Here is a 57671-nt window from a genome sequence, read left to right on the forward strand (position 1 = left end):
TTTGATTTCGTTCTTTCTGAAGATGAAATGACGGTTTTGAATGCATTGAACGATCATTTTCGGGTAGGACCAAATCCTGATACATTCGATTTTAAATAAAGGAGGAAGATGTAAGATGGAACTAGGTTTATCTCATAAGGTTGCGTTAGTCACTGGCTCAACAAAAGGCATCGGAAAGGCCATTGCGATCGAATTGGCAAAAGAAGGTGCAGATGTCATCATAAACGGTCGTCACGCACCGCTTGTTGATCAAGTGGTCACTGAATTAAAAGAAAAATTCCCCCAAACTAACCCTCAGCGTGCGCCATTTGATTTAGCAGATCCAGAAGCACGGCAAGAACTGTTTACGCAATTTCCTACAGTAGATATTTTGATCAATAATATGGGGATTTTTGAACCGATGGATTATTTAGCTATCACAGATGATATTTGGGAACATTTTTTCCAAGTCAATGTACTTGCTGGAAATGCATTAGCCAAAAATTATTTACCTAAAATGTTGAAGCAAGATTTTGGTCGTATCCTTTTTATTGCGAGTGAAGAAGCAGTGATGCCTTCAGGTGAAATGGCTCAATACAGTATGACCAAAACGATGAATCTTTCTTTAGCAAAAAGTTTATCCAAATTGACTGTTGGCTCTCAAGTGACCGTCAACACGATCATGCCTGGCTCCACCTTGACAGAGGGCGTTCAAGAAATGTTAACAACAATGTACGCAGACAGCCAATTGCCTGAATCTGAATGGGAACAAGATTTTATGAAAAATCATCGTCCACTCTCACAGATCCAACGCTTGATTCGACCAGAAGAAATCGGGCGTTTTGTTGCATTTGTTTCTAGCCCCTATGCAACTTCTTTTTCTGGCGCTGCCTTGCGACTTGATGGAGGATTGGTGCCAACAATTTATTAAGAACGATTTTGTAACACAAATCAATTTCTTCTTACTAAAGAGCCAGTATGATTTTTCATTCGAACAAATGTGAGAAACAAAAAACGAAGGATACCGAGCCAAAACTTGCCTCAGTCTCATTAGAAAAAAGACAAGCCCAACTATTGGTTAGGCTTGTCTTTCATTTCAAGCAAGAATTTTCTTTCTTAACTGTATTTTATTGATTTAAAAGAATGGGTAACGTATTTGCTAGCTCTTCTTTGCGAACTTCAACCATTTCCCCAGTTTTCTTAATTTTGACTTCAACGATACCATCCACCGCTTTTTTACCTACTGTAATTCTAATTGGACAGCCAATTAAATCGGAATCTGCAAATTTCACACCTGCACGCTCATTACGATCGTCAACGAGTACTTGATAACCAGCAGCTAACATCGTTTGTTCAACTTCTTCGGTTAAGTTCGTTTGGTTTTCGTCTTTTAGATTCATTTGAACAACATGTAAATCAAAAGGCGCGATTCCTTTAGGCCAGTTAATGCCATTTTCATCTGAATTTTGTTCAACGATTGCTGAAAGCAGACGACTTACGCCAATTCCGTAACAACCCATAATGACAAATTTTTCACGTCCATTTTCATCTAATACGGTTGCGCCCATTGATTCACTATAGCGTGTGCCTAATTTAAAGATATGTCCGATTTCGATTCCACGTGTAAATGCCAATACACCATTATTATCAGGTGATGGATCTCCTTCTTGAACAAAGCGAAGGTCTTCATATGAGATCACTTCAAAATCTCGTTCTGGGTTGACATTCACATAATGGAACCCAGTTTCATTCGCTCCAGTAATAGCGTTCGCTAAGTCTTGGACATGACGATCAGCGTAGACTTTTACTTCTTCTGCTACACCGATTGGACCAACAGAGCCGAAATCTGCTCCTAGGTATTTTTGAGCATCTTCTTCTGTTGCTTCTTCTAAGAAATCAACCGCTAAAAAGTTTTTCAGTTTCACATCATTGACATCGTGGTCCCCACGTACTAATACCAATACTGGGTTTTCGTCTGCCATAAATAAAACAGATTTGATGATTTTTTGTGGCTCAGTTTCAAAGAAGTTCGCTACTTCTTCAATCGTTTTTACATCTGGTGTCGCAATTTTTTCTAATTCAAGTTGTGTTTCATGTGATTTTTTAGGGACATAATAACTTGTCGCCATTTCTAAGTTAGCGGCATAATCGCTTTCTGTTGAGTAACAGATCGTATCTTCACCGATTTCTGAGATCGCCATGAATTCTTTTGAATCTTTACCACCCATTGCGCCACCATCACCAATGATTGCTCGGAAATCTAACCCACAACGTTTGAAAATCTCAGTATATGCTTTTTCATAATCTTTATACGCTTCATCTAAACTTTCTTCTGATGAATGGAAAGAGTAAGCATCTTTCATAATAAATTCTCTGCCACGTAATAACCCAAACCGTGGACGTTTTTCATCACGATATTTTGTCTGGATTTGGTAAAGGTTCAACGGCAATTTTTTATAGGAATTGACTTCATTGCGAATCAATTCAGTAAATGTTTCTTCATGAGTTGGACCCAAGATCATTTTGCGATCATTACGATCATTGAGACGATATAAATTTGGGCCGTAAGTTTCATAACGACCAGATTCTTCCCACAATTCCGCAGGTAAGAGAGCTGGCATCAACATTTCGACAGCGCCAATCTTTTCAAATTCTTCACGCATGATCGTTTTTAATTTTTCCAATACACGATTAGCAAGAGGCAAATAAGAATAAATACCAGCTGAAACTTGGCGAATATACCCTGCTCTTAATAAAATTTGATGACTTAGTACTTCTGCATCATTTGGAACTTCTCGTAATGTTGGAATCAACATTTTTGATTGTCTCATTCTATATACTCCTTCATTTCTCATATAATCATTTATCGTTTGTAATTATACCCTATTTATAAACTTTTTCTAGAAAAAGAATCGTTGGATATCATTCCATGTGACTAATACCATTAAAAGCATCAATAAACCGAATCCTGCTAATGTGATAAAGCCTTCTTTTTCTTGGCTGATTGGTTTTCCACGAATCCCTTCCACGACGTTCAAGACAAGCTTTCCTCCGTCAAGCGCTGGAATTGGTAATAAGTTAACGATTCCCAAATTCATCGAAAGAATGGCCATCAAGCTAATGACCGTTAATATTCCTTGATCTGCAGCTTCTGAAGATAATTGGAACATCATTACAGGACCGCCCAATTTATTTAAACTAAAGTTTGTAAATAATGAGCCTAGTGCTTTAAAAATTTCTAATGAACTACTGAAAGCTTGTTGTGTTCCTCCAATGATTTTGTCAAAAAATCCCGTTTTCATTGGTGCTTTGATTCCTAATTGCCCATATTTTTTCCCATTCGATTCTACCACGCCTGGTGTTACTGAAAGGGTTTGTTTCTGACCATTGCGTTCGACTTCAACATTGAGTTTTTTCCCAGGATTCTCGGTGATCGTAGCCGTTAGATCTCCCCAAGAATGAATGGCATTACCATTGATCTCCAAGATTTTATCATTTTCTTTTAAACCAGCAGTTTGTGCTGCACCATTAGGTAAGACTTCGCCAATTTGATTCGTGTTAGTGACTTGAACTCCGCCATGCATAAAAGCAAGCAGAATAAATAACAAAATAGCTAACAAGAAATTATTCATTGGTCCTGCGAAATTCGTCAACATCCGTTGCCATAATTTGGCTGATTGGAACTGCACGTCTTTTGGAGCGATTCGAAGTTCTGTGCCATCGGCTTCAATGATCGAAGCATCATGCGCGACAGAATAAGTCACTTCTTGTTCTTCCTCGCCATTGACATAGCCAGTAATCGTTAATTCTTCTTCAAGATCATAACGAATCAATTCCATCGGGATACTATTTGTAAGCTGTACTTTTTTACTTAAATTGATTTTCTCTACGATACCATCAGAATTTAATAAAAGAGATAACGGCATTCCCGGAGCCATCTCTGTTTCATCGTCCCCGTTTCCTGCCATCCTCACATAACCTCCGATTGGCAATAAACGTAGTGTATAGGTAGTTCCGTCCTTAGCTTGATGCCCATAAATTTTGGGTCCCATACCAATTGCAAACTCTCGAACGAGAATTCCTGATCGTTTCGCAAAGAAGAAGTGTCCAAATTCATGAACAATGACCAAAATGCCAAAAACAATAATAAATGTAATAATTGTTTTCATTTTACATTCTCCTTTACTTTTTTTTAGGTTAAATAAAACATCTTAATTTTACCATATTAATAGCTATTCACCAATAGCCCTAGTTTTTTTAAAGAAAAGAGGTGGCGCTGGAAATAATCAATTTTTAGAAATAAGCCGAATAATCCAAAACTATTTTTCTTCTGGATTATTCGGCTTATTTTCTGAACGAACAACTTCTAAGACACCACGTATTCTTTTTTGAGTAAGATGTGAACATAAAGCTCGCATATTGATTTGAAAAAAGATAATGCTTCATTCCCATACCCATATTTAGTTAACAACTCATTGACATCCTATTAAACTATTGTTATTTATAAATGAGTAGACGATTAGGCAAGTGCTCATTCAAGTCTTTGATGATCACTAAATCAATCCAAATAAATGCATGATTGGAAAGACAAAAAGCAAACTATCAAAACGATCTAGTATCCCGCCATGCCCTGGTAAGATATTCCCAGAATCTTTGACATCGTAGTGACGTTTGATCGAAGATTCAACGAGATCACCAAATTGTCCCACGATCGATAAGAGCATCGTTACAAGGAGCATGAAGAACAGCCCATGTCCAAATAATTCTTTGGCTGGATAGAACAAGAAGTACAACAAAGCAACGACTAATGCACTAGCAATACCACCTAATGCTCCTTCGATTGTTTTATTTGGTGAAACATCTGGACTTAACTTATGTTTTCCGTATTGTCTTCCAACCATATAAGCACCGATATCAGTTGCCCAAACGACAAATAATCCAAAGAGCAAGACTGCCAAACCTTCTGTTCTTGCATTGACGAAATTTTGAAATCCAATACCTACATATAAACTAGTAATTACCGGGAACCCCGCTTCATCAATCGTATAGGTATTCTTTGAAATAACTGATGTCCCTAACAAGATCATGACGATCAAGTAAAAGAGCATAAACGTGCTTGTCTTCTCCGGTAAAAAGAAAAACCAACGTTCTTTTGGTAGAACTAAAATAACTGCTCCAATCGCTGATAATATTCCTTCAAAACTTAACAACGTCAAGCCCTTCATACGGAATAACTCATAGACACCGACGACTGCTAACAAAGCTGCTACAAATTCGATTGTGATTCCACCGATCCATATAATTGGTATAAATAGGACCAGGGCAATAGCAGCTGTGATCACTCGTTGCTTCATGACTGATCTCCTTCTTTCTCTGTTTTCTTCACGCCACCGAAACGACGGTCTCTGTTTTGAAATGCTGCGATTGCTTCTTCTAGATGCGCCCCATCAAAATCAGGCCACAAAGCTTTTGTGAAATACAATTCGCTGTATGCAAGTTGCCAAAGCAAGAAGTTACTAATTCTTTCTTCCCCACTTGTTCGAATAACCAATTCAGGATCCCGCCATTCGGTTGGCAAAAAACCAGTCATGAGATGATCTGCAATCAGTTCTTCGTCAATAGCTTCAATCGCAGTTTCTTCATTTTTGACTTCTTCAGCAATTTTTTTGACTGCTGTCACAATCTCTGCTCTGCTTCCATAATTCAAAGCAAAGTTAAGGATCATTCCAGTATTATCTTTTGTTTGCTCAATTGCTCGACGAACAGCATCTTGTGTATGTTCAGGTAATACTTCTTCATAGCCCATGACACGAACCTGAACGTTTTCTTTGATCAATTCTGGAACAAATGTATCAAAAAAATCCACTGGAAGTTGCATCAAAAAACGGACTTCATCTTTTGGTCGTTTCCAATTTTCTGTTGAAAAAGCATAGAGGGTTAAAACTTTCACACCTAAACGAGAAGCTTGTTTGGTTACTTTTTTAACTGTCTCCATCCCTTCTTTATGTCCAGCAACTCGAGGTAAACGTCGATTTTGGGCCCAACGACCATTTCCGTCCATAATGATTGCGATATGCTGAGGAATGGGACCTTCAGCCGCAAAATGAAAATCACTTTTTTCTTGAATATACTTGTTTTTTTGCGGAAAAAAACGTAACATTCTTTTTCCTCCTATACTTAAAAGTTACCACTATCTTTAGTATTATATCAATTTATCACGTGATTTCCTATGCTGGATTACTTTTTTTAGTTATTTCTACGACTTTTTTCTTATTTTTTAACTTTTGCTATAAAAAAAGCCTTGGACAAGAAATCGTCCAAGGCTTTTTAGTAGGTGTGAAAATACATAAACGGCATTGATAAAAGACTGATTCTACCAAGCTTTATGATTAAACTTCCAGTAATTCTTGTTCTTTGTCACTAGCGATTTTATCTACTTCTTTGATGCTTTCATCGGTTAGTTTTTGTACTTCTTTTTCTAATCCACGTAGATCATCTTCTGTGATATCGCCATTTTTTTGTTGTTTTTTGTATTCATCAATTGCATCACGACGAATGTTGCGAACAGCGATTTTTGCATTTTCTGCTTCTTTTTTTACATCTTTTGCTAATTCTTTACGACGTTCTTCAGTTAATTGAGGAATAATTAAACGAATGACATTCCCATCATTGGTTGGACTGATTCCAATATCACTTGCCATAATTGCTTTTTCAACATCTTGTAAAATGCTCTTATCAAATGGAGTGATCATTAAAACACGTGCTTCCGGGATTTGGATTGAAGCCATTTGGTTCAAAGGTGTTGGTGCACCATAATAATTAACTGTGATTCGATCAAGTAAACTTGCATTGGCACGTCCTGCACGAATTTGTCCAAGCTCACGTTGTAAATTTTGTGCTGCTTTTTGCATCTTTTCTTTTGCTTCTGTCATAATTGCATCTGCCATTTTTTATTTCCCCCTTACAGTTGTTCCGATATTTTCGCCTAAGATTGCACGACGGATATTTCCATGTTCATTTAAATTAAAGACAAGCAATGGGATGTCATTGTCCATGCTTAGTGAGCTAGCGGTAGAGTCCATTACTTGCAACCCTTTTGCAATCACTTCTAAATGAGTCAATTCTTCAAATTTCACAGCATTTGAATCTAATTTTGGATCAGCTGAATAAACACCATCAACATTGTTTTTAGCCATTAAAATAACATCAGCGCCAATCTCAGCTGCGCGTAATGCTGCAGTGGTGTCTGTTGAAAAGTATGGATTCCCAGTTCCACCTGCAAAAATCACGATTCGGCCTTTTTCTAAATGACGTTCTGCTTTTCTGCGAATATATGGTTCAGCAATTTGTCGCATTTCGATTGATGTTTGGACACGTGTTGGCACACCAACATTTTCCAAAGTATCTTGCAACGCTAAAGCATTCATTACAGTTGCCAGCATCCCCATGTAATCAGCTTGAGCACGTTCCATTCCCATCTGAGCACCGATTTGTCCGCGCCAAATATTGCCGCCGCCTACCACGATTGCCATTTCAACGCCTAATTCGTGTACTTCTTTGATTTCTTGGATGATTTCTTTAATAACAGGCGGTTTAATTCCAAAGCCTTCATTCCCAGCTAAAGCTTCTCCACTTAATTTTAAGACAACACGCTGATATTTCGGTGTGACCATGTTCATTCCTCCAATATTTTCTATTGCTATTTTACCATATTCAGGTAATTTAGCCACTAAAAGTCTAACTATTTGTACCTATGCCTAAAAAAAAGAGCTGTGACATACGTCGCTGCTCCTTTTTAATTCCAAATAAGCATACTATCTAATGTTGATCCAACATTTAAAAAGTGACTCGCAAAATGAATCAACATTAGATAACATATACTCGATTTTCAGAATTATTTTTTCACTTGGTTCATAACTTCTTCAACAAAGTTGTCTTCGCGTTTTTCGATTCCTTCGCCAACTTCAAAGCGTACAAAAGTTTTCACTGTAGCACCTTTAGAAGCAACATATTTTTCAACAGTCATATCAGGATCTTTAACGAATGGTTGGTCAACCAAAGCGATTTCTGCTTTAAATTTCTTCAAGCGTCCTTCTACCATTTTTTCAACGATATTAGCAGGCTTACCTTCGTTTAAAGCTTGTTCTGTAAGAACAGTTTTTTCATGTTCTAATTCAGCTTCAGGAATTTGAGTTTCGTTTACATAGCGAGGATTGATTGCAGCTACGTGCATAGCAACGTCTCTTGCTACAGATTCATCAGTTGTTCCATCTAAAACAGTCAATACAGCGATACGTCCGCCCATGTGTAAGTAACCACCGAAAGCAGCGTTATCTTCTTTTTCAACTACTTCAAAACGACGGAAGCTGATTTTTTCTCCGATTACTTGTGTTGCTTCGATCAAGTCAGATTCGATCGTACCTTTTTCTGTTTTGATCTTCATTGCAGCTTCCATGTCTGCAGGTTTGTTTTCCGCAACAAGTTCAGCGATTTCTTTCACTAGATCTTGGAACATTTCGTTTTTAGAAACAAAGTCTGTTTCTGAGTTAACTTCAACGATTGCTGCAGTATTTCCTTTGATTGCTACTGAAGCTAATCCTTCAGCTGCAATACGATCATTTTTCTTAGCTGCTTTAGCCATTCCTTTTTCACGTAAAAGATCTACTGCTTTTTCCATATCGCCTTCTACTTCAACTAATGCTTTTTTCGCATCCATCATACCTACGCCTGTCATTTCGCGTAGTTCTTTTACCATTTTAGCTGTTACATCTGCCATTATTGTATCCTCCTATAGTTTCTTTTTAAAAAAAGCTGTTTCAAAGGAGAGTGAGGCTTGTCGCCTAGCCTTTGAAACAGCTCCATCATTTAAAAATTATTCTGCTGAAGTGTTGTCGCCTTCTACAACGTCAACGATTTCTTCGATTGAAGTAGCATTGTTTTCTACTACAAAGTCTTCTTCAACTACTTGGTCTTCCCCTTGGTTACCTTCGATAAATGCATCAGCCATTTTTGAAGTAATCAATTTAACGGCACGGATTGCATCGTCATTTGAAGGGATAACTACGTCGATTTCGTCTGGGTCGCAGTTTGTATCAACCATAGCTACGATTGGGATATTTAATTTATGAGCTTCTTGAACAGCAATGCGCTCTTTACGTGGGTCAACGATGTACATTACATCTGGAATTCTTGGCATATCAGCGATACCACCCAAGAATTTTTCAAGACGTTCACGTTGTTTGTTCAAACCAGCAACTTCTTTTTTAGGTAGAACTTCAAAAGTTCCATCTTCTTCCATTGCATTGATTTGTTTCAAACGGCTGATACGTTTTTGGATTGTATCCCAGTTAGTCAATGTTCCACCTAACCAACGATGGTTTACAAAGTATTGTCCAGCACGTGTTGCTTCATCTTTGATTGCTTCTTGTGCTTGTTTTTTCGTACCTACGAATAAAGCCACGCCGCCTTCTTCTGCAACGCTCTTCATGTAGTCATAAGCTGCATCTACTAACTTAACAGTTTTTTGTAAGTCGATGATGTAGATTCCGTTTCTTTCTGTGAAGATATATTTCTTCATTTTTGGGTTCCAGCGACGAGTTTGGTGACCAAAATGTACGCCGGCTTCTAGTAATTGTTTCATTGAAATTACTGCCATTTTTGTTTCCTCCGATTTGGTTTTTATTTTTCCTCTCCCTGTCTTTCACCTCGCTGACAAACTTTTTCAAGCACCTATCAACGATCCAACAGGAATGTGGATTTGTTGATGCAAAAAGCATCTTTAAACATTATACAAGTAACCTACCTGTATAGCAATAGCTAAAGAGACATTCTTGCTCAACATTCAATATTTTACCTGACTTGCTAGTAAATATCAAGAGAAATCTCTAGTTGCCTCTGCATTTATTCTCATCTTTTATGCTTTACTCTCTCATTAACAAATGATCATAATTCCTAGAGTTATCTCATAAATCAGAATAATATTGGGCAACTCGATTTTTTTTTGATATGATACATGTGAAATCTTTCGTAAAGGAGAAAGAATATGCGTAAATCTGAGCGACATTTACTTATTAAACAAGTGATCGGGGAATTTACGATCCGTACACAAGAAGAACTCTTGGCCAAACTGGAGGATTATGGTGTGACAGCGACACAAGCTACGATTTCCAGAGATATTCGTGACTTAAAAATCGTAAAAGTACCAGATGAAAATGGCGTTTCCCATTTTGTTCTTTTTCAAGGAAAAAAAGGACTCGAAGCAAAAACAGATGATGAAAAACGGTTAGTCCAAATGATCGAAGACATCGTGTTAAAAGTGGAACGGGTCCATTTTCTGACGGTCGTCCATACCTTACCAGACAACGCACATCTTTTCGCTGCCGTTTTAGACGATATCAAACCACCTCATATCGTCAGTACGATTGCCGGGTTCGATACAACCATTATCATTTCCAAAGATGAAGAAGAAGCAAAATTGGTGGAAGCCTTCTTACATGCTCCCAAAGAAACAACACTTTTTTAAGCCAACTAAATTTAATCAACGCAGCATGAATCAATGAATGGATGATATCTGTCCCAATCACTTCTATATAAAATAAACCGCCCCTCACGAAAGCTACTATTATAAGTAAGCCTTTCGTAAGGGACGGTTTATTTGTGTACGTTACTTTTCTTACATTTTATCTGGTGCGTGTAAGCCAAGCAAACGTAAATCTTCTTTTAACAAGACTGTTACAGCATAAACTAATGCTAAACGCGCTTCTTTTTGGTCATCTTCAACTAAAATTTTAGTATGTGCATAATATTTATTAAATGCTTGAGCTAACTTGATTGCATGTTTCGCAATAATAGACGGTTCGTATTTTTCACCTGCTTGTAAAACAGTTTCTGGGTATTTTTGAATCAATTTTACAACTTCCCAGCTGTTTTCATCATTCAAGGCGTATTCTTGATCTGTCGATGGTGTAAAGTCGGCTTTTGCTAACAAGCTGACAGCACGAGCATGTGTATATTGTACATAAGGTCCTGTTTCACCTTCGAAACGTACAACTTCTTCTAAATTAAAGTCAAATGTATTTAGGCGATCGTTTTTTAAATCATGGAAGATAACTGCGCCAACACCGACTTGTTTAGCTACCACATCTTTATTTTCTAAATCAGGATTTTTCTCACTGATCTGTTCTTTAGCAGAGTCAATGGCTTCATTTAGCACTTCTTCAAGTAAAACAATTTTCCCTTTACGTGTTGATAGTTTTTTACCACCTTGAGTAATCAATCCGAATGGGATGTGATGCATATCATCTGACCAATCAAAGCCTAATTCTTTAAGAACAGCTTTCAATTGTTTGAAGTGATAACTTTGTTCGTTTCCGACAACATACAATGATTGTTTAAAATCATAGGTGCGTTTGCGGTAAAGAGCTGCTGCTAAATCACGAGTGATATAAAGTGTTGCACCATCTGATTTCTTGATCAACGCTGGGTTCAAATCATAAGCTGATAAGTCAACGATTTCAGCACCTTTATCTGCTTGCAATAAATGTTTTTCTTCTAAAAGTTCTACGATTTCATCCATTTTATCGTTATAGAAAGCTTCACCATTTAAAGAATCAAAACGAACTTCTAATAGATCGTAGATTTTATTGAACTCTTTCATAGATTCGTCGCGGAACCATTGCCATAATTCAATGGCTTCTTTGTCGCCTTCTTCCAAACGTTTAAACCATGAACGTGCTTCATCATTCAATTCTGGTTCTGTTTCAGCCACTTCATGGAATTGAACATACAGACGCAACAATTCATTGATTGGTTCAGAACGTACTGCTTCTTCTGAACCCCATTTTTTATAAGCCACAATCAGTTTCCCAAACTGTGTGCCCCAATCTCCTAAATGATTGATACGAATCGGGTTGTAGCCTAATTTTTCCATGATAAATCCGATGGAGTTCCCGATAACTGTAGAACGCAAATGCCCCATTGAAATCGGCTTTGCAATATTAGGAGAAGACATATCGATTGGTACGTTTCCGTTATTTCCGATGGAGCTGTCGCCATAATGTTCTTTTTCTTTCACGACAGAAGCCAAAACTTCTTTACTGATCATCGCTTTATTCATAAAGAAGTTTAAGTAAGGACCAACCACTTCGATTTTTTCAAAGTTTGTTGAATCGATTTTTTCTGCTAGGTCAGCTGCAATTTGTTGAGGGGCTTTTCGATAGATTTTCGCCAATGAAAAGGCAGGAAAGGCTACATCCCCATGGTCTGCAGATTTTGGATTTTCTAATAGTTTTTCTACTTGTTCCATTGTAAGATCGTCTTTGACAACGTCATAGATCGCTTTTGATACAATATCTTTGTTATTCATTTACATTCCTCCTATAAATACTTTTGTTTGCTGAAAACAAAAAAATCTCTAGTGATCATAGATAACTATGATCACTAGAGACGAGATATCCCGCGGTACCACTCCAGTTGTCCTATTTGCTAGGACCAGCTTCATCTGATATCGGTTGATAGCCGTCTGTCTTAGACAGAGTTCTCCAAGTGCGCTTCATTGTATCCTCTCGTTTGGCTTTCACCACACCCAAACTCGCTTTGATCAAGTAAATACAATTACTCTCTTGTTCAACAAACTATGAAATTATTATATTAATTGAATTATAGCAGAAAAAAAAACTGCTGGCTAGGGATTTCTTATAAAAAATGTCCAGAAGGTCTAAAGGAGAAGAAATACCAACTGGACACTTTTTAACATAGTTCATTTCCTAAGAAAAAGAATTCTTAGTTATCCGCTACGATGATCGTTCCTTCTTCAGATGCGAGAAGGTTCTCGATATTTTCTAAAGAAGTAATAATCGCTTTAGCTTTTGGTTTTGCCTCAACAAAGGCAATTGCCGCTTCGACTTTTGGCAGCATACTTCCTGGTGCAAATTGATTTTCATCAATGTATTGCTTCATTTCTGAAACTGAAACAGTTTCTAGTTTCTTTTGATCTGGTTTTTGATAATTTACATAAACATTATCTACTCCAGTTAAAACGATCAATAGATCTGCATCGATGATTTCCGCTAATTTTTCAGAAGCAAAATCTTTATCGATGACCGCTTCTCTACCTTGTAAACCAGTTGCCGTTTCCACAACAGGAATTCCGCCACCACCAACAGAGACTGTAATCACGCCTTGTTCTACTAGCGTTTCAATCACTCGTGCTTCTTTAATTGAAATTGGTTTAGGAGAAGCCACTACTTTACGCCAGCCACGACCAGCATCTTCTTTAAAGGTTACTGTTGAATCAGCTTTCATTTGTTCATTGGCTTCTTCTTCGGTATAGAATGGTCCTACTGGTTTGCTTGGGTTTTTAAATGATGGATCGTTTTCATCAACGATGACTTGTGTAACAAGCGAAACCACATCTTTATCGATGCCTTTTTCTTTCAACACTTCACCCATTGCATTTTGTAACCAGTACCCAATTGATCCTTCTGTCATTGCAACACAAGTATCTAAAGGCATCGCTGGTGTCTTTTCTGAGTCAGCTGCTTGTTGTTGGATCAGCAAATTCCCTACTTGTGGTCCATTCCCGTGAGAAATGATCAACTCATCCCCTTGTTCAATGAATTTTACTAAGTATTTTGCTGTTTCCATCAATGCCTCTTGTTGTGCTTTTGCACTTGCATCTGTTGATAAAATCGCATTACCACCTAATGCGACAACTACTTTACGATTTGCCATATTTGTCTTCCTTTCTCCAGAGAGTTCTGAATTTTCTCAATGACAAAACAAGCCAGCCCATGATGAGGTCCATTAAAGCTGACTCGTTTTGTTCTTGAGATGAATGTGATTAACCGTTACACACGAGGAATAAACAAGTTACCAAGTGTTGCTGCCATGATTGCTTTGATTGAGTGCATGCGGTTTTCTGCTTGGTCGAATTGACGTGCATATTTACTGCGGAAGACTTCATCAGTAACTTCCATCTCAGTAATGCCGAAGCGTTCTTTCATTTGTTCACCATAGATTGTGTTAGTATCATGGAATGCTGGTAAGCAATGTAAGAAAATCAAACGGTCAGTATTGTGCGTTTTTTCGATCATTTCCATGTTGATTTGGTAAGGTTTCAACAATTTGATTCGTTCTTCAAATTTATCTTCTTCACCCATTGATACCCAAACATCTGAATAAAGTACGTCAGCACCGTCAACACCTTTATCTACGTCATCAGTGATCATTAATTGTGCACCAGATTTAGCAGCAAATTCTTCTGCCATTTTGACGATTTCTTCTTCTGGTTGTAATTCTTTTGGTGCTACGATACGCATGTTTGCACCTAAAATAGCCCCAGTCACAAGTAAAGAGTTAGCCATGTTGTTACGTCCGTCACCACAATATGCCACTGTGATTCCTTCAACTGTTCCAAAGTTTTCTTGGATTGTTAAGAAATCTGCGATCATTTGTGTTGGGTGCCATTCGTCTGTTAAACCATTCCATACTGGAACACCAGAAAATTCTGCTAGTTCTTCCACCATTTTTTGGCTAAAGCCGCGGAACTCAATTCCGTCAAACATTCGACCTAATACTTTAGCTGTATCTTCTGTTGATTCTTTTTTACCTAATTGGATATCATTGGCACCTAGATATTCAGGATGCGCACCTAAATCGATTGCTGCAGTTGTAAAAGCTGCACGTGTACGAGTAGACGTTTTTTCAAATAAAAGTGCAATGTTTTTACCTTCTAAGTAGTGATGTGGAATGCCACGTTTTTTCAAATCTTTTAAGTGCTCAGAAAAATCGATTAAATATTGTAATTCTTCTTTTGTAAAATCTTTTTCTGCTAATAAACTTCTTCCTTGAAATACTGACTCTTTCATAACTAAAATTCTCCTTTAGGTTGTTTGTTTTTGTTTTAAAGAGGAAATCTAGTGGCAGCTGACAGTTAGACTGCCACTAGCATTCATATTATTTTAAATCTTCACGTACTAATGGTTGGCTCATGCAGCGTGGACCACCACGACCGCGTGACAACTCACTTGAATTGATTTCCAATACTTTGATGCCATAGCTACGTAATAATTCATTGGATACATAGTTACGGTTGTACGTTACGACAACACCTGGTGCGATTGCCAGAGTATTAGAACCATCATTCCATTGTTCGCGAGGAGCAACGATCGCATCACCATTACCAGTTGGGATCAAGACTAAATCATCTAAACCTAACGCAGCTTTTAATGACGCTTGTAAGTCATCAGAATGAGCGATCTTGATGTCATCGCCTGCTTGTTCGATCGTAAAGACATCCATTTTTCCTTCTTTACTTTGGATTGCTGGATGGATCGTGAATTTATCATGATCAACCATGGTAAACACAGTATCTAAATGCATCATTGCTCGATTGTTAGGAATCTTGATTGCTAGGACTTTTTCAAAGCCTGCATGTTTAGCAAATAAATTACGTGCTAATTTTTCGATTGCTTTAGCGCTTGTTCGTTGTGAGATACCTACAGCGACGACTTTGTCACTTAGGATTAATTCATCTCCACCTTCGATGTGATCAGGGTTTTCACGATCTAACCATACTTCAACCCCTTTGTTCGCAAAACGTGGGTGATGTTTCAAGATGTATTCAGTAAACATTGATTCACGACGACGTGCTTCAAATGTCATCATGTTAACAGTCATCCCATTTCCCATTGATGCAGAAGGATCACGTGTAAAGTAAAGGTTTGGCATTGGGTCCATATAGAATGGATAGTCGTCATCTGAAGAAAGATCATACAGACTGTTTGAACGAACTGAAATATCTTTCGTGCGGACACCCGCCATAATTTTATCTACCATTTCTTGGGTTTCCATTGATAGAAGGAACTCATGAAGACCATCTCTTACAGCAGAAGATGCAATGTGGGATTCGTCTAACATTTTATTTAAAAATTGTTCTTTGACATTGCCGGCATCAATTGCTTCTGCAGCTAATTTTTCTAGATATAAAGTTTCGACGCCTTCATCTTGCAATGTCTTTGCAAAATAGTCATGCTCTTCTTGTGCGATTGGCAGATATGGAATATCATCAAACAACAGACGGTCCATAATATCTGGTGTTAAATTTTCCACTTCTTGTCCAGGTCGTTTCAATAAAACTGTCTTTAACTTCCCTATCTCAGAGAAAACGTGAATAGGTTTATCCATGTTGTGTTGCCTCCTTCGTTTTGATTACATACATAGAATACCGCCTTTTTGTAACCACTTTCATAATTTCTTCTCATCTAAAACGAGAGCAATTTCACATTATTAGAAGACAATTAAATAAATACACGTTTTTACATTTTTTATTAACTTTTATCACTTTTTTTATACTGAAAACTCTCTCAAAAAAATATTTATTCATTAAAAAATTATTTTTGAATATTTTCTTTTTCGATATTTCACAAGGTTGATAGCGCTTGCTTTATGTAATAATTGTGTTTTTTATACAAAAATACCAATCATTAAAAAGAATTATGCAATCTATCTGTATAAATTATTCATAATAACATCAAAGACTGATCACAAAGAATAAAATTGCTTTTTTAACCATGATTTTTCTTCTAGGTTAAAACTTTACATTTAATCCAAAACCAGTCACAATATAGTATGTAGCTGAAAGTAAGGAGTGGGAGTTTTATGCGTATAAATAGAATTGATTATCATTTTTCAAAGTTACGCTATCAACCTGATTTTGAAAACTTTACTGACGAGGAATTTGAGCTCATTAAAGAGCATACGATCCTTCGTTCTTATAAAAAAGGACAAATTTTATTTGATGAAGGAGATGAACGACAACGTCTCTACATTTTAACATCAGGATTGGTTCGTCTAGAACGATATGATGAAAGTGCTACTTATTATTATTATGATTATGTCAATCCAAATAACCTTTTCCCAATGTCTGGTATTTTTGAAGAAGGAATTTATTCATACACTGCTCAAGCAATGACAGACATCGAAACTTTCTCTTTCCCAGTATCTTGTTATGAAAAAATTGCGAAAAACAATCCAAAACAATTACTCTATATGATCCATAAAATCTCAAAAGTAGTAGCGATGCACGAACTGCGGATACAGATCGGTTTAACTTCTAGCGCTTTTGATCGAGTGAAACAAAACTTATTCATTTTAAAAGAAGAGCTTGGCATACCAACCACAGATGGCCATGTCGAAATTCCATACCCTATCACACTAAAAGAATTAGCGGTTAATAGTGGGACAACGAGAGAGACTGCTGGACAAGTAATCAAACAGTTAAAAGATTCTGGTTTATTAGATTACCAAAAGAAACGGTTTACTTTTTGTAAAACTGCTGTGACGCCTGCTTTAAGAGAATAAAAAAACATACTAAGATGAGGCTGCCCTTATCTTAGTATGTTTTATTTTTTGTCTAAGCCTGATTTATTTGTAAAGGAAACAAAGAAACCTTTTCATCCTTGTTTGCGGTGCTGATGCCAAAATAGGAGGTGTCTAGGAATCATTATCGCTATTAGTGGTTTCAAGACATACAGATAATGAACTTTAGCAACCTGTAATTCTTTGAAATTACGATATTTCAACCGACTTTCCCCAAGGCGATTTTTCCAGGAAATTTTTTTATAATACTCTTTATCTTGATAGTAATAAACTAAGTTTTCTTGTAAATTATAACCTTTGTGTCCCTTCGCATATAACCGCATATATAGGTCATAATCTTGTCCTCTAACAGTATCTTTTGAAACTCGATAACCCGCTACAGATTCTAAGATGTGTTTTCTAAACATAGCCGATGGATTGATGAACGGACTCGTTTTCAAGAGATCTTTTATTTCAGGTCGTTCTTTGACCACCCGTTCACCATAGACACCCTCTTGGTCCCATAAATAGGCATTACTGCCAACAAAACCAAATTCTGGATGAGCCTCCAAAAACGCTACTTGCTTTGCCATACGTTCCACGTGACAATAATCATCGTCATCTAGTTGCATAATGTAGTTCCCCCGTGCATGTTTGATTGCCTGGTTGCGAGTATAAGCACTTTTAGAATTTCTAGCGTTTTGATAGATTCTGATACGTTGATCTTGTTTTTTTAATTTCGTTAAAAGTTCCCAAGTATGATCTGTTGATCGATCATCGACAATAATGATTTCAAAATCTTGATAGCTTTGTCTTAGTACAGAATTGACTGCTCGCTCAATCGATTTTTCTGCATTGAAAGTAGGGATAATCACACTAATCATTTGACTGCTCCTTTTTTCCATTTACTAGAGATCCCTGTTCTTTCACAACGAGTAAACCTACTAAGATCCATAGTAATCGTGAATTTTGTAAAGAAATACTAAAAGAAAAAATAATATTCGCTAATATTAAGAGACACAGCAACCATTTTTTCAGCAATAATTTTCTGACAAACTGACCAAATACCAACAACATTCCCATCATTGCTGGGACTATTCCCCATTCAACAGCTATTTGTAAAAAAGTATTATGAGCAATCGTCGGGCTTCCACTAACTGATAAAGCAACTGAAGAGTAGTCAACGAAACCGATACCCATGAAATGAGTCCGCGTTAACAAAAGTTGTGCTGTTTTCCAAGCTTCTGTTCTACCGGAACCTCCAGCAACGATTGCGCCATAAAAATTAGTGAAAACTCCCTCAAATCGGACAAATTGCGGAATGGAAAGAAAACGTGCAATTAAATTACTTACATAATCAGCAAAAAGAAAATGCGTACCGATAATCAATACACTCGCTGTCATGATTGTCATTACAAGATGTTTGACGTTGATATTTTTCCTAAATAATTTTTGAATTAGAAATAACAAATTGATTACTAAAAATGCTACAACCCCTGTTTTGGAAGCAGATAACAAAATACAGGATGTATAACCCATGAATGCAATCAGGTTCTTCCACTTACCTTTAAATGGTCTTAAGTACCAGATACAGTAGCCACATGTTTGAAGATAAGCAAAATAGTTAGGATCATTCATGAATCCTTTCAAACGTAGATCACCGAACAAAACAAATGATTTCAAACTTGCTGGAGCTACTAGAAAAATGAACATACTAAGACAGCCAAAAAAAAGTGTTCCGACTTTTACCCCAGATAAAAAATCTTTTTTCAACTCTGGATTTATATGAAGGATCGAGATCGTTAGAATCAAATAAAGGAGATTGACGAAAAATTTTTGTCCCGTCATGATGACTGAAAAAAGCGAAACAGAAGTATCCACCCATGAACTTAACAATATCGTGGACAATAACCGCCAACAAATAACCCCAATAAAAAATAGTACTAATTGTTTACTGAACACCACTTTTTTCATTAGTAGAAGGTAGCCAACTAATAGCACCATAAATACATCACTTATTGACATATTGATCCCGAAAAAAACACGCGAAATACAGAGTGTAAATCCCAATAGGTAAAATAACCTTCCTAAAATTTTTTGGTTGCTTTTCGTTAATTCATCAATTGATGAGTACCCATTTGCTTCCATTGTTTTCATTTTCTATCTCCCCGTGCGCCTTTAACAGCAAAAATTCACTGATTGATTTATTTTTCCAATCATCATTTCTATCTTTTCTTCATTCATTAGAAGCATTTGCAAACGCTATAACTTTCTTGGCTGCTTCGCTTTCATCTTCTGGTAACTGTTCAATTAGCTGGGTGACTTCTTTTAAAGAAAAGCCTTTAATGTCCCCAACAAAAATCTTCTCAAAAATTTGCGTTTCTTTCTTTTCTTTTTCTAATAGCAATTCTTCATATAATTTTTCCCCAGGACGTATCCCTGTTTCAACAATCTCGATATCTTCTTCTGTATAACCACTCAAATGGATCATATTCTTAGCTAGATCCACGATCTTGATCGGCTTATCCATATCCAAAACAAAAATTTCTCCTCCCTTAGCCAATGCACCTGATTGAATAACTAATCTGCTCGCTTCAGGGATCGTCATGAAGTAGCGGGTCATCCGAAAATCGGTGACAGTGATCGGTCCCCCTCTTAAAATCTGTTCTTTAAACAGTGGAATAACACTACCTCTAGACCCAAGTACATTCCCGAAACGGACAGCCGAAAACTTGGTCTCACCAGATTGGTTCAGACTTGTGATTAACATTTCTGCGATTCTTTTTGTTGCTCCCATCACATTTGGCGGGCGATTTGCTTTATCAGAAGAAATCATCACAAAGTTCTTAACATGATTTTTTTTAGCTGCTTCCGCCACATTTTTTGTTCCGTTAATATTATTCTTAATTGCTTCTGTGGGATTATATTCCATCAGCGGAACGTGCTTATGTGCGGCTGCATGATAAACAATCGTGGGATGGTATTTTTCCATCAAATAAAAGATGCGTTCTCTATCTTGAATATCAGCAATGATTGGTAGAATCTCTACTTTCCTCTGAGGATCTAATGTAGTTAGTTCTCGATGAATCGAATAAATCGAATTTTCTCCATGTCCAAGTAAAATCAACTTTGCTGGTTCAAATGCCAAAACTTGCCGACAAATCTCTGAACCAATCGAGCCCCCAGCCCCAGTTACTAAAATCGTTTGTCCTTTTAATTGATAGCTGATACTTTCTAGGTCAAGGGAAACTTCCTCTCTTCCTACTAGATCGATCACATCTACTTCTTTTAATTGCGAAACATTGATTTTTCCGGTAGCTACTTCTTCAAAAGAGGGAACCATATTTACCTTGATATTCTTATTTTCAATGGATTGAACAAGCTGTTGGATCTTCTTTTTTGGTAACGAAGGAATCGCTATCGTAACCATATTGATACGGAATGTCTGGATCAATTGATTTATTTCACGGGTATTTCCCAGTACTTTTTTACCTAAAAGATAAGTTCCCCATTTGTTACAATCATCATCGACAAAGCCCACAACTTCAATATTATTCACAATTTGAGAACCTAAAAAACTTTGATACAGTAATTGTCCACCCTCTCCAGCACCAATGATCAAGATTCGTACTTTTTTTTCATTCGAACGACCATTTTTATTTTTCAATTCAACCCAGACCCGCCAGCCTAACCGACTACTAGCAATCAATAAAAGTGCCATTATGTAAGAAAAAACAACTAATCGCAAACTAATCTGGTACATGAGCTCCTGGTTAAACAAGTAAAACAAAGGAAAAATTGAAAATAACATAAAAGTGAGTGCCGCAAAGATCCCTAACAACTCATTAAGATTCGTATAACGATTGATTCTTGTAAATACTTTAAAGATCCCACCATAGAACAGATAACAAACAACTGATGAAATGAGTGTTATTGCCAAATAATCTCTATTGATGATAACAAATGGAACCATAAATATAAAACTGATGTAATTAGCAAGTATGATCAGAAAACTATCGAGTAGCACCAAACTAATCGCTTTGATTTTTCTAGTTGGTTTAATCAATAAATCACCTTCTTTAGTACTTGATATGCACGATCTTGATCAACATTTTCTTTCAATCATTTTAACACACCATCTACTACCTCAATAATAGTAGTTGATATCTTTCGACTTCTTTACTCCATTATAGACAATCCCTAAGATATTTGCCTGAGCGATCGTCAATAGTTCCTTTGCTTTGAACAATTCTTTCTTTAGCGTTTTTCGTTCTCTCACGACAATGATTGTACCATCTGTTTTTGAAGCTAGTATCTGTGCATCCGTCACAGGCACAACAGGCGGTAAATCAAAAATGATCAAATCAAAATTTACGCTTAATTCATCAATGATTTCATTCATTCGGCTTGACTCGAGTAATTCAGAAGGATTGGGAGGTTTTGGTCCACTGGTCATCGTCCACAAATGTGCAATATTTGTTTCATGAATGAATACGAAAGCTGATTCATTTCTTTTTTTTAACAGGTTAGTTAGTCCGTCACTGTTCGAGGTTGAACGAAATGTACTTTCTACACTTGGCTTTCTTAAATCTGCATCAATTAGGAGTGTTTTCTTCCCGCTATTTGCAAAAACAATCGCTAGATTCGCTGAAACAGTTGACTTCCCTTCCTCTGGACCTGCTGAAGTAACGACGATTGTCTTTATATCCTGATCAAATGAGCTAAATTGGATATTTGATCGAACCGTTCGATACTGTTCAGAGATCATGGACGATTGTTTACTAGCACTAATCAGAGGAACACCCTTTTTTTTCATATTATTTTTCACGTATTAGTCTCCTCATCTATTTTCGTGTGAACCGATTTTCTCTGCTTAGATGTGTACGCGCTCGTTGTCTATGTGTATGAGTTCCTTGTCGAGAGTATGTTGTGAGTTGAATCGATTGCCCACTTTCAATTTCCTTATTACTCATTTCACTAATTATCCCTAAGACTGGATACCCCATCGTTGCGAGAAAATGCTCATCCTTTACTGTTTTATCCAATATTTCTAACAAGACAGCCATCCCGATCCCTAGAAGTAAACCTAAAAATGCACCAAGAAAAAGATTCAACCGTTTATTGGGTGAAACCGGTAGCTGATTTGCTTGCGCAATTGATGTGATCGTTACTTTATTTACGTCTAAAACTTCTTTTACTTTTTCTTCAAAAGTATAAGCAAGAACATTTGCTATATTCGCAGCTTTTTCAGCTTCATCTGACATCACCTTGATATGGAACATTTGTGAATCTGAAGATTGAACAATCTGAATATTCTTTCTCAATTGATCTTTCGTTAAGTAATAAGCAAATTTATTTTCTAAGTATTCGGTTGCTTCATTAAGTACGATATCTCCTAAAATCATGTCTTTATATGTATTAATTAAGAGTACATTTGCATGCACTTCTGATTGTAAATTATGGTTGACGATTTCGTTTTTCGATTGAACGATTAATTCAGCCGATGAACTGTATGTTGGAGTAATAACAAAATAAGTTACTCCAGTCGCAACGGCGAAACCGCCGATCAATGAACAAATGATCAACAGTATCCGCTTTTTTAACCAGCTTAGTATCTCATTCAAATTAATAACCGCTTCCATCTTTTCGCCCCTTTCTATTCTATTTTTCACGTCGAACTATTTTCTTTCTGAAAAACTCACTTACGCCAAATAGGAACAAGCTCAACAGGATACTGAAAAGACCAAATTTCATAAACATAAAGAGAAAATTTTTCAAATAAGTCGTTAAAAATAAGTATAGAGCTTCAGAATGAATACCCAATCGTTCAATCAATCGAGTTACATACAAATAGGTCGGTAAAGCCCCTACCATTAATCCAGCTCCACCGATCACATAAGCAAGGTAACGGATAATTAAATGAAAGAAAGGTTTGTTAAGCGAAATGATTGCGGAAAATAAGATTCCAAAAAAAGCGACTGCAAAAATGAGCAACAGGTTAAGAGTGGATGTATAAGCCATTATTTTTTTGCCGTATAACGCAAAATAAGGGATTTCGATATCACGCCGAACTGTTTCAATACTCACTTTTTTTAGTTTATTTACTGTGGTTTCAAATTCTGCATTTCTTGGGTAATTCTTTTCTTTTCCATAACTTTCTAATTGGCTTTGGACTGTCTCTTCTATTTGCTTCTCCCCCTCTAATTGAAAGGTTGAGCCAGCATAGATACTATGAATATATTGTTTGATATTATCATTTACTAAGCTTTCTGAAACTGTTTGATTCAACCATTTTTGGGAAATATTGGCGCCTCTTCCTGCATCAGCAATTGTGTGATTGATCTCTTTAGTGATCGTTTCCCCATAATGTGAGGATTCCACTGCACGGATCATAAAATTTTGATTGAATAAAGTAATCTTAAGAATGCCCAAGACAAAAATTGCAAATAAACTAAGCGAACAGATAAAAGCAAGAATCATTTTTGGCACTTTTCGCCATTGTTTTCTTTTTTTCATAACTATTTTTACCAAATGTAAGAAAAGACCATAAAATTTCACAAACTCATTGCAGCTTAAATTGCCCCACTTCGAAATTTTTTATCCACTAACTTCATTTTTAGTGAGCCAAACAAGCGATTATTCGATTGATCATTTGATTCTTTTTTGGTAAATCCACCTCTTTTCAAAGCGTTTTGCTTAACACATGAGTAGCGCAATTTTTCAATTCATTATTTATCTGGTTGGATCATTGGCCCCTTAATGAGATCGCCTAGAATAAATAATCTTTGATCCGTCATTCCAATACTATCGACTGGATAACAAGTATACAAAATCAGTTTTCCTTGCTGTTTTTGAACTAGAAGTTGACTAATCAATTTCGCATTTTTATCTAAAATCTTTGTTTCGTATACTTGGTAAACATACTCACCATAACTAGTGGAAATGTTAATCTTATCCGTAATTTTGACAGCACTTAATTTTCCAAATTCACTACTATTATGCCCACCAATCAATGTAGTCCCATGTTCACCTGGATACACAGACCCCATGTATTGTCCAGCACCCTCTCGTAAAATATCATCTGAGTCTCCATAATATAAGGGCACATTCAAATTTACAGAAGCAACATCAACCTGTCCATATTGATACCCGCTTCTTGGATAATCGATTTTACTGGAGGGAATGTTCTCTCCTTCCAACTCAATTGTTTTCCGTTTTTCTTCTAACTCACTAGTTGACATACCTTTAGCTGATGGTTGTGTCTTTTTTTCATATTTTGGAATATCCGAAAGCAGAAACAATCGCAAGGAAGAAGTCGTAAACTGAATGACAGGTCGCCCAATAATATACATTAGCGAATAACCCATGATCAAAAAAAAGATAGGGGTAAAAATCATTCCGCCTATTCTTTTTATTTTTTTCTTTTTTTTATGCAAGTTTGACTTTCTTTCCTACGATGAATGCACCTGTCGCAGTCATCATTAAACATCCAATTGCAAGAATGCTTGAGATAGGGAATGTTCCCGTTTGTTTAATCGGTTGTTTCGAGTTGAACACTGCTGAAATCGAGCCATCAGAGTTTTGTGTGCCTAGCTCAACATACCCTTTATTCCAACTTAAAACGACTAATCCTAAAGCATCCGCTGTTGATGAAATCAATTGCTGAATTTCCAAAATTGTTTCTCTAGGGATAATTTTTATTAAATCATTTATCGTATGGACCGATGACAAATCAATGTCTAAATTAGTCAGTTTTTGCTTCACATTTTGGATATTTTTTACTGCTGTATCCACTTGTGACTTGGATAAATCATTTTGTTTTAAATAATTTTCAGTTTGTGTAATATATGTTTGAGGCATTTGAAATTCTTTGCCTTGAATTAAAATAGGTTGAGTCAATTCTTGGATGATCATTTGCTCATCTTGCGAAATCGCCCCGGCAGCATCAACATAAGACGTAAAAAAGAAACTACATAAAATTAAAACCATACTCTGTAACACATATTTCATCTTCTAACTCTCCTTTTCCTATCAAAATAATTAAACAACCATTAAAAAATAACGCATAAAAGCATTTCTACCATCCATATTAGCATATGTTATTTCTTAAGACAATTAAATAAATGCCTTCAAAACAAATAACCATTGTAATAAAATCACTACTCGCAAAATAACAATTACTATTTAGAAATAGTTATTATAATAAGCAATTTTGCTGAGAACATAGTATTTACGTCATTTGTATTCTTAATCTCTAATCCATATTATCGCGAGATCTCTTATTAATATAACGATTTGAACAATAGAACAAAAATTTCCAAATTTAGAAATTTTAAGTCAAAAAAAGCTTGGAACAAATAAAAGATTGTCCCAAACTCTTTAATAGATGTAAAAATAAAAATGATATTCTAACTTTCATATTTCATTAATCAATCGATTTCACTTACTACAAAGTAAGTTTTTCTCAACCGCTCTTGCCATGTATACGAAAATAAGGTGAATTTTACTCATTTCCTCCTTGATTCAATACCAAACTAGGTTTCGCATTTAAACGAAGATCAGCGAAATTGGCTTGTTTCAACTCTACATGCGCAGCTGCTCCAATCATTGCTGCATTATCACCACAAAGTTTTAATGGAGGGATCAGCAGTTCAATTTCTGGATGTTCTTTTTTCAATGCCTCTTCGAGCGTTTCACGCAATCCTTGATTGGCTGCAACTCCACCTGCTACAATCAATTGTTTGACTGGGTATTCGTTACAAGCACGAAGAGTTTTATTGACTAAAACGTCCACAACGCTCGCTTGAAAACTAGCAGCTAAATTATTTGTATCAAGAGTTTCTCCACGTTGTTGGGCATTGTGTACTAAATTGATAAAGGCGCTTTTTAAACCACTAAAGCTAAAATCATAATTACTTTCATGAATCATGGCTCTTGGAAAATGGTAGGTATCTTCACCACGATGCGCTAACTGATCGATTTCTTTTCCGCTTGGATAACTCAAACCTAAGACACGACCAACTTTGTCATAAGCTTCTCCAGCGGCATCGTCTCTCGTTTCACCGATGATTTGATAGTTCCCGTCTTCCTTCATATAGACCAACTCTGTATGTCCACCACTGACAAGCAATGCTAGTAGCGGAAATTCAAAAGGCTTTTGAAAGCGTGCAGCGTAAATATGACCTGCCATATGGTTCACAGGTATCAAAGGCAAATTGTTCGCCCAAGCAAAAGCTTTAGCGGCAGAAATCCCAATCAGTAACGAACCAACTAAACCAGGACCATAAGTAACCGCTACAGCACTCAGTTGTTCAACAGAAGTGCCTGCCTCCGCCAAAGCGTCTTCGATACATAAGGTGATTTGCTCTACATGATGGCGACTTGCTACCTCTGGAACAACACCGCCAAATCTTTTATGGCTGTTAATCTGTGAAGCAATGACATTGGCTAAAATCTCATCACCATTTTTCACAACTGCGACACTCGTTTCATCGCAACTTGATTCAATTGCCAGAATCAATTCTTCTTTCATTTCATCGTCTCCGTTTTTAACTTTGTACTCATAATGATCGCATCTTCTACTGGATCATGATAATAAGATTTTCGTTTCCCTAGTTCTCTAAATTTCTCTGATTGGTAAAGATGACGAGCTGCTAGGTTAGACGTTCGTACTTCTAAGTAAACATTATATGTTCCTGCTTGTTTTTCTCGGTCTAATAAAAAGCGTAATAACTGACGTGCATACCCTTTTTTTTGCAGTTTTTTTGCCACAGCAATATTCGTGATCTCCGTCTCATCGATAACTTTCGAATAACCAATGAATCCTTGGAGTAGCGAATTTTCCACCAATAAGTAATATTGCGTATGTGGTTGTTGGATATCCATTAAAAATTGGTCTTTGGTCCAAGGAGAACCATGTTCATATGCTTCCTCACAAAGCGCCCATAAACAAGACGCTAACTGTTCATCTTCAAAGTCATTCTTAGTATAAATCAATTGTACCTCTCATTTTTCTAAATATTTGATCATTTCTAATCCATCTTCATTTGTTTGGGTATAATACCCTTTTTTTACTTTGTTCGATTGAAATCCTAATTTCCGATAGAGTCTTTGGGCATCTTGATTACTCATTCTCACCTCTAAAGAGAGTGTGTCACAGCGATTCATTATAGCAAATTTTTCAATTTCGTCAATTAACAATGTACCGATATTTCTTCGTTGGTACACAGGAATAACCGCAATATTTGTAATATGGCAATCCAAGCCAAAAATTCTCGCACCTATAAATCCAATTAACTGTTCACCGTCTAGTATTCCTAAATATAAATTTTGAAAAGGTGAATTTAATTCAGAAAGGAAGGCACTTTTTGTCCATGGTAATTCGCCATTGTATACCTGGCGTTCAATCGATAATAAATCTTTGATATCTCGAGGTATCAGCTCTTTTATTCGATAGCTTTTCCCTTGATTTTCAATTATCTTAGTAGCAAATTCTTTTTTTTCATAGAATAAACTTCTAGCATATGCTTTAAATTTTTTCAACATATCTTTCGTCTCCAGGAGTGTGGGTTTCCAACCACTTTTCCTCTGCTTCTACTTTTTTCAAATAACGTGGTACAAAATTGGTTAAATCTCTTACTGGTTCACGATTGGCCCCTAATGTTGCAATCGTACAGCCATTAGGAAGATCCCATTCAAGCACCTTATTTATTTCTACTTCATGTAATACTTCCTTTATTTCATTCGTAAATTTTTGCGTATCTGTTCCGACAAATAAGATAGGTTCATCGAACTGAGACAGTTGCTTAAGCAGTTCTTCAATTGAAATATGTACATCTTCAAGAACTGTTTCTAATTTTCCATTTTGTCTTCGGTACACACCAGCATAAACATTTTTTCTTCTTGCATCAAATAAAGGCACGATCAACCCATTTACGTTCCGGCAATTAGCAGCAATTGCTTGTAAACTTGAAATCCCCACAAGCTCTTTACCCAATGTATATGCAAGTGTTTTTGCAGTAGTTACACCGATTCTTAGACCGGTGTATGAACCTGGTCCATCGGAAACAGCAATTCGATCGATAGCGGTTGGTGCTAATCCGAGTGCTGAGAATAACTGATCGATAGCCGGCATCAAACTAACGCTATGATTTTTCTGTTTATTGATTTGGATTTGCCCTAAGACAGTATCATCTTCAATCACGCCGATCGCTAAAGTTTGATTAGCGGTGTCTATCCCTAATGTAATCATTTTGATGCATCCTTTCTACTAACTTCTATCGTTTTATATTGTAGCATACTTCTTGCTAAGAAAAAGACAATTCATTTCAGAAAAAAAGAAAAAAAGTTGCAATCATTCGCAACTTTCTCTTGATTTGTTCTTTAGTTTTTTGTAGACTCACGCAAGATAAGATCCGTTTCTACAATGATTTTTCTCGAAACAGGTGCTTTTTCATTCATCATTTGTAACACGGTCTCTACCGCCAGTTCCCCCATCCATTCCGTGTGAACTTTGACTGTCGAAAGAGCAGGGGAAACATATTTTGCTACACTAATGTCATTGAATCCGATCAATGAGATATCCTCAGGTACTTTCAGACCTTTTTCGTTAATTGCCTTCAATGCACCGATCGCTAGTGTGTCATTTGCTGCAAACAGCGCCTCAAACGAATACTGTCCACTATCTAAGTATTCTTTGACTTTCCGATAGCCAGATTCAACTGAAAAATCTGCTTCAATGATCGTTGTAGTCAATCCTTTACCAGCCATGATTTGTTGGTAGGCGGCAATCCTTGGGTCATCAATCCGTTGATGTCCTTTTTTGGTGTATTCCCTACCAGCAAGCATTGCAATCGCTTTTTTATCCTGGTTAAAAAAATAATCGATCACTTTTTGGATACTTGTTTGAAAATCAACGATTAATGAATTAATGTTATAGGGTGTTCCATCAAAATCAACTAATAACAGATTGCTTTGTGTCTGCTTCAATTCAATCAACTGCTGCTCATCGAATTTTCCTAGAGCAATCGTTCCATTTGTCGGTCTATCACTGATAGCGTCCCACGTTTCTTTTAGCAAAGTCACATTTGATTCCTCTGCCTTTTTCTCTATTCCCAAACGGATAGCAAGATAATAGAGATCCTCTAATTCTTCTTGATCATTGTACCATTGGATCAAACGCAACGACTTTTGATTCAACGATGTGTTTCTATGGTGCTTCGTGTAATTCAACTCTTCAGCAGCCTCAAAAATTTTTCTTTTCGTTACTAGGCTAACTGATAACTCCTGATCATCATTTAAGACTCTTGACACAGTAGCAGGAGAAACCCCTGCCAACTTTGCAATATCTTTAATCGTTGCCACTTGTTTCTCCTCCTATCTATTCCACTCGGGCATTCTTCTTAAAGCGTTGCAGTAAAGCGTTGGAAAGCTTCTTGACCTTTTATATCGCGTTTGAATACCCCTGAATCTTCCAACACACGAGCAAAAACTTTACCAATAGCTTGCTGAACGATCTCTGTTACTGTTTCAGTTGTCACATTTGGATGGTCGGCTTTCAAGCCCTTCGCCCATTCCAAGTGATACTCAGCTATCTTATTTTCTTGTCCAAGCAAATACTTTTCTACTTCTGCCATTTCTGATTTTAAACGAGGTGGTAAAACAGCTAATCCCATGACTTCGATCAAACCGATATTTTCTTTTTTAATATGCTGAATATCTCGGTGAGGATGGAAAATCCCTTCTGGATGTTCGTCAGAGACATTGTTATCTCGTAACACTAAATCGAGTTCAAAATAATTTTCGCGTTTTCTAGCAATTGGTGTAATCGTATGATGGGGCGTACCATCTTTAGAAAATGCCGTCACTGCTACCGCGGGATCTGAATATTGATGCCATTTTTCTAAAATACTATTAGCAGCTTCCACTAGGATTTCTTTCCCCGTCGCTTGCAGACGAATGACAGACATTGGCCATTTGACAACACCTGCGATTACTTGAGGATAATCCGATAATTTGATTAATCGTTCGATTGGAGCTTTAGCCATTGGAAATTCATGGCGCCCTGCTTGGTAATGATCATGTGACAGAATCGATCCTCCAACAATTGGCAGATCTGCATTTGAACCAACAAAGTAGTGTGGTAAAACCTCTGTGATTTTTAATAAACGTGAAAATGTTTCTTTCGTAATCTTCATAGGACGATGCTCTTCTGACAAGATGATCGAATGTTCATTGTAATAAGCATATGGAGAATACTGAAATCCCCAACTTTCCCCATCAAGATTCATTCTGATGATTCGATGATTGGTGCGAGCTGGATAATTTAAACGTCCTTTATAGCCTTCATTGTTGATACAAAGCATACACTCAGGATAATCAACTTTTTTGGCATGTTTTTCGGCAGCAATTTGCTTAGGATCTTTTTCAGGTTTGGATAAGTTGATCGTAATCTCTAATTCGCCATATTCTGAAGGATACGTATACCTGATATTTTTCGCAATCGCTCTGGTTTTGATATAATCATTTTTTTTACTCAATTGATAAAAGTAGTCTGTTGCTTCTTCTGGATTTGTTGCGTAATGTTGTGCAAAAAACGCATTGACTACTGATGGTGGTGGTGTTAAAAAATCCATTAATTGTGCTTCAAAGATTTCGATTTCAGCTGGTAAATCAGTAACCACTTCATTTTTTTTGGCTTGTTCGACTAACCGATCAAGTAACACCACCGATTCTTCTGAAACAGGGCGCACTTCAGTGTTTTCCAAAGCCTCTTCGCCGATCATTCCCAAAATTCGATTTTGTAAATAAATTCGATCCATTTCCATCCAGCCACCAGCTTCAATTGCTAGTGTCGTAAAATCACAAATCGTTTGACTGATTGTCATCTTCTCTCTACTCCTCATAACCATGGGGATGACTCACATGCCAATCCCAGGCTGTTTTAATGATTTCTTTTACATCTGTGTAAGCTGGTCGCCAACCTAAGATTTCTTCAGCTTTAGCACTGGAAGCGACCAACCGGCTTGGATCTCCGGCTCTACGTGGTGCCACCTTAGCTGGAATTTCTCGATTTGTTACTTCTCTAGCCGCTTCAAGCATTTCTTTGACGGAGTAGCCTTGATTGCTCCCTAGATTAAAGAAGTTACTTTCATTCCCCGCTCTTAAATATTCTAAAGCTAAGATATGGGCATCAGCCAAATCTTCCACTTGAACATAATCTCGGATGCATGTTCCATCGGGTGTATCGTAATCATCACCGTAAATCGCCAAAGAATCACGTTGACCTAGAGCTACTTGGAGAATAATAGGAACTAAATGCGTTTCTGGTGTGTGATCTTCCCCAATCGATGCATCTGCTTTTGCACCTGCTACATTGAAATAACGCAATGCTACATATCGCATGCCATAGGCTTGGTCACACCATTTCATCATTTTTTCCATCATCAATTTGCTTTCACCGTACGGATTTTTTGGATTCGTAGGAGTTGCTTCGGTAATTGGTGATTCTGTAGGTTCACCATAAGTGGCTGCTGTAGATGAAAAGACAATATTCTTCACATGATATTCATGCATCACTTCTAACAATATTTGCATACCATAGACATTGTTATTAAAATACTTCAATGGTTTCTCAACAGACTCTCCTACTAATGAACTAGCTGCAAAATGAAGGACTCCTTCGATCGTTTCTTTTTCAAAAACAGACTGTAAAAAAGATTTATCCCGAATGTCACCTTTGTAAAATTGTGCTTTAGGATGAATTGCTGCTTGATGCCCCGTTAATAAATTATCCACTACTACCACTTGATAGTTTTGATTGATCAACCGATCAACAGCATGTGAACCGATATAACCTGCGCCACCCAATACCAAGATTGCCATGAAAACACTCCTTTTTTTACAAAAGCAGCAAAAAGTACGTTTTGAATCGTTTGAAACTATGACTCTTTTGTTTCTGTTGCCTTTGCTATTTATTTAGTAAATTTATAATAAAACATTTAGTAAATATTTTCAAGGAAAATTTGTAAAGGTTTCCAATAAATAGACGTCAGACTAGCCTTTTTTTTCAATTTGTTACATAATAGAAGCAACAACTAATAAACGAGGTGGATTTAATGAAAAAATTTGTATCTGGAATTTTAGTCGGTAGTCTTGCAACAGCGGCAGCTGTTGCTGGATTGGTAGCTTCAGTTAAAAAAACAGTAATCGATCCCATTGATGAAAAAGAAACAATGATCGAAGAAAATCGTAAAAAAGCGATGCGTAAACGTGTAGCTCGCTAATCTTTAAACGATTCAAGAAAATCATCCCTTTTATAACCCAAAGAATCATTATTAATTAGTAAAACACAACCGATCTTAAAAGTTAGATGAATGATCTAGCCTTTAGAGTCGGTTGTGTTTTTTGCTTCAATTGGTTGTCCTTCCAAGAATCAGCTGTGCCACTTTATCGATTTGCCTCAAATTCCAAGCATCAGTATATGGTCGTGAGACTGTAGCTGTCAACCAATCCACACCTTCGACCGGAATCCCTAAACAATATAAATTTTCTTCTAGCTCTCCCTGTTTGTTCCAGACTTGATTGGTGCTTAGTTTGATATCAATTGCACCAGTTTCATACACGCCAGTCGGGTCCTGATAAGTAAAAGGACGAATCAGCTGATGTTTTTTCAAGCTATTTAATGCTGGGTTCTTTGTTTGTGTCAAATCAGTCTGCGGGAGTCGGGCTTCAATCAAGTAGCGACTTTCAATCCGTTGTCCCTCGTTTTCTACGATAAAGAAACCGGCCTCTGTTTTGATTTCCAGCGGTGGGGAAACGATTGTGAAAATACCCGCATCAATCAGAGCGGCTAATTCTCTTGTCCGAACAACTGGCGGACCGATCGTGAGAAAAGCATTGAGCTTAGTAAACCAACCCCATAATACTTCTCTGTATTCTTTGGCAGTGAAGATGCCCCATTCAATGACCAGATGGACAGGATCACGCCAATCTTTTAACGCATCAAAAGCTGAAGCAAGCGCCCCAGTACAATTTCCTTTCATTGATTCATTGATTTGATAATCAATAAACTTTCGACTTTCTTTTTGAAAGTCATGCTTCTCATGATAGATAGACGTTTCAAAAAAATCCCACTCCCATTGATAAGGCTGTAATTCAGGAAATTGTTTTTGCCAATCACTTTGATCACGTGTTAAAAAGATTTGTTCAAATAATACTGGTGAAATAGCTAGATGTTTTTCCTCAATTAATTTCTTATAATAAAAAAGTTCGACATCTTTTTTTAGCAAGTCGAAAAACAGTTTCCCAGTTAATTGTTGATTTTGATAAAGCTTTGCTAAATTTTCTTTGGTGATCAATTTAGGAACAGCCATTGCTCCTCCCCGTTTTTCATTTTTTCCTCGAGGAAAATAGGGCAACCCTTTTCTAGACCCGCAGTATACGATCGGCTCACGTCCAGACGGCAAATATACCAATTTCTCTCCTTGTTTTTCAAACTTACCTCCTCTATTCTCGGTAAGTAAACCTACATAATCAAAAAAACTTAGACCTAATCCTCTAAGAATCACTGTGGCTTTTGGCGGAATAGTTTCTACGGAAACATCAGCTGGATTTGCTGGCGGTTGGTAGAACAATTGCTCTTTTTCAGCATAGTCATAAAACCTTTTCTCGTCTTTGGATACTTTATTTTCCCAATGTCCCGTAGTAATCACTAACTGATCTACTACTAAATGCTGTTCGTTTGTTTTCAAGTAAAAACCTGTCTTTATCTTGTCAATCTCTTTCACTAAGGATCGAACGATAGTGAATGAATGCGGTGCTAATTTTTTTAATTGTTCATAAAACCACTGCTGGTACAAGCCATAAAAACATCTGGTAGCTGGTTCATTAGCCCGTAAGCGCCCGGCTTCTGCCAAAAAAAATTCTTTATTCACAAACTGTTGCTTTTCGATATACTTTTTCGCCTCTGTATGGCTCCATTGATATAAATTAGGCCCCGGTGAAATCTCTCCGCCACTTGTTAATGTTTCATCTGTAAAAAGCGTAACTTGCTGAGAGACTGAGTTCATCAATAACTCTGTTGGTTGATCGAGCCGCCAGACTCGACCACCAGGCCCATCAGGATCGAATAAACAGATCTGGATATGTTGGTTTTCCCGATTGTTTCGGATCAATCGTTCTACCATGCTTAGTCCTCTGGGGCCTGCCCCAACAATGCCAATAATCATCGATTCAGCTTCCTTTCCATCAACCCTTTTAGCACCACGGCTTGATTTTGCTGTTCATTCTTTGCACCATAAACTAAGGTCACGATTGGATAGTTTTGACAGAGTTCAGCTAGCTGCTTGACTGCCAATTGCTTTTCTTGATCTGTCATTAACTCTTCTAGGTATTTTTCTTCAAAAACAGGAAAACGTTCAGGAAGATGTCCAAAGAATTTTCTCAACTCAGTACTTGGTGCAATCTCCTTTAACCATAGATCAATCTGTGCTTTTTCCTTTGATATCCCTCTTGGCCATATTCGATCAACTAAAATTCTAAAGCCATCACCCTTTTCGCGCGCACTGTACACTCTTTTCAGTTTGATCATTTTCTCCACTTCTTTCATTGCTTATACATTGATCATAGCATAAATGATTAGATTCTCCTTTGATTATGTCATAGCAAAAAACCGTGGCTTGATTTCTGTTAGTACTCCCTAAATGCTAAATTTCAATTTTGCACGCTCTATGGATACTTGCTAGTGATTCCTATCTCCCTTTTCGAGAGGGACAGGGTATAGGCGTTGGTTATTCTTATGACAATCATCATTAGTTTTGCTCGGTTTTCGTCTCAATATTTTTTTTAAAGGTACCCTCCCCTTATCCATTTCAATTCCTTGACGATTTGTTATATTCTCTTGTTTATCTGTGTTACTCTTTCTGAAAATGTTTAACGATTGACCCCACTTCTTAATCCTTTTCCTAAACGTTAGCTTTTCTGTGGTCAACTTACTTGTTTTTTGTTCTTGAATGTTTTCTGGTTTTGAACTATCTTTTTGTTCGACCGATTGATCTTCTATTATTATTTGTGGAGAATCTATTGCGCTTTCTATATTTTCTATAACCACAGAATTGGTTATAGAGACTTTACTTTGGCTTGGACCATCATGGCTGATTAAGCGTTTTATGTTATAATCCTTTACGACCTGCTGATATAATTGGGCAGAAAGATCTAGTGAGTATAATACTCTCCCAAGTTCAGATTGCTCTACCTTCTTATTTATAATCTTAGACACAACCGATTCAACGATCTCCTCATATGTCTTTCCTTTTAATTTACCAGCTAGTGAAACCTCAATCGTTCCAACAAGTTTATCAAGTTCCTTTTTTCTTTTTTCTGTTATTTCTTCTTTTTTTACTACTCCTGCAGGTTGTTGCTCAGTGAAAGTTTCATTAGATATTTCTGGCATTTTCTTTTCTCCCCCATTGTTTGATTTATCATTGAATCATCATACATGACGTACGCAATGGAGATAGAACTTTTATTTCTGGAAAGAATAAAATTTAGTATTTTATCTTGTGCGATCTAATGAATTCTTTTTATTCCCGTTGCCTAATCGAATAATCAGTCATGCAATTTTCTAAAAAGTATCTATTACTTTATATACAAAAACTTCTGATAAATTGGCTCTATCATTTGTGGAACTGATGAATGTATCAATCCCAAAAAGTAAGACCAAAATCTAACTTCTGGTGGTTACTACAGAATCAAAGTTGATCCTTCATCCCCATTTTCCTTCCAAATGAAATAACAAAAAATCTGAGACAGAATGAGGTTCATTCTGACCCAGATTTGACTTTACACGACTCATCAGGATTGACCGATAATTTGACGTCATGACGTTCTATACTTTTTTACTTTTAATCTTGCCAGACCAGCCATCATATCCACCTTTTAAGATATAGATATCTTGGTAGCCAGCTTTTCTTAACTTATTCGCTGTACGAATACTTAAGCTTTTCTTTTGGTCGTAGATATACACCGGTTGATCTTTTCGGATAGATCCTAATGAATCTTTTAAAACAGTATAAGGGATATTTCTTGCCCCTAAAATATGTCCTGCATCAAACACGTCTTTTTCACGAACATCAATGACTTGTGCCTTACGCATCCCATCACGAAATTCTTCTTCTTCCAGTGTTTTTGCAGAACGTTTTGCCATTACTCGTAGATAAACTTCCCAAAACACAATAGCAAGAATAATCAATAGCAAAATGATGTTAATTACCCATAAAACCATGTCATTCCTCCACGTTATTCCGCAAATTTCAAGGCTAATGAAGCAGCACCGATCACGCCAGCTTCATTTCCTAATTCTGCTAATTTGATTTTTGTTGATTGTTGTACTTGAGGGAACGTAAATTGGTTGAAATATTTTTCAACACGACTACGTAAAAATTCCCCGGCAGCAGATACTCCGCCGCCTAAAACAATACTTGATGGGTTCATAGTATTCCCTAGATTACCGCAAGCTAATCCTAAGTAGAAACAAACACGATCAACGACCATCAGACCAAATGGATCGTCTACTTGTGCCATTTCAAAAATATCTTTACTTGTTACTTCTTCTCCATTGTCAAGCATTGCTTTTAATTTTGAATCTCCGGCATACTCTTCTGCTAAGAAACGTGCTAAGCGAACTACACCTGTTGCACTTGAAACTGTTTCTAAGCACCCTCTTTTACCGCATGTACATTCAAAACCTTCTGGGTCCACTGTAATGTGTCCAATCTCGCCACCTGCACCAGCAACGCCGTGGATCAAGTTCCCAGCAGCAACGATTCCGCCACCGACACCCGTTCCTAAGGTAACAAAAATAACGTCAGGATCATTTTCCCCTGCACCTTTCCAGCGCTCACCTAAAGCAGCAACGTTCGCATCGTTATCAATAGCAAATTTGATTCCAGTTCCTTCTTCAATTTGTTTTTTTACGTATTGAAGTTCAGTCCAATTTAAATTGTAGGCTCCGATCACTGTACCTGCTTCACTATCGACACTTCCTGGTGTTCCCATACCGATTCCGATGAAATTTTCAGCATTCATGTTATATAATTTGATACGATGATTTACTGACTCGATAATTTCCGGAATAATATGTTTACCGTCATCCAATATATTGGTATCGATGCTCCATTTTTGTTGAATCTCTCCTTCTGGTGTTAGAATTGCAAATTTTGCTGTTGTTCCACCTAAATCAATCCCAATAATTTTTTTGTCCATTACAAGTTTCCTTTCTTTCGGCTTTCTTCCACTCGGTGCTCTCGTTTTAGTATGCGCCACGCTGTCATGTATGTATCATGATCGATCAAACGACTGTCATGAAGATTCTTCAATTCAATCGTCATTAATTCAATATCATAGATACGTGACCCAACATAGACAAAGATGCCAAATCGTTTGAGCAGTTGTTGCACGTCATATAAGCTCTCCATCTCAAAGCACTTCCTTCACATTATACAAGTAATCCGTAGTTTTTTAAACCCAATAAAACACATATTATCAAAAGAAATCCAAAAACAAGCGTAGATAGGATTTTTTGATGAATCGAGTAATTGGTCACTTTCTGTGGTAGGCCGATGATATTTCCTATAAGCAAGCCACCAACAATCCCACCGAGATGCCCCCAGATATCGACTGAGGTATCCGTCAAACCAAATACAAAACTGATAACAATAAACAACATGTAATGACGAATCAATTGGCGAACCTGAGAGTTATTTTTGAAATGAAATCCAAGAATGAATAACGCACCAAACAAACCAAACAAAGAAGTACTTGCTCCACCAGATAGAACGCCAAGATCGTTGAATGCAAAACTCGCTGCATTCCCAAGGATACCACTAAACAAATAGATCAAGAAAAAACGCCAATGACCGTAGAGTGTTTCAATTTGGTCTCCCATAAAATATAAAATCAAAGAATTCATGACAAAATGCACCAGTCCAAAGTGAATGAAAATCGGTGTAATAAACCGCCACCATTCATTTCCAACTACAATAGACGGCCCAAACATGCCTAAATATGCTGGAATATTTAAAAATGGAAAGAACTCCATCATTGCAAACACGATGGTTTGTATCGCTAAAAACAAATAAGTCAAAATTGGTCTTCTTAGCCAAGCGTTTAATTTTAATTTCTGTTGATAATTCATGTAACCCTCCTTATTATTTATCGATAAACAAGTGTTGCACTTTTTTATCAAAACTTTCTGGTACCCATTGATTGTTTATTTGTTCTTGAAAAACCAGACTACATGTCTGGTTCGGATAATTGGCTAGATAGCGATCATAGTAGCCTCCACCAAAACCAATCCGATAACCATTTTCATGATAAACAACCCCTGGAACGATCAGCAAATCGATAGCGTCCGGTGAAAAAGAATGATCAGATAATGGCTCCAGTACGCCAAAAGCGGTGCGTTCAAATCGGGTATCCGGATCAATTTTAAAAAAACACATTTGACGTTCAGGCAATGTCTTAGGAACAAGTATGGTTTTACTCTCTTCCCATGCCTTTTCAATAATTGGGGTCGTAGCCACTTCTATCTCATTTGCCATCGTCAAACCAACCACTTTTGCTTGCTGCCATTCATTACTTTGAAAGAGTTGTTGGTAAATTTTTTGCTCTTTTTGCTGCTTCTGTTCACTTCTAGCAATCTTTTGTAAATTTTCAATGCCAAGTTTTCTAAGTTTTTCTTTAATATGACTCAAACGTATCAACCCACCTCTCGTTAAAATGGTAGCGGAAAATAGTAAAAATAGCAATTTAACTTTTTAAATAAAAAGAGTTTTATAAACAGAATTTAAGACATCACTCTCACTCTTTATTCTAAAAACGAGTAAACGGTGTTCACGCATCAGCTCCTTGAAATAAGCCTGAATTTTTCAAAACATGAGAAGCTGTTAAAAAAATTCTTTCTTATTGTCATTGGAGCTTTCCGATGCCTTCACGACCTCTGATTCACTCTTTTCATTTGAATAGTCAGAATAATCGTAGTCTCAAAATAACGAGAAACTACTTTGGGAAACACTGCTTACTCAACACAATCGTTTCTTCCCCGTATTTATTTTCTAAGCAATCGTTTGTTTGGAAAATAATAAATATAAGAAATATGGAGCTCCTAGGACCGCAATTAAAATCCCAGTAGGAATCTCACCACTTGGTAAAATCACTCGTGTAAGAACATCTGCAATCGTTACAAAAAATGCCCCAAATAATCCACTCAAGATCAAGGACAGTTGATTTTCTCTTCTGACGACAAATTTAGCCAAATGAGGAGCTAACAAACCGACAAAAGATAAGCTGCCAGCTACCGCAACGCTTCCGCAGGCTAAAGCAACAGCGAGTATCAATAGGATTTTTTGACTTTTCTGCACGTCTAATCCTAGACTTTGCGCTCTTTCTTGACCAAAAGATAATAAACCAATTCGTCGACTGTAAATCAGCACGAAAGGAAGCAAAATGACTGCCCAAGGTAACAATGAGAAAACATATGGCCAACTAGCTCCCCAAAGTGAACCTGCTAACCAGGCATTAACAAAACCATAGTTTTCTTTCGACAATTTAATCGTAAATAAAAGCATCAATGCCGACAATCCAGCATTGACTGCAATTCCTGATAGTAAAAGCCGGTTCATCCCTAAAAAACTATTTCTCGTATAAGCAAACAAGTACACAAGTAAAGCTGCAAGCAAGCCGCCTAGAAAAGCCACGATCAATAGTAAAAACGGAAAAGTTTGGTTGGCATAAAAGCCCAAATAAATCATAACGAAAAAACCTGCTCCAGCGTTAATGCCCAATATGCCAGCATCAGCTAGTCTATTTCTGGTAACTCCCTGCAAGATAAAGCCTGAAATACCTAAACACATACCAGCAAGAAGACTGATTAATAGACGAGGGGCACGAAATTCATAAACAATCAACTCTTGAATTGCCGAACCCTTCCCTTGAAACACCTCAGCTAATTTATCAAATGGAATAAATGGTGTGCCAATCATTAAACTTGCAACTATACTAACAACTAATAAAACAAATAAAACAACTAGTGATTGGTAACTTCTTTTCATCCTTGTTCCCTCCTTACTTGGAGTAGTAAAAACGGTACACCGATCAAGGAAATAATTAAGCCGAATGGCGTTTCAAATGGCGGATTGATCATTCGTGCAACATAATCCGCCAACATCACTAATCCTCCACCTACTAAAAAAGAGGCTGGTAAAACATACCGATAATCGGAACCAATGATTCCTCGGACGATTGGTGGAACCATCAATCCAATAAATGAAACTGGTCCAACTAACGACACCGCCATTGCAGCTAACCCCGCCACTAATACAAATGCAAAAAATCTGATCCGCCCAGGGTTGCCTCCTAATGCCAAGGCATGTGACTCACTTAAGTTGACCAACGAGATGGAGCGACCTAACAAAAAGGAGCCACTAACTGTCAACAGATAAATTGGAGCCAAAATTTCCAATTGATGCCATGTGACGTTCGCAGCGCCTCCCACGAACCAAAACGCCAAGTCTTGTTGCAAATTGAATAATTGTGTCAGCGCTTGACTAATAGCTGTAAAAAAAGTACTGATCGCAACACCTGCTAAAATCAATTGAAGTGGATTCATCCCCATTTTTGAAAAACGTAAGAAACCAAAGACAAATAACGTAACTACCAACGAACCAAGTAATGACAGTAAAAAAACAGAAAAAGCAGAAGCATGTGGCCAAAATGCAAAACAAAGAGCCATTGCAAGCGATGCTCCTGCATTAATTCCTAATAACCCTGAATCAGCTAAAGGATTCCGTGTCACACCTTGCATCAATGCGCCACTAAGAGCAAAACAGCTTCCGACTAAGAAAGCCCCCAGCACTCGAGGCAACCGAATCGTTCGGATAATCAACTGCGATTGAACTGAGTCGTCAAATTTAAAAATCGCTTGCCACAAATTAGAAAAGTCGACAACCGCCGCTCCATTGGCTAACGCAAAGAAAAATATACTAACTACTCCTAGCAACAATAGGGAAAGAATCATTCGTTTTCTCTTTGTCTTCATTGTTCATCCTCCTTACGATCATTGATTAAATCGTAAGACAAAACAACGGGTTTATTCGTTTCAGGCAATTCGATGATCTGCGCTTCAATTTCATAGATTTCCCTCATCCATGACGTTGTGATTACTTCATCAGGTGGGCCTTGAACCACTATTTGTCCTGCTTTCATCCCAATTAAATAATCAGAAAAGCGAGAAGCGTGATTGATGTCATGGATCGACATTAAAACGGTTGTCTGTTTGATACGATTGATCTCTTTCAGTAAATGTAAGATTTCTAATTGATGCGCAGGATCTAAAAAAGTGGTTGGCTCATCTAAAATCAAAATATCCGCTTCTTGGGCTAAAGCCATCGCAATCCAAACTCGTTGAGCTTGTCCACCTGATAGACTCGAAAGCTCTCTTTCTTTCAACTTAGTTAGTTGTGTCGCTTCCAACGCCCATTGGATAGCATGTAGATCTTCTTCATTTAATCCACTAAAAAATTTTTGATAAGGATAACGACCATAAGAGACCACCTCTTCGACAGTCATGCCTAAAGGGTGTTCACTACTTTGGGCTAACAGTGCAATTTTTTGCGCTAACATCTTAGGACTATATGTAGAAATTTCAGATCCATCTACGATAATCTTTCCTTCTTTGACAGGTAACAGTCGAGTAAAACTTTTTAATAAAGTTGATTTACCACTGCCATTAGGACCAATCAAACTTGTCACTTTTCCTTCTGGTATCTTGATAGACATTTTTTCAATCACTTGTTTATTTAAGTAACCCGTTGTAATATCAACAGCTTCAATCGTCGTCAAATTTTTCATCCTTTCCCTGAAAATCATTCTCAATTATGAAGCTCCTTCACAAATTCGTCAAGTTTTACTCTAAATGGCTCTTTCCCGAAAATAGTTGACATGACCACTATTGTCAGGAATAATATCAATTGAGAATGATTATCAATGAAAATCCCTTCAGGAGGAAAAAATGAAACTAAAAAAGAATATCTTTACCATTGGGGCCACAGTGTTGCTGCTTAGTTTACTTAGCGCCTGCTCTTCTTCAAATAATTCATCCAATTCAACTGACACAGCAGGTAATGAAACAACTGCAAAAACTCACCTAGTGACTGATGCCTTGGGTCATAAAGTCGAGATCCCTAATCAACCAAAACGAATCATCGGGAGTTACCTCGAAGACTATCTTATCGCTTTAGGTGAAAAACCTGTTGCTCAATGGACAGTTGGTAGTGGATCGATTCAACATTATTTACAAAAAGAATTAAAAGATGTTCCCACGATCTCTTATGATCTTCCGTATGAAAAAGTCTTAAGTTATGAACCCGATCTTTTATTGATCTCTTCTTCGGCTACAGTTGAAGGAGGTAAATACGAGCAATACAGCAAAATTGCGCCAACCTATGTCGTAAAAAATGGGAATGATGTCACTTGGGAAACCCAACTAACAGATATCGGAAAAGCATTAAATAAAGAACAAGCAGCAGAAAAAATCATTACTGATTACCAAAAAAAGGTGAAAGCCACTAGACAAGAACTCGCAGATAAAATCAACGGCAAAACGGCTGCTGTTTTATGGGTGACGAATAACTCAGCATTTATGGTTAGTGAAACACGTTCAAGTGGAAGAATCATTTACGGTGATCTAAAATTTGGTGTGCCAAATCTAGTTACTGAAATCTCTAAAAGTGCAACTTCAGATTGGTCAGCTGTCTCTGCAGAAAAATTAGCAGAGTTAGATGCAGACTATCTCATCTTAGTCAACAGTGATGAAAAAGCTGCGATGTTTAATGAAGCAACTTGGAAAAATTTAAAAGCGGTCAAAGAAAATCATGTCTTAGAATTTGGTCCTGAATCTAGCTGGCTCTATAATGGTCCAATAGCTAGTCAAAATATGGTCAATGATATCCAAAAGAATTTGAAATAAATCACCTGAACAAGAATAGACGTTCACCTTCCTTTCTTTACAAATTGGAGTGAACGTCTTTTTTTATTTAACTATGTGCTAAACCACTTTGCTCATTTTTTGCCATTTCTGAAATCGATGAGGGTATTGATTTTCTTGATTGACGATTCCTTCATGTTCTTCCACTAATTCAAAACTTGTAAAATCGATTTCTCCAATAAATGTATCCCCCTCAAACTCTGCATCAATTAATGTTCGCCAGATGATCTTTGTTTCTGGTAACAAAGCTTGAAAAATTCGACTTCCTCCTGACACATAGATATCTTCAGGTATATCCTTGGCATATGCCAAAAGTTCATCAATCGAATGAAGGACTTCCGCATTTTTTTCTACTTTAAAATCTTTTTGAGTAGTTAACACAATGATATGCCGATAAGGAAGAGACAATTTGCCCATGCCTTCATATGTCTTTCTTCCCATCACTAATATTTTATCCATCGTATGTTCCCGAAAAAAACGCATATCGTTTGGCAACCTCCAAGGAAGCAGGCCATCTTTTCCAATCAAACCATTCTTGTCTTGTGCCCACATTGAAATAAACATGTGTTTCATCCTCTCAAACTGAATTTGAACAAACGATTTCAATCATACAAGAAAAACGACCCTGTTACAAGAAAAAGAGTCGCTTGTCAGGTTTATGGTTTCATTCAACCTTCACTATTAAAAAAAGTCTAGCTTCCTAAAAAGGATTCTAGACTTACGCTGAACTAATTATTTAGTTTCACGGTGTAAAGTAACTTTACGTTCGCGTGGGCAATATTTTTGTTTTTCCAAACGATCAGGGTTGTTACGTTTGTTTTTGCTTGTTAGGTAGTTACGTTCTTTACAAGAAGTACACTCTAAAGTAATGTTTACGCGCATGTTTTTCCCTCCCATTTTTTACTAGAATCCTCTAAGATGACTCTCAGACTTGATTATCTTACCATGATTTCCACTAGATTGCTAGCCTTTTTACAAAATTTGTTAAGTAAAACTACTTGACGAAAGTTATCTAAATAACTACTTGCTAAACAAAATCTTTTCCTTTTCCAACTATTGCGCTTACACTTGAAATATAAATAATTTTTGAGGAGGAAGATTTTATGCCTTGGAATATGAAAGATTATCCACCTGCAATGAAAAATTTAGAAGAGTTAACACGAAAGAAAGCAATCGATATCGGTAACGCCTTGCTTGCAGAAGGCTATCCTGATGATCGTGCTATTCCGATTGCTATCAAACAAGCCAAAGAATGGTCAGAAGATGCTACTTCTACTGAAAAAAAAGAGTTTTCTCAAGAAAAAAATCCAACAAAGCATGATTCTCACGACACAAATCCAAGAGCTTCTAAATTATTGACAGCCAAAGTGATCGTAAAATTTGAAGAAGATAAGTGGATTGTCCAATCAGAAGGAGCTAAAAAAGCAAGTAATCATTTTGATACGAAAGAAAAAGCGATTGAAAAAGGGAAAGAAATTGCTCAAAACAAAAACACATCATTAATTATCTACAAAAAAGACGGAACGAAAGAAAGAGAAATAAACTATTAATAAAAAACAACTCCTCCACAATAAAGGAGGAGTTGTTCACTGTTAAAAAGGAATAAAATCAATCCGCTCGAAGCGGGATGTTCTTTTGCTTCGCTAACTGATCACGTTTAGACTGTTACATAATCGATTGCTTCAGCCTTAGGGATTTCTTCGTCAATGAAGAAAACTTTATACCAAGTTAAAAAGCTGAAAATCGTCCAAATTTTTCGTTGTTCTTCATGACGCCCTTCATGATGGTCATTTAACAACTTCATAATTTTTTCTTGATCAAAGAATTCTTTGGCAAAATCAGCCTCAAATAATTCTTTGACTTGTTGATAGCCATGGTCTTCTTTCAACCAAGCTTTGATTGGTACAGGGAAACCAAGTTTTACACGGTTAGACCATTCTTCTGGCAAATGTTTGTTTGCTGCTTGTCGGAAAATATCTTTGGTATTATTTTGATTTAACAGATACTTACTTGGGATCTGTTCTGCCAATCTCATCACTTCGATGTCAAGTAACGGTACGCGTACTTCAAGTGAGCTAGCCATTGATAATTTATCCGCTTTTAATAAAATATCTTTTGGCATCCATTGATGAAGGTCAACGTATTGCATTTTGTTCACTTCATCTTCGATTTTTTCAGTTTTAGCATAATGGACTGCCATAATCTCCTGAACGGAAGGAGCCTTTTGGTATTCTTGTGTTAAAATATCTGACGCTTCGTTTTCTTCAAACACTCGAGCATGACCAATAAAATATTCTTTCGCAGGAGCTAAAGATTCATATAAATGGATTCTACCGTGGAAGTTTTTCATCTTGCCAATTTTTCGTCCCAAGTTATAACGTGTTCCTTTTGGTAGTTTCTTCAACCCTTGAGCAATGACACGAATAACTTTTGAATTCGTATGGAACCCATAAGTTTGGTATCCCGCAAATAGTTCATCTGCCCCTTCACCTGATTGGACAACTCGAACACTTTGCGAAGCCAAGTTTGCTAAGAAATAAAGTGGGACACATGAAGGATTCGAATCTGGCTCATCTAAATGGTATTGAATCAAAGGAAAAGCTTTAAATGACATATCTCCATCGATGACAGCTGCTGTATTATCTAAGTCCAAAAGTTCTGTTAACTTTCTAGCTTCAATAGCTTCATTATATGTTTTATCATCAAACCCAATTGAAAAAGAATGATCAGGTTTTAATACAGAAGTCACATAGCTTGAATCTACCCCACTAGATAAGAATGAGCCAACTTCTACATCGCTGATCGTATGTGCTTTAATCGATGCTTCAACTGTTTCATCAATCTTATCGATCCATTCTTTCCGTGAATAGTTTTGTTTTTCTTCAAAATTAGCATCCCAATATTGATGAATCGCTAACTTATTATCTTTGTAAGTGAAATAATGACCTTCTGGCAAACGGTGAACCCCTTTAAAAAAGGTTTCTCCATTTAATGGTGAATATTGAAATGTCATATAAGGTTTCAAGGCTTCTTTATTCAATTCTTTATGAAAATCTGGATGTGGTAAAAAGCTTTTGATTTCTGATCCGAACATAAATGTGCCGTTCATTTCCGCATAATAATATGGTTTGATTCCAAAATGATCCCGAGCACCAAATAATTCATTGCGTTTATTGTCCCAGATTGCAAAGGCAAACATACCCCGAACCTTTTGTAATAGATCAGTTCCCCATTCTTCATAACCATGCAACAATACTTCTGTATCCGCATGTGTTTGAAAAATATGTCCAGCTGCAATCAGCTCTTCTCTAAGAGGTTGGTAATTATAGATTTCCCCATTAAAAATGATGACTTTTGTCCGATCTTCATTATAGATAGGTTGTTTTCCACCCTCTAAGTCGATAATACTTAATCTTCTAAATCCTAAAGCAACATGCTGGTCAATATAATCACCCGAACTATTCGGTCCCCGATGAACGATTCGATCCATCATGTCGTTTATGATTGCTTTTTTATTGTCTTTGTCGTTAATAAATCCTACAATTCCACACATTTTATTTTTCACATCCTAGATAATAATTACTATTACTTTGTTTCGTCCATAAGCATCTTATCATAGAGGCTATTAAATCTTGAAATAATAGCTCTCTTACAGTTTCGTCACATGAAATAACAGTGAATATTTTTGAGTTCTACTATAAAAAAAGTAGTCCTATTAATTAATTTAACATGTTTTGACTAAGGAAGCTATTTTGTTTAGCAAAGACTTGAAAAATATTCATTATTATTTAATCATCTCTATCATTTAACCAATCAAAAGATAGTCCTTACTAAATAATCCGCTCTAATTAAGTTACGAGCGATTTCCAATAAGACTTGTTTGATTTTACTCTTAAACCTTCTTGTCGTGAAAGAAATTCCGTTGGAACAATCTCGTTTAAAAACAAGAATATATTTTCCACTTTCAAATAAACCTAACTAGATCTGACCTCATCTCGTCTAGTATCTGGTTTATATTTTCATTTCTATTTCTTCGAACATAGCTGAGAAGACTTTGTTCGTTTACTTATCTCTAAAACTATATTTTTTTTGATTCATTCATGTTATTATTATGAAGGATCTTTATTGGAAAGGGTAATGTTATGAAAGTATCAATTGTGGTTCCATGCTATAACGAAGAAAAAACAGTTCCTCTTTTTTTTAACGAGGTCGAAAAATTTAAGGGAATACATGAATTTGAATATTTGTTTATTGATGATGGTTCAAGAGATAATACATTACAAGCAATCAAAGCATTAGCTAATGACCATGAATATGTACGCTTTATTTCCTTTTCTCGAAATTTTGGGAAAGAAGCTGCTTTATATGCTGGTTTACAAGCTTCTACTGGCGACCTTGTCTCTGTAATGGATGTTGATCTACAAGATCCACCTGATCTATTACCAGAAATGATTGAAACAATTATGCAATCTGATATTGATTGCGTCGGTACTCGTCGTTCGACTCGTGACGGTGAACCACCGATCCGTAGTTTTTTTGCTAAGAAATTTTATCAGCTAATCAATAAAATCAGTGATACTGAAATGGTTGACGGAGCGAGAGATTTCCGTTTAATGACTCGCCAAATGGTTGATGCTATCTTGGAATTAACTGAATACAACCGCTTTTCGAAAGGCTTGTTCAGTTGGGTTGGTTTTAAAACCAAGTATATTTCCTTTGAAAACCGTGAACGAGTAGCTGGTGAAACCTCTTGGTCTTTTTGGAAATTATTTAATTACTCTATTGATGGAATCGTCAACTTTTCAGATGCACCATTAACAATTGCTTCATTCGTGGGGGCATTATCATGTATTGGTTCAGGTCTTGCTATTTTATTTATTATTTTACGTGCCCTGTTGTATGGTGATCCTACAGCTGGTTGGCCTTCCATGGTCTCTATTTTCTTGTTTATCGGAGGTATCCAATTATTGTGTCTTGGAATAATTGGCAAATACATTGGAAAAATCTTTTTAGAAACCAAACAACGTCCAGTGTATATTATCAGAGAGACTGAAAAAATTAATCCAAAAAACTATCAAAGCGAGAAATAAAAAAACTCAAGTTGTAACGATCTCAATAGTTAGTGATCTAACTGTTGGATTTCCTACAACTTGAGTCTTTTTTTATTTTCATCTATTTATGATGGTCAAAACAATGGTCCCAATCCCCAGCATAGTCAAACTAAATTGTACGAGTTCTGCTTTTTGCGGATTCCAGGTTTTCAACAATTCTTTTACCAGCATTAACACTAAAATTCCTACAACAATATATAAAATATAATAAGTTCTCATTCCTGAAGCCCAGATCGTAGGAGAAAATCCCATAATTATTCTTGAACAAGCGCCCATCATCATTAACAACATAAGAAAAGATGCTGTTTTTTTATTTTCAAAACTTAAGTAAATCCCTAGGAGCAAACAAGCCAATAAACCTAAAACAAGTAAAGTCGCTAGCCATGATCCAGGACGAGTAAGTGACAGATTCGTTCCAGTATCGGTAAATAGCTTTGTTAAGTGACTGCTATCCCATATTTGTGCACGACTATTGCCACGTATGTGTATAAAACTTTCACCCATCGTATTCCCTAGGTAGATAATCAGATTCAAGAAAAAAGGTATAGCAGATAATAAGCGGCCATAATAATTTTTGCACTTGTTATAAGAAAGTAAAAAAACAAATAAGAACAAAATTAAGAACAATACATTTGTATCTAGAAAAAAAGGCTTTCCAAAAGAAGAAATACCCAAATCTAATTTAGTGATAAAGCCAAATTGATCATATTGAGGAAACCACTTACTAATTTCTTGAGATGTCCTGATGGCATTCCCCGGTGTTGTCAACGAAAATAGTAACTCAATAAAACTTATGAGCAATGGGAGAATCAATAAGCGATGATATGCTCTTTTATATAATAAATAGCCAGTTATAATGGCCGTTAAAGTAAAAAAGCACGCATTCACTTGTTCTTGGTTAGCAGCAAATATCAGGAAAGGCAAACTAAACCAATAAATACTAGGAGTGATAGCTCTTCCTTTTAAGCGTTGGAAGAATGGGAAAAAAGCGAATAAGCAAAATGAAACGGACCATTGATAATTCAAAGTTGTCGACTCCCAGCCTGTTTCCCCCATCACGGTAAGTGGGACTAAGCAGTAGACAGATGTAACTAGCAACACGTTCTTACCATCCAATTTTTCAAAAACATACTTACAAATCATCAGAACCGTGCCCAACATGATGATTGAATTGACAAATTTCCACAGCAGAAAATGTTTAGAAAAAAACATCATAAACAGCTCTATGATAATTCTCGAACTCCAAGTTTTATAATGTTCGATCGAAGCTCCTAAATACCCTAGTTGGTCTAATCTATTTGAGTAAACTAAATCGTCTGCTCTAAATGATGGCATATATAGATTGAAAAATAAAAAACCAAGCCAAATAACTAAAAGCAAAAAAAATAATTCTTTATTAATTCTTTTTTTATTCCAGTACATTATTAAACTCCTTTTTATAATTTATCCCAGCAATTATAACACAGAGGCATCTGTTTCCTATATTTTTTTCATCCTTTTATTTTTAAATAATGAACAAACTGGTCACTTTATCAAAAATAAACATAACGATTAACAGGTTTCATTCATTGGTTTTCCAAAGCGTTTGATCAACCATATTCGGCTAAAAAAGTATTCATTACTTGTTAATAAAACTTTACAAGAAAAATAAGTACTCCAAACAAATAACACCGCATAATTTTTGAAACATTCATAAATTCTCCATTCTAAATGATATCGTTCATGAAGAGACAAAAGTTACAATAACTATCGATAGGCATCTGACGGAAATTCGGAATACAAAAAGAGGTTATGAAAACTTCGGGTAGCTCCAATGACAACAAGAAAGAATTTTTTAAACATCTTTCCATGTTTGAAAAATTCAAGCTTATTCCAAGAAGCTGCTACTTAAACACTATTGATTTATTTTTTGAGTAAAGTGTGGGTTTAATGTCGCACCATCAGAATAGTCTTTCGGGGGAATCGAAAAATAATTCAGATTAAAAAACACAACAAAAAAGACACGACCTAAATCGTGTCTAACTGTTGGTATAAAGGAAGGTACGGGACTTGAACCCGTGCACCACATTTCTGCGGCTCGCCGGATTTCGAGAATAGGGTTTAAAGCTGATTTTAAGTGTTTTTCGCTTATTATCAGCTTTTTAAATAATTGAAATACATCTTTTAATTGCATATATTTCTTTATTGGGGGTACCAAAAGGGGTACTCTTTTTATATTTTATTCGCAACTTAAATTACTCAAAGTATGTACCCTGTAGGACTCGAACCTACGACCGGACGGTTATGGACCGACTGAGCTAAGGGTACAGATTGTTGCCACCATGGACAATAACAAGAGATAGCATCAGTTTTATGTGGCAACAATCCTGTTATCGCATAACTTGAAGTGTGACTAGTTACGGGTGAGAGTATAGCTATGCGATAACATCACTATTTTATCGAATAATTTTTATAGTTGTCAATATGATTATGTACTGCTCCTCAAGTTGAGAGGCTAATAATTAAAAAGTAATAAACGACTTTATACGAACAGTCGCTTATTACTTTTTATTTTGCAGTTTTTGGCTTTTTTAAAATGAGATACAACACATATATGACTATTATTACAGATACTATTGGGATACCCCAAGCTAATATATTAAAAAATAATTTATTATTTCGCGAAAAATCGTAAATCCCATAGAGATATTCATATGACTCAATATATTCTCCTAGTATGAAAACAAAAATAAAAGAAAATACTGCAGAAAATAGCGTTCTATGTCTCTTAAATATAGAGTGATTACACTCTTCTCCATTTTTATAGCAATCACATGAAATTAATTTTCTTCCAGTAATTCTAGCCACCCACTGCAGCAAAGCAAATATCAATAAAGTTAAGCACAACATTATTCCGGAACTTATTGTTAAAACTTTTCCCATAGACCATTTACTACTTAAACTAACAATTGCTTTGGATAACCCATCAAATCCACCAAATAGCCCAAAGATAAGAGCAGAAAAAATCCCCAAAATGGCTATAAATTCTGTGTATATACTACCTTTAATTTTTTCCATATTTTTAATTGTTTCTTCTGCTTTATTTAAATCTTTTTCTAATTTTTTTATTTTTTCTTCAGTTTGATTTATATTTTTTTCGGCTTCTTCACTAATTTTTAGTGCTTCTTTCGAACTTGCTACGATATGTTTTTGCTGAATAATAGCTAATTTTATGTGTCTTCTTATAGAGTTAAAAAAAGAATCTATATTTGGGTAGCTTTCTCCTTCCTTTAATGAATTTTCAAAAATAGCTTGACTCTCATCAAAGAGCGCAATTAACTCGTCAGCATTATCTTTGTCATTCTCAAATATATAAGTAGTTAATTGATCATAAGGTGATGGACTATTCAATCCATCGATAGCTTTCAAAAGATCTATAATAGATTGCTTATTTTTTTTCAAATCATTTTCATTGTAAGATCTAAGAACCAATTCTACAAAAGATTCAGAAATACGCTCACTGTTTTTTACCATATTCTCGCTTCTTCATGTCTTTCAAAATATTTTTTCATTGAATCTATATCATAAGTTAGATGTTTTTCTCCACTCATAATCCTATCCTCGTCGTTTTTCCACTCACTATGCTTATGAGTTTCCTCAACTAACTTAAATGATGTATATTCAGATAAATTATTAATCACCGAAATTAGCTTTTCTTGAATATCATTGGGGATTGACTCCTCATTAAATTCATTTTCTATGATTTTAATTCCTGTATCCGTAATGTTAATACTCTCGTGCTTGCTAAGTTCTGTAATTTTGTTTGCCCTATAGTCTTTGTATTCATGATATACCTCGCTAACAACGGGGCCAAACTTCCACTTTTCTATCGGCTCTTCGAATAAAGGCTCCCCTGTTTCATACAAAAATTTAGCATTGGCAAAATATAGATATTTTTGAAGTGCTAAATTCGTAATAGGATCGTTTTTCTCAATTCTATTTTTTAAAATAAAATCTGCAATATCCATAGCTTTTAGCATGTTAAACTCACCTCTATATCACCCTTGTTTTTCTTCATATTATCATACACATGGTTGATTCACAAAAAAAAACTTTTGTCAATATTTTTCCAAGAAATCTTATGTACTGCCCCTCAACGAGGGGCTATTTTTTATCGTTGTGGAATATTTAAATACCAACGTTTGTCATGGAAATCTTGCGCACCGCCTTTAGTGTTCCCTTCTGGATCGTTTGTCGCACGCATCATTACGTAAACTTTTTTATTAGGGAAGTTACGCATATTGAAAGATACATGATAACCAACATTTCCAGAAGTATTATAAGCTTGATTTACATCTGGTCTATATATTCCATCAGTTTTTACTCGAGCTAATTCTTTCCCAGTATTGTAATCCATAATGAAGATATACTCGTATTTATAGTTAGCAATGTGCCATCCAGCTACATGCAAGTTTGCGTTTTCGATTTCTCCAAACTGATCAATGTGGGCGTAATTTGTTCCATCTGTCAGTGTAGGATTTGCTGCGCCTGCTCTAGTTGGATCAATGACTGGTTTATCCTCCGAAGTAGTTGGATTATCATCCGTAAAACCATGAGCTAAATCATATGCTAATTTTTCTTTACTTACGCCCATTTCAGAAAGATAACCGTAAGGATCTGTATGATCCCCCCAAATATTTTGTGTTACCCATAAATGCGATTTGATTCCTGGTTGGTTATAAGGCGTGTCCAATGTTAATGGAATACCATATTTCATTGCTGAATCTCTAGCCAATTCAACGTATGCTTTATAGTTTTTTTCAAAAGTTGCTTTATCATGTGTGTGCTGTAACTCAATCTGCACAGGACTGTTAGCATTAGCATACGAACCAGCACCGTACTGTACATAACCAGGTTGACCGACTTGATAAACAATTCCGCCGTCCCCCACAATGTAAGCAGTGTAAGCACTAATCCATGAACGTTGCATATACTGCGCTTCATTGCGTCCTGTTGCTGTTTCATTAGCCGTTTCATGCAGTAAAATGTACTGATTATTTGCTACTTGTGAGCTACCTTCGTTTGGACCCAAATTAAATTCATTGTTAATCGTATAGGCAAACCCATTAATTGGCAATAAAAAAAGAGCCATTAATAGGCTCATCGCAGTAATAGTAATTTTCTTTTTCATTTGTTTCCTCCTATTTTTTCAAATTATAAGCCGACACGCCAGTGATAACGCCTAAAAATGTTGCTACTGCATTGATAGTGAGTACTGTCATATCTGTTCCATTCCATCCATACGCTTTTCCTAACGTGGCTACTAATACAGATAAAGTGGGCAATACCGTAAGTACTGTCCATTTAATAATTTGATAATATTTATCGGGTAAAATCATTACTTCTCGCCTCCTTTCAGGGCATAAAAAAGAAGCACAGAATTATTTCCGTACTTCCTTCTCGATTTCAGTAACTTTGTCATCGATTCGCTTCACATCTGAACGTATAAATTCAAATCCTTTATTCAACTCATTCAACGTAGCCAAAAAGTCTCGTCGGTCCTGTTTTGAGCTTTCTCTTTCATCATGTAGTTCTTTTCGATAGTAAATATTGATTCGCCAAGAAGCGAAAATAATAAACCCGATCAATATAACTGTTAATGGTAAAAAAATAAGCCCGTCGATTGCGACTAGCTTGTTAAAAATCTGATCGATACCTTTCATTTTTTCTCACCCTCTTCCTATTCAGTGAGAATTTCTTTCACTTTTTCATCTTCTTTTTTATCCAAAATTGCTTGAACTTTCTTTTTTAATGTTTTAGGTACGTCATCAATCGTTTTCTTTCCTTTTTTGATTAGGTCTGCATAGATGTTTTCCATGTTACTCACTCCCTAATGAATATTCATAAATTTCGGTCATTGCCACTTGTAAATTCGTAACTTGTTCATTTAATGATTGATTATTTTCTTTAAACGCTTGATTTTCCTCTTGAACTTGTTCAAGCTGTTGTTCGGTCTTACGATGGATTTCTTCCAACAACTCTAGTTTTTTAGAGAAATCTTGTGTGACAACTTCTTCCCATTTCCGTTCACTCGGATTCCAAAACTGACGATCTAACGGAATATCTGGTAATGGTGGTACCAAGGTATACGGCACTCCTTCTGGAAAATCATCTGGCATATTTTCCCATACCTTGCAACCTACCGGATAAATATATTCATACATTGTTTTCATCATTCATTCCCCCTATTAATTTGGCCACGCATCATTTGTAAAATAGCTGACGGTTCCAGAACACTCTTGATTTTCTGGTAAATTTGTAGTAGAAACCATCACAACAATTCCCGAAGCATTTGCGTAAACAGATAATGCAGGATTTCGATTGGTTTTATTCGCCAAAGTTCCACCCCAATCCTTTAGCGAAATCGGAGTATATCCTCTTGGAAAAGGCATTAAAACCTTCCATCCAGCAAAATTTGCTGATTTATTTGTGATCGAAAAATTGGCTACTACACTTCGTCCATCTCGTTCAAATCTGACTGAACTTTCATTGGTAAAATCTGTTGTATTCGTTGTTTTTACTGTTTTTGAAACAAAACGATCTAAAGCTACTGGTACATTATTCACTGTTGGTGTTTGTCGAAAGTCTTTAAAACCATCAATGGATTCATTTCCTGAATTATGGACAACTGTGGAGTCATTAGATAATTTATTCCAATTGAACCAAGTTAACGGCGAACCACTCATGATTCGATTATAGAAATTTCCATTTGAGATAAATAGTTGAACAATCACACTTGCTGATTTAATCACTATTAAATAGCCATATAGGGTTCCTGAAATAGGCATATTTTCTCCTGTAGAACCTGCACAGTAATAGATACCACTCGTTTGTATACTATTCCAGTCTTCTGTAGTAATAAAATTATTCTTATAAATTAATAAACCTTTCTCTGTACTAGATTTAGAAACAAAATATTGTTCACTATAATCAGGTGTAATATTCCAGCTGTAATCATTTGGATTATCGCTGTCTTTCAAGCCTTCACCGAAATATTTATAATCTATGATATTCGGAGTAGCTACCTCTCCTTCTTCTATTTTTAACCATTCAATTGTGCAATTTCCAAGTGAATTTTTTGGTACTTGGTAGAGTTCGATATTGCTAGGATTAGCAGTAGCTACCTCATTAGGTGTAAAAGTTAAACGCCAGGTATCAACTAAACCATTCACAGGAGTTAATGTGCCATAATCAATCGAACCATTTCCAAATAGTTTAAAAGACTGATTGACTGGCTTCGTTCCTTTTAGTGTAATTGTCATCGTTTTCCCTATTTCCAAATTCTTTTTCATCTTTGCGGCATACAAATTATAAGTTGATGTATTTATTGGAAATACAACCGACTGATTTGCCAGATTTTCATTCAAAGGAAATTTGGATATCTGCCATGGTTTTTCAAATAAGTTGGGGTGATATGGCGTAGGTATTGCTCCTTCTTCTAACTTGATATATTCTATACTGATTGATCCATCCACTATTTGGGAATTACTATCTAAACGTAGATAAGTACGCTCTACTTGTTTCATTTCTGATACACTACCAGTCACAGAAATCATTTTTGTTTCTCCCGCTAACGTATCAGCTAAGTTCGTTCCCAGTAGAATATTACCTCCGGGAAATTTTCTATAAGTTAGTCGAATTTTTGACAAGTCTCCTACAAAATCCTCATTCACTGTTACCTTAGCAGAAAGCGTATAGGTTGTTTGGGGCTTGATTTGCATGACATTTCCTGTTTCAGCACCAAAGCCAGAATTTCTAAAAGTTAATTTTACACCCCTATTTTCGTTGGCAATTGTTACATTATCTTTTGTTGTAAAATAATCACTAGTTATAGTGCTTAATAGATTGGGATTTCCACTATAATCATAGTCTCCAAAATCAATGCTGTTTGAATACATCTTTTTCAACTTGCCAAGATCACCAATTTGCTGATTGGTTTGGTTCATCTTATCTTTGATTAACGTTAATTCATTTTGTGTTGAAACAACGTTTTGAGAAACAGTATCAATATTAGATTGAGTCGTTTTTAATTCCTCTGTTACCTCGACAACAGTTTGATCAATTGACTGTGCTGCATTCTCTACAAAGTTATTTATTTGCTGGTTGGCTTTTTCGATTGTAGAATCTACATTTGTTAATGCCTCATTCACTGCATCTGTTGTTTCTTGCTTGATTCCATCGAGCAGTTGTTGAAAGTCTTTGAAATAATATTCTCCATTTAGTTGAACATCTCTATCGATGATAGATTTCTCGATATTGAAAGTAAAAGCCAAGTTGTCGGTGTGACTGCCATCTGGAAAGTCAATATAAACATTCGCATCAACTTTGCCTTCATAAGCAAGTAACATATCAGGAATTAAGTATTTTACAATACCTTGCATGTAGCTTTCAGTAATGATTTGGTTGTCAAAAATAGGAAATTCTTTTTTCTCTTCACCAGAATAGATGTACATAAAAAGACGGACAGTCGCATTGATTAAATCAGTTGGACTTCCGTCTTGATTTTTAATTTCAAATTGTAATACGCCCGCTTTTTTGTCATAGGATTTGAAAGTAAAACCAGTAATTTTCGCTGGTGGATTTGTCGGTTCTGTCGGAACAATGATTTCTCCTGTCTTTTTTTCCATTGAATCACCTTCCTTAATAATTAAATAGAAGAGTCACCGTATTAATAAATCCCTTCGATACCTGCAATCGTAAAACCTGTGTCATCTGTAAAATCTATAGTTCCATTTCCATGAATAGTGGCCAATCGACATTTAGTAAAACGTAACACCACGTTGTCACGATAATTAGTAAGTTCTATTCGAATATTCCAAATACTTTTTTCGGATGAACCTATACCCGAAAACATAATAACTGGGTTATCTACCGCTGGTGTTTCAAGCGTAAACTGTGTACCTAAACCCTTGACATGAAATCGTAAACGACTAAAACGACGTGTACTAGCCGTTAAATTCATGTTTTGTCCTACCTTACAATCTGAATCGCCCGCTTTCCACAGTTTCGTTACTTGTTCAATTCGTTTCCAATTTCTTGAATTGTAGCCACCTTCTCCGCCTTCCTTGCTTGAATTGATATAGAAAATACTTCCGTTTGATACATCAATCATCACATAAGTCTTACGTTGAGCGTGTTCCCCG

At 36.3% G+C, this 57671-nt stretch carries 60 protein-coding genes, 1 tRNA gene and 1 other annotated feature (2 of these 62 running past the window's edge); of the genes, 8 read left to right on the plus strand and 53 right to left on the minus strand.

Translation table 11 applies throughout. From position 1 onward, the window contains the following. Together IGJ11_RS07830 and IGJ11_RS07835 are read left to right on the plus strand one after the other, a co-directional pair. Nucleotides 1-99 carry the 3' end of an aldo/keto reductase gene (locus IGJ11_RS07830; RefSeq protein WP_438772478.1) on the plus strand. 744 nt of this gene lie to the left of the window's left edge, so only the last 99 of its 843 coding nucleotides appear in the window; its start codon lies off the left edge, out of view; it ends in the stop codon at nt 97-99. Nucleotides 100-115: 16 nt separating this feature from the next. Continuing rightward, complete coding sequence (locus IGJ11_RS07835; protein WP_053766742.1) at nt 116-910, plus strand: SDR family NAD(P)-dependent oxidoreductase; 795 nt, start codon at nt 116-118, stop codon at nt 908-910. Between the two features lie 196 nt (nt 911-1106). Here the strand turns inward: IGJ11_RS07835 and IGJ11_RS07840 are convergent, their stop codons facing one another. The 8 genes from IGJ11_RS07840 to rpsB form a co-directional block, all read right to left on the minus strand. After that, nucleotides 1107-2810 (minus strand): proline--tRNA ligase, encoded by a 1704-nt coding sequence (locus tag IGJ11_RS07840; RefSeq protein WP_010718877.1) that lies wholly within the window; start codon nt 2808-2810, stop codon nt 1107-1109. 69 nt (nt 2811-2879) lie between these two features. Continuing rightward, entirely contained in the window at nt 2880-4148 is a 1269-nt protein-coding gene (rseP, locus tag IGJ11_RS07845; RefSeq protein WP_010718876.1) for an RIP metalloprotease RseP, read from the minus strand. Nucleotides 4149-4532: 384 nt separating this feature from the next. After that, on the minus strand, nt 4533-5333 hold the full coding sequence (locus IGJ11_RS07850; RefSeq protein WP_010718875.1) for a phosphatidate cytidylyltransferase: 801 nt from the start codon (nt 5331-5333) through the stop codon (nt 4533-4535). Beyond that, nucleotides 5330-6139, minus strand: coding sequence for an isoprenyl transferase (locus tag IGJ11_RS07855; protein ID WP_010718874.1), 810 nt, complete (start codon nt 6137-6139; stop codon nt 5330-5332). The genes IGJ11_RS07850 and IGJ11_RS07855 overlap by 4 nt, the downstream gene beginning before the upstream one ends. A 229-nt stretch (nt 6140-6368) precedes the next feature. Then, nucleotides 6369-6926 carry a ribosome recycling factor gene (gene frr / locus IGJ11_RS07860; RefSeq protein WP_010718873.1) on the minus strand — a complete coding sequence of 186 codons (558 nt, stop codon included), beginning with the start codon at nt 6924-6926 and terminating at the stop codon, nt 6369-6371. A gap of 3 nt (nt 6927-6929) precedes the next feature. Beyond that, nucleotides 6930-7652, minus strand: a complete 723-nt coding sequence (gene pyrH, locus IGJ11_RS07865; RefSeq protein ID WP_010718872.1) for a UMP kinase — start codon at nt 7650-7652, stop codon at nt 6930-6932. Between the two features lie 221 nt (nt 7653-7873). Beyond that, a complete protein-coding gene (gene tsf, locus IGJ11_RS07870; RefSeq protein ID WP_010718871.1) occupies nt 7874-8755 on the minus strand; it encodes a translation elongation factor Ts in 882 nt (293 codons plus the stop codon). Nucleotides 8756-8851: 96 nt separating this feature from the next. After that, a complete protein-coding gene (gene rpsB / locus IGJ11_RS07875) occupies nt 8852-9634 on the minus strand; it encodes a 30S ribosomal protein S2 (protein WP_010718870.1) in 783 nt (260 codons plus the stop codon). Nucleotides 9635-10021: 387 nt separating this feature from the next. On the opposite strand from rpsB, the gene IGJ11_RS07880 reads away from it, so the two are divergent. Beyond that, nucleotides 10022-10501 carry an arginine repressor gene (locus IGJ11_RS07880; RefSeq protein WP_010718869.1) on the plus strand — a complete coding sequence of 160 codons (480 nt, stop codon included), beginning with the start codon at nt 10022-10024 and terminating at the stop codon, nt 10499-10501. Nucleotides 10502-10651: 150 nt separating this feature from the next. Here IGJ11_RS07880 and argS read toward each other — a convergent pair whose 3' ends face one another. From argS to arcA, 4 genes are all read right to left on the minus strand, one after another. Continuing rightward, complete coding sequence (gene argS / locus IGJ11_RS07885) at nt 10652-12343, minus strand: arginine--tRNA ligase (protein ID WP_034698338.1); 1692 nt, start codon at nt 12341-12343, stop codon at nt 10652-10654. Nucleotides 12344-12416: 73 nt separating this feature from the next. Further along, nucleotides 12417-12616, minus strand: a binding site (T-box leader). A 143-nt stretch (nt 12617-12759) separates the two neighbouring features. After that, nucleotides 12760-13710: a carbamate kinase gene (gene arcC, locus IGJ11_RS07890; RefSeq protein WP_207431934.1), complete on the minus strand. Its 951-nt coding sequence runs from the start codon at nt 13708-13710 to the stop codon at nt 12760-12762. 116 nt (nt 13711-13826) lie between these two features. Next, nucleotides 13827-14846: an ornithine carbamoyltransferase gene (gene argF, locus IGJ11_RS07895; protein ID WP_010718866.1), complete on the minus strand. Its 1020-nt coding sequence runs from the start codon at nt 14844-14846 to the stop codon at nt 13827-13829. An 88-nt stretch (nt 14847-14934) separates the two neighbouring features. Then, entirely contained in the window at nt 14935-16164 is a 1230-nt protein-coding gene (gene arcA / locus IGJ11_RS07900) for an arginine deiminase (RefSeq protein WP_010718865.1), read from the minus strand. Nucleotides 16165-16638: 474 nt separating this feature from the next. Between arcA and IGJ11_RS07905 the strand changes: the two genes are divergently transcribed. Further along, a complete protein-coding gene (locus tag IGJ11_RS07905) occupies nt 16639-17340 on the plus strand; it encodes a Crp/Fnr family transcriptional regulator (RefSeq protein WP_010718864.1) in 702 nt (233 codons plus the stop codon). A gap of 92 nt (nt 17341-17432) precedes the next feature. Here IGJ11_RS07905 and IGJ11_RS07910 read toward each other — a convergent pair whose 3' ends face one another. From IGJ11_RS07910 to galE, 15 genes are all read right to left on the minus strand, one after another. Next, complete coding sequence (locus tag IGJ11_RS07910) at nt 17433-18221, minus strand: glycosyltransferase family 2 protein (RefSeq protein WP_010718863.1); 789 nt, start codon at nt 18219-18221, stop codon at nt 17433-17435. Further along, nucleotides 18214-19494: an O-antigen ligase family protein gene (locus IGJ11_RS07915; RefSeq protein WP_207431932.1), complete on the minus strand. Its 1281-nt coding sequence runs from the start codon at nt 19492-19494 to the stop codon at nt 18214-18216. Before IGJ11_RS07915 ends, IGJ11_RS07910 begins: the two co-directional genes overlap by 8 nt. A gap of 79 nt (nt 19495-19573) precedes the next feature. Further along, nucleotides 19574-21403, minus strand: coding sequence for a polysaccharide biosynthesis protein (locus IGJ11_RS07920; protein WP_438772480.1), 1830 nt, complete (start codon nt 21401-21403; stop codon nt 19574-19576). 81 nt (nt 21404-21484) lie between these two features. Further along, a complete protein-coding gene (locus IGJ11_RS07925) occupies nt 21485-22153 on the minus strand; it encodes a CpsD/CapB family tyrosine-protein kinase (RefSeq protein WP_178287265.1) in 669 nt (222 codons plus the stop codon). Between the two features lie 28 nt (nt 22154-22181). Continuing rightward, nucleotides 22182-22979: a YveK family protein gene (locus tag IGJ11_RS07930; protein ID WP_207431930.1), complete on the minus strand. Its 798-nt coding sequence runs from the start codon at nt 22977-22979 to the stop codon at nt 22182-22184. Between the two features lie 19 nt (nt 22980-22998). Then, nucleotides 22999-23853 carry a hypothetical protein gene (locus IGJ11_RS07935; protein WP_081248821.1) on the minus strand — a complete coding sequence of 285 codons (855 nt, stop codon included), beginning with the start codon at nt 23851-23853 and terminating at the stop codon, nt 22999-23001. A gap of 212 nt (nt 23854-24065) precedes the next feature. Further along, on the minus strand, nt 24066-24734 hold the full coding sequence (locus IGJ11_RS07940) for a class D sortase (RefSeq protein ID WP_010718857.1): 669 nt from the start codon (nt 24732-24734) through the stop codon (nt 24066-24068). A 31-nt stretch (nt 24735-24765) separates the two neighbouring features. Further along, nucleotides 24766-25347, minus strand: coding sequence for a hypothetical protein (locus tag IGJ11_RS07945; RefSeq protein WP_010718856.1), 582 nt, complete (start codon nt 25345-25347; stop codon nt 24766-24768). A gap of 493 nt (nt 25348-25840) precedes the next feature. After that, nucleotides 25841-26869, minus strand: coding sequence for a tRNA (adenosine(37)-N6)-threonylcarbamoyltransferase complex transferase subunit TsaD (gene tsaD, locus IGJ11_RS07950; protein ID WP_094940616.1), 1029 nt, complete (start codon nt 26867-26869; stop codon nt 25841-25843). After that, nucleotides 26866-27333 carry a ribosomal protein S18-alanine N-acetyltransferase gene (rimI, locus tag IGJ11_RS07955; protein ID WP_063627253.1) on the minus strand — a complete coding sequence of 156 codons (468 nt, stop codon included), beginning with the start codon at nt 27331-27333 and terminating at the stop codon, nt 26866-26868. The genes tsaD and rimI (IGJ11_RS07955) overlap by 4 nt, the downstream gene beginning before the upstream one ends. Nucleotides 27334-27342: 9 nt before the next feature. After that, nucleotides 27343-27882: a ribosomal protein S18-alanine N-acetyltransferase gene (gene rimI, locus IGJ11_RS07960; RefSeq protein ID WP_010737793.1), complete on the minus strand. Its 540-nt coding sequence runs from the start codon at nt 27880-27882 to the stop codon at nt 27343-27345. Beyond that, entirely contained in the window at nt 27866-28588 is a 723-nt protein-coding gene (tsaB, locus tag IGJ11_RS07965) for a tRNA (adenosine(37)-N6)-threonylcarbamoyltransferase complex dimerization subunit type 1 TsaB (protein WP_207431926.1), read from the minus strand. Before tsaB ends, rimI (IGJ11_RS07960) begins: the two co-directional genes overlap by 17 nt. A 131-nt stretch (nt 28589-28719) precedes the next feature. Further along, a complete protein-coding gene (locus IGJ11_RS07970) occupies nt 28720-29700 on the minus strand; it encodes a LacI family DNA-binding transcriptional regulator (protein WP_207431924.1) in 981 nt (326 codons plus the stop codon). Nucleotides 29701-29738: 38 nt separating this feature from the next. Beyond that, on the minus strand, nt 29739-31223 hold the full coding sequence (galT, locus tag IGJ11_RS07975) for a UDP-glucose--hexose-1-phosphate uridylyltransferase (protein WP_207431922.1): 1485 nt from the start codon (nt 31221-31223) through the stop codon (nt 29739-29741). A gap of 7 nt (nt 31224-31230) precedes the next feature. After that, nucleotides 31231-32220, minus strand: a complete 990-nt coding sequence (galE, locus tag IGJ11_RS07980; RefSeq protein ID WP_010737796.1) for a UDP-glucose 4-epimerase GalE — start codon at nt 32218-32220, stop codon at nt 31231-31233. 233 nt (nt 32221-32453) lie between these two features. Here galE and IGJ11_RS07985 point away from each other — a divergent pair, with 233 nt between their 5' ends. After that, on the plus strand, nt 32454-32621 hold the full coding sequence (locus tag IGJ11_RS07985; RefSeq protein ID WP_010718848.1) for a DUF3042 family protein: 168 nt from the start codon (nt 32454-32456) through the stop codon (nt 32619-32621). A gap of 126 nt (nt 32622-32747) precedes the next feature. Here IGJ11_RS07985 and IGJ11_RS07990 read toward each other — a convergent pair whose 3' ends face one another. The 11 genes from IGJ11_RS07990 to IGJ11_RS08040 all read right to left on the minus strand — a co-directional run bounded on the left by IGJ11_RS07990 (nt 32748) and on the right by IGJ11_RS08040 (nt 42261). Further along, nucleotides 32748-34565: an FAD/NAD(P)-binding protein gene (locus IGJ11_RS07990; RefSeq protein WP_207431920.1), complete on the minus strand. Its 1818-nt coding sequence runs from the start codon at nt 34563-34565 to the stop codon at nt 32748-32750. After that, nucleotides 34562-34927, minus strand: coding sequence for a DUF488 domain-containing protein (locus tag IGJ11_RS07995; RefSeq protein ID WP_025480161.1), 366 nt, complete (start codon nt 34925-34927; stop codon nt 34562-34564). Before IGJ11_RS07995 ends, IGJ11_RS07990 begins: the two co-directional genes overlap by 4 nt. A gap of 150 nt (nt 34928-35077) precedes the next feature. Beyond that, nucleotides 35078-35788, minus strand: coding sequence for a hypothetical protein (locus IGJ11_RS08000; protein ID WP_207431918.1), 711 nt, complete (start codon nt 35786-35788; stop codon nt 35078-35080). Between the two features lie 435 nt (nt 35789-36223). Beyond that, entirely contained in the window at nt 36224-36619 is a 396-nt protein-coding gene (locus tag IGJ11_RS08005) for a rhodanese-like domain-containing protein (RefSeq protein ID WP_010737800.1), read from the minus strand. Nucleotides 36620-36633: 14 nt separating this feature from the next. Beyond that, nucleotides 36634-37599: an ROK family glucokinase gene (locus IGJ11_RS08010; RefSeq protein WP_207431917.1), complete on the minus strand. Its 966-nt coding sequence runs from the start codon at nt 37597-37599 to the stop codon at nt 36634-36636. After that, entirely contained in the window at nt 37599-37811 is a 213-nt protein-coding gene (locus tag IGJ11_RS08015; RefSeq protein ID WP_010718842.1) for a YqgQ family protein, read from the minus strand. Before IGJ11_RS08015 ends, IGJ11_RS08010 begins: the two co-directional genes overlap by 1 nt. 20 nt (nt 37812-37831) lie before the next feature. After that, nucleotides 37832-38530, minus strand: a complete 699-nt coding sequence (locus IGJ11_RS08020; protein ID WP_063627259.1) for a rhomboid family intramembrane serine protease — start codon at nt 38528-38530, stop codon at nt 37832-37834. A 13-nt stretch (nt 38531-38543) separates the two neighbouring features. Further along, complete coding sequence (locus tag IGJ11_RS08025; protein ID WP_438772483.1) at nt 38544-39089, minus strand: 5-formyltetrahydrofolate cyclo-ligase; 546 nt, start codon at nt 39087-39089, stop codon at nt 38544-38546. Between the two features lie 360 nt (nt 39090-39449). Then, nucleotides 39450-40445, minus strand: a complete 996-nt coding sequence (locus tag IGJ11_RS08030; protein ID WP_207431914.1) for a FecCD family ABC transporter permease — start codon at nt 40443-40445, stop codon at nt 39450-39452. Then, on the minus strand, nt 40442-41431 hold the full coding sequence (locus tag IGJ11_RS08035) for a FecCD family ABC transporter permease (RefSeq protein WP_053766726.1): 990 nt from the start codon (nt 41429-41431) through the stop codon (nt 40442-40444). Before IGJ11_RS08035 ends, IGJ11_RS08030 begins: the two co-directional genes overlap by 4 nt. After that, nucleotides 41428-42261 carry an ABC transporter ATP-binding protein gene (locus IGJ11_RS08040; protein ID WP_193797298.1) on the minus strand — a complete coding sequence of 278 codons (834 nt, stop codon included), beginning with the start codon at nt 42259-42261 and terminating at the stop codon, nt 41428-41430. The genes IGJ11_RS08035 and IGJ11_RS08040 overlap by 4 nt, the downstream gene beginning before the upstream one ends. A gap of 142 nt (nt 42262-42403) precedes the next feature. Between IGJ11_RS08040 and IGJ11_RS08045 the strand changes: the two genes are divergently transcribed. After that, entirely contained in the window at nt 42404-43360 is a 957-nt protein-coding gene (locus IGJ11_RS08045; RefSeq protein WP_207431912.1) for an ABC transporter substrate-binding protein, read from the plus strand. A gap of 78 nt (nt 43361-43438) precedes the next feature. Here the strand turns inward: IGJ11_RS08045 and IGJ11_RS08050 are convergent, their stop codons facing one another. Both IGJ11_RS08050 and rpmG read right to left on the minus strand, forming a co-directional pair. After that, complete coding sequence (locus tag IGJ11_RS08050) at nt 43439-43942, minus strand: dihydrofolate reductase (RefSeq protein WP_010737807.1); 504 nt, start codon at nt 43940-43942, stop codon at nt 43439-43441. A 168-nt stretch (nt 43943-44110) separates the two neighbouring features. Continuing rightward, the gene (gene rpmG / locus IGJ11_RS08055; protein WP_002320810.1) at nt 44111-44275 is read right to left on the minus strand and encodes a 50S ribosomal protein L33; all 165 of its coding nucleotides are present in this window, start codon (nt 44273-44275) and stop codon (nt 44111-44113) included. A 206-nt stretch (nt 44276-44481) separates the two neighbouring features. On the opposite strand from rpmG, the gene IGJ11_RS08060 reads away from it, so the two are divergent. Next, nucleotides 44482-44928: a DUF2188 domain-containing protein gene (locus IGJ11_RS08060; RefSeq protein WP_053766725.1), complete on the plus strand. Its 447-nt coding sequence runs from the start codon at nt 44482-44484 to the stop codon at nt 44926-44928. A 107-nt stretch (nt 44929-45035) separates the two neighbouring features. Here the strand turns inward: IGJ11_RS08060 and asnB are convergent, their stop codons facing one another. Next, complete coding sequence (asnB, locus tag IGJ11_RS08065; RefSeq protein ID WP_207431910.1) at nt 45036-46931, minus strand: asparagine synthase (glutamine-hydrolyzing); 1896 nt, start codon at nt 46929-46931, stop codon at nt 45036-45038. Between the two features lie 589 nt (nt 46932-47520). Here asnB and IGJ11_RS08070 point away from each other — a divergent pair. Next, nucleotides 47521-48468 (plus strand): glycosyltransferase family 2 protein, encoded by a 948-nt coding sequence (locus IGJ11_RS08070; protein WP_010718832.1) that lies wholly within the window; start codon nt 47521-47523, stop codon nt 48466-48468. A gap of 78 nt (nt 48469-48546) precedes the next feature. Here IGJ11_RS08070 and IGJ11_RS08075 read toward each other — a convergent pair whose 3' ends face one another. The 12 genes from IGJ11_RS08075 to IGJ11_RS08130 form a co-directional block, all read right to left on the minus strand. Beyond that, a complete protein-coding gene (locus IGJ11_RS08075) occupies nt 48547-49911 on the minus strand; it encodes a DUF6056 family protein (RefSeq protein WP_178286036.1) in 1365 nt (454 codons plus the stop codon). A gap of 472 nt (nt 49912-50383) precedes the next feature. Then, the gene (locus tag IGJ11_RS08080; protein ID WP_438772484.1) at nt 50384-50662 is read right to left on the minus strand and encodes a hypothetical protein; all 279 of its coding nucleotides are present in this window, start codon (nt 50660-50662) and stop codon (nt 50384-50386) included. A gap of 73 nt (nt 50663-50735) precedes the next feature. Beyond that, nucleotides 50736-50796 (minus strand) — tRNA-OTHER (locus IGJ11_RS08085). Between the two features lie 240 nt (nt 50797-51036). Beyond that, nucleotides 51037-52002: a hypothetical protein gene (locus IGJ11_RS08090; RefSeq protein ID WP_226062707.1), complete on the minus strand. Its 966-nt coding sequence runs from the start codon at nt 52000-52002 to the stop codon at nt 51037-51039. Continuing rightward, nucleotides 51996-52496: a Panacea domain-containing protein gene (locus IGJ11_RS08095; protein ID WP_438772485.1), complete on the minus strand. Its 501-nt coding sequence runs from the start codon at nt 52494-52496 to the stop codon at nt 51996-51998. Before IGJ11_RS08095 ends, IGJ11_RS08090 begins: the two co-directional genes overlap by 7 nt. 143 nt (nt 52497-52639) lie before the next feature. Continuing rightward, nucleotides 52640-53659 (minus strand): peptidoglycan recognition protein family protein, encoded by a 1020-nt coding sequence (locus IGJ11_RS08100; protein ID WP_438772486.1) that lies wholly within the window; start codon nt 53657-53659, stop codon nt 52640-52642. A 10-nt stretch (nt 53660-53669) separates the two neighbouring features. Beyond that, nucleotides 53670-53867: a phage holin gene (locus tag IGJ11_RS08105; RefSeq protein ID WP_086272849.1), complete on the minus strand. Its 198-nt coding sequence runs from the start codon at nt 53865-53867 to the stop codon at nt 53670-53672. Between the two features lie 42 nt (nt 53868-53909). After that, nucleotides 53910-54191, minus strand: a complete 282-nt coding sequence (locus IGJ11_RS08110) for a hypothetical protein (RefSeq protein ID WP_010719480.1) — start codon at nt 54189-54191, stop codon at nt 53910-53912. 17 nt (nt 54192-54208) lie between these two features. After that, nucleotides 54209-54346, minus strand: coding sequence for a CD1375 family protein (locus IGJ11_RS08115; protein WP_010719481.1), 138 nt, complete (start codon nt 54344-54346; stop codon nt 54209-54211). Between the two features lies 1 nt (nt 54347). Beyond that, nucleotides 54348-54701 carry a hypothetical protein gene (locus tag IGJ11_RS08120; protein ID WP_025480207.1) on the minus strand — a complete coding sequence of 118 codons (354 nt, stop codon included), beginning with the start codon at nt 54699-54701 and terminating at the stop codon, nt 54348-54350. Nucleotides 54702-54716: 15 nt separating this feature from the next. Continuing rightward, nucleotides 54717-57155: a BppU family phage baseplate upper protein gene (locus IGJ11_RS08125; RefSeq protein ID WP_438772488.1), complete on the minus strand. Its 2439-nt coding sequence runs from the start codon at nt 57153-57155 to the stop codon at nt 54717-54719. 41 nt (nt 57156-57196) lie between these two features. Continuing rightward, a protein-coding gene (locus IGJ11_RS08130; RefSeq protein WP_438772489.1) for a hypothetical protein crosses the window boundary here: on the minus strand, nt 57197-57671 show its 3' portion. 299 nt of this gene lie beyond the right edge of the window; only the last 475 of its 774 coding nucleotides appear in the window; the start codon falls outside the window, past its right edge — the gene reads right to left on this strand; it ends in the stop codon at nt 57197-57199.

The sequence above is a fragment of the Enterococcus sp. DIV0691 genome (assembly GCF_051711145.1).
Classification (GTDB): domain Bacteria; phylum Bacillota; class Bacilli; order Lactobacillales; family Enterococcaceae; genus Enterococcus_B; species Enterococcus_B hirae.

What these genes read in the sequence shown, in the direction of transcription:
- IGJ11_RS08080 (WP_438772484.1), bottom strand. Translation starts at nt 50,662, where the DNA reads ATGCAATTAAAAGATGTATTTCAATTATTTAAAAAGCTGATAATAAGC.
- IGJ11_RS08030 (WP_207431914.1), bottom strand. Translation starts at nt 40,445, where the DNA reads ATGAAAAGAAGTTACCAATCACTAGTTGTTTTATTTGTTTTATTAGTT.
- pyrH (WP_010718872.1), bottom strand. Translation starts at nt 7,652, where the DNA reads ATGGTCACACCGAAATATCAGCGTGTTGTCTTAAAATTAAGTGGAGAA.
- IGJ11_RS08020 (WP_063627259.1), bottom strand. Translation starts at nt 38,530, where the DNA reads ATGAATTATCAACAGAAATTAAAATTAAACGCTTGGCTAAGAAGACCA.
- IGJ11_RS08105 (WP_086272849.1), bottom strand. Translation starts at nt 53,867, where the DNA reads ATGATTTTACCCGATAAATATTATCAAATTATTAAATGGACAGTACTT.
- IGJ11_RS08100 (WP_438772486.1), bottom strand. Translation starts at nt 53,659, where the DNA reads ATGAAAAAGAAAATTACTATTACTGCGATGAGCCTATTAATGGCTCTT.
- IGJ11_RS08095 (WP_438772485.1), bottom strand. Translation starts at nt 52,496, where the DNA reads ATGGATATTGCAGATTTTATTTTAAAAAATAGAATTGAGAAAAACGAT.
- IGJ11_RS08010 (WP_207431917.1), bottom strand. Translation starts at nt 37,599, where the DNA reads ATGGACAAAAAAATTATTGGGATTGATTTAGGTGGAACAACAGCAAAA.
- rseP (WP_010718876.1), bottom strand. Translation starts at nt 4,148, where the DNA reads ATGAAAACAATTATTACATTTATTATTGTTTTTGGCATTTTGGTCATT.
- IGJ11_RS07835 (WP_053766742.1), top strand. Translation starts at nt 116, where the DNA reads ATGGAACTAGGTTTATCTCATAAGGTTGCGTTAGTCACTGGCTCAACA.
- IGJ11_RS07995 (WP_025480161.1), bottom strand. Translation starts at nt 34,927, where the DNA reads ATGATCAAACTGAAAAGAGTGTACAGTGCGCGCGAAAAGGGTGATGGC.
- IGJ11_RS07850 (WP_010718875.1), bottom strand. Translation starts at nt 5,333, where the DNA reads ATGAAGCAACGAGTGATCACAGCTGCTATTGCCCTGGTCCTATTTATA.
- rpmG (WP_002320810.1), bottom strand. Translation starts at nt 44,275, where the DNA reads ATGGGAGGGAAAAACATGCGCGTAAACATTACTTTAGAGTGTACTTCT.
- rpsB (WP_010718870.1), bottom strand. Translation starts at nt 9,634, where the DNA reads ATGGCAGTAATTTCAATGAAACAATTACTAGAAGCCGGCGTACATTTT.
- galE (WP_010737796.1), bottom strand. Translation starts at nt 32,220, where the DNA reads ATGGCAATCTTGGTATTGGGTGGCGCAGGTTATATCGGTTCACATGCT.
- IGJ11_RS07915 (WP_207431932.1), bottom strand. Translation starts at nt 19,494, where the DNA reads ATGAAAACAATGGAAGCAAATGGGTACTCATCAATTGATGAATTAACG.
- IGJ11_RS07925 (WP_178287265.1), bottom strand. Translation starts at nt 22,153, where the DNA reads ATGAAAAAAAAGGGTGTTCCTCTGATTAGTGCTAGTAAACAATCGTCC.
- tsaB (WP_207431926.1), bottom strand. Translation starts at nt 28,588, where the DNA reads ATGATTACATTAGGGATAGACACCGCTAATCAAACTTTAGCGATCGGC.
- tsf (WP_010718871.1), bottom strand. Translation starts at nt 8,755, where the DNA reads ATGGCAGATGTAACAGCTAAAATGGTAAAAGAACTACGCGAAATGACA.
- IGJ11_RS07935 (WP_081248821.1), bottom strand. Translation starts at nt 23,853, where the DNA reads ATGAAAAAAAGAAAACAATGGCGAAAAGTGCCAAAAATGATTCTTGCT.
- frr (WP_010718873.1), bottom strand. Translation starts at nt 6,926, where the DNA reads ATGGCAGATGCAATTATGACAGAAGCAAAAGAAAAGATGCAAAAAGCA.
- IGJ11_RS08015 (WP_010718842.1), bottom strand. Translation starts at nt 37,811, where the DNA reads ATGGAGAGCTTATATGACGTGCAACAACTGCTCAAACGATTTGGCATC.
- IGJ11_RS08060 (WP_053766725.1), top strand. Translation starts at nt 44,482, where the DNA reads ATGCCTTGGAATATGAAAGATTATCCACCTGCAATGAAAAATTTAGAA.
- tsaD (WP_094940616.1), bottom strand. Translation starts at nt 26,869, where the DNA reads ATGAAAGAAGAATTGATTCTGGCAATTGAATCAAGTTGCGATGAAACG.
- IGJ11_RS08040 (WP_193797298.1), bottom strand. Translation starts at nt 42,261, where the DNA reads ATGATTTTCAGGGAAAGGATGAAAAATTTGACGACGATTGAAGCTGTT.
- IGJ11_RS07945 (WP_010718856.1), bottom strand. Translation starts at nt 25,347, where the DNA reads ATGAAATATGTGTTACAGAGTATGGTTTTAATTTTATGTAGTTTCTTT.
- IGJ11_RS07905 (WP_010718864.1), top strand. Translation starts at nt 16,639, where the DNA reads ATGCGTATAAATAGAATTGATTATCATTTTTCAAAGTTACGCTATCAA.
- IGJ11_RS07880 (WP_010718869.1), top strand. Translation starts at nt 10,022, where the DNA reads ATGCGTAAATCTGAGCGACATTTACTTATTAAACAAGTGATCGGGGAA.
- argF (WP_010718866.1), bottom strand. Translation starts at nt 14,846, where the DNA reads ATGAAAGAGTCAGTATTTCAAGGAAGAAGTTTATTAGCAGAAAAAGAT.
- asnB (WP_207431910.1), bottom strand. Translation starts at nt 46,931, where the DNA reads ATGTGTGGAATTGTAGGATTTATTAACGACAAAGACAATAAAAAAGCA.
- galT (WP_207431922.1), bottom strand. Translation starts at nt 31,223, where the DNA reads ATGACAATCAGTCAAACGATTTGTGATTTTACGACACTAGCAATTGAA.
- IGJ11_RS07985 (WP_010718848.1), top strand. Translation starts at nt 32,454, where the DNA reads ATGAAAAAATTTGTATCTGGAATTTTAGTCGGTAGTCTTGCAACAGCG.
- IGJ11_RS07910 (WP_010718863.1), bottom strand. Translation starts at nt 18,221, where the DNA reads ATGATTAGTGTGATTATCCCTACTTTCAATGCAGAAAAATCGATTGAG.
- IGJ11_RS07930 (WP_207431930.1), bottom strand. Translation starts at nt 22,979, where the DNA reads ATGGAAGCGGTTATTAATTTGAATGAGATACTAAGCTGGTTAAAAAAG.
- IGJ11_RS08115 (WP_010719481.1), bottom strand. Translation starts at nt 54,346, where the DNA reads ATGGAAAACATCTATGCAGACCTAATCAAAAAAGGAAAGAAAACGATT.
- IGJ11_RS08125 (WP_438772488.1), bottom strand. Translation starts at nt 57,155, where the DNA reads ATGGAAAAAAAGACAGGAGAAATCATTGTTCCGACAGAACCGACAAAT.
- IGJ11_RS08050 (WP_010737807.1), bottom strand. Translation starts at nt 43,942, where the DNA reads ATGTTTATTTCAATGTGGGCACAAGACAAGAATGGTTTGATTGGAAAA.
- IGJ11_RS07990 (WP_207431920.1), bottom strand. Translation starts at nt 34,565, where the DNA reads ATGATTATTGGCATTGTTGGGGCAGGCCCCAGAGGACTAAGCATGGTA.
- IGJ11_RS07940 (WP_010718857.1), bottom strand. Translation starts at nt 24,734, where the DNA reads ATGATTTTTACCCCTATCTTTTTTTTGATCATGGGTTATTCGCTAATG.
- IGJ11_RS08075 (WP_178286036.1), bottom strand. Translation starts at nt 49,911, where the DNA reads ATGTACTGGAATAAAAAAAGAATTAATAAAGAATTATTTTTTTTGCTT.
- IGJ11_RS08110 (WP_010719480.1), bottom strand. Translation starts at nt 54,191, where the DNA reads ATGAAAGGTATCGATCAGATTTTTAACAAGCTAGTCGCAATCGACGGG.
- IGJ11_RS08070 (WP_010718832.1), top strand. Translation starts at nt 47,521, where the DNA reads ATGAAAGTATCAATTGTGGTTCCATGCTATAACGAAGAAAAAACAGTT.
- argS (WP_034698338.1), bottom strand. Translation starts at nt 12,343, where the DNA reads ATGAATAACAAAGATATTGTATCAAAAGCGATCTATGACGTTGTCAAA.
- rimI (WP_010737793.1), bottom strand. Translation starts at nt 27,882, where the DNA reads ATGTTGAAAAAATTTAAAGCATATGCTAGAAGTTTATTCTATGAAAAA.
- IGJ11_RS07855 (WP_010718874.1), bottom strand. Translation starts at nt 6,139, where the DNA reads ATGTTACGTTTTTTTCCGCAAAAAAACAAGTATATTCAAGAAAAAAGT.
- IGJ11_RS08005 (WP_010737800.1), bottom strand. Translation starts at nt 36,619, where the DNA reads ATGGTTTTATGGGTAATTAACATCATTTTGCTATTGATTATTCTTGCT.
- IGJ11_RS08045 (WP_207431912.1), top strand. Translation starts at nt 42,404, where the DNA reads ATGAAACTAAAAAAGAATATCTTTACCATTGGGGCCACAGTGTTGCTG.
- IGJ11_RS08035 (WP_053766726.1), bottom strand. Translation starts at nt 41,431, where the DNA reads ATGAAGACAAAGAGAAAACGAATGATTCTTTCCCTATTGTTGCTAGGA.
- IGJ11_RS08090 (WP_226062707.1), bottom strand. Translation starts at nt 52,002, where the DNA reads ATGGTAAAAAACAGTGAGCGTATTTCTGAATCTTTTGTAGAATTGGTT.
- IGJ11_RS08120 (WP_025480207.1), bottom strand. Translation starts at nt 54,701, where the DNA reads ATGAAAACAATGTATGAATATATTTATCCGGTAGGTTGCAAGGTATGG.
- arcC (WP_207431934.1), bottom strand. Translation starts at nt 13,710, where the DNA reads ATGGCAAATCGTAAAGTAGTTGTCGCATTAGGTGGTAATGCGATTTTA.
- IGJ11_RS08000 (WP_207431918.1), bottom strand. Translation starts at nt 35,788, where the DNA reads ATGCCAGAAATATCTAATGAAACTTTCACTGAGCAACAACCTGCAGGA.
- IGJ11_RS07840 (WP_010718877.1), bottom strand. Translation starts at nt 2,810, where the DNA reads ATGAGACAATCAAAAATGTTGATTCCAACATTACGAGAAGTTCCAAAT.
- arcA (WP_010718865.1), bottom strand. Translation starts at nt 16,164, where the DNA reads ATGGATAAACCTATTCACGTTTTCTCTGAGATAGGGAAGTTAAAGACA.